This is a genomic window from Streptomyces sp. NPDC002868, assembly GCF_055563295.1.
In genome coordinates, this window is the sequence record NZ_JBVHDR010000003.1 from 1 (window position 1) to 53660 (window position 53660).

The window sequence follows — 53660 nt, forward strand, 5'->3', positions numbered from 1 at the left end:
TCTGGCGTTGACTTTTGGCACGCTGTTGAGTTCTCAAGGAACGGACGCTTCCTTCAGACCCTTTTCATGGGGCCCTCCGGGCGCTTCCCTTCGGTCTTGCGTTTCCAACCTTACCAGACTCTTTTCCCGTTCCGTTTCCGGTGAGGAATTCGAATCCAGTGACCGTTGGAGAGGTCTTTTGCCTTTCGGCGTGTTCACCACTTTAGCCGATTCCCTGGGCGACTCATAATCGAGTCATTAAGGCCTGAATTTCGGCATGCCGAAATCGCACCCGGTTGGGTTCGTCGTAAGTAGTGGATGGCCACTTCGGGTTGCCGAACGGCAGTGCCCGTTTCAAGCGGCTTGGGCTACGTTAGGCGTCTGGGCAACCCGAGTCAAGTTGCCCTACGGCGCGGGACATGGGCCCGGTACCGACTGACTGTGGGGTCGCCGTCGATCCAGAATCGCCAGGGGTGGTGGGCCCCCGCGCCTCCCACTCCCGTACGAGGGCCGTTGCGCACCTGGTCAGGAGCGGGCGGGGTACCGGGGAGTAGGGACAGTGGGGCGTCGCCGCCGGCGCAGAGGTCGGCGCCGTTCAGGGCGCGGCCGACACTGAGGGCCGTGGCCAGGCGGGCGGGGCCTTTGGCCAGTTCCTTGTCATGACGGGCCGAGAACCGACGTTTGCGAGCCAGATCGGCGCCTACCCGGATCTCGCCGGCACGTAGCAGGATTCCGCTCGCCCTGCCCTCCGGGCCGCACACCACGTTCAGGCAGTGCCACATGCCGTAGGTGAAGTAGACGTACGCGTAACCGGGCGGGCCGAACATCACGTCGTTGCGTGCGGTGCGGCCGCGGTAGGCGTGGGAGCCCGGGTCGAGCTCTCCCGCGTACGCCTCCACTTCGGTAAGGCGCAACTCGATGGGTCCGTCGTCGGTCAGGCGTGCCAGGGTGCAGCCAAGGAGTTCGGGGGCGACCTCCAGTACAGGGCGGTCGAAGAACTCCCGGGGCAGCGGCGTACGGTCGGGGCTCTCGATCATGGCGTACGAGGGTACCGGGGAACCGACTACGGTCGTCGCGCGTATGTAGAGGTCAGGATCTAGGAGGAGTGGACATGGGCTTCAAGAGGCTGCTTGCGAGCATGGGTGCCGGCGGTGCTTCCGTGGAGACGGAGCTGACCGAGGCGAACGTCGTGCCGGGTGGTGTCGTCCAGGGCGAGGTGCGCATCCAGGGCGGCTCGGTGGATCAGCAGATCGAGGGGCTCTCCGTCGGCCTGCAGGCGCGGGTCGAGGTCGAGGGCGGTGACCAGGAGGTCAAGCAGGACATCGAGTTCACCAAGCAGCGGCTCGGCGGCGCGTTCACGGTGACGGCCGGGGCGGTGCACGTGGTGCCGTTCGGGCTGGACATTCCGTGGGAGACCCCGGTCACGAGCATTGCCGGGCAGCAGCTGCGCGGGATGAACATCGGGGTGACGACGGAGCTGGAGATCGCGCGGGCCGTGGACTCGGGCGACCTGGACGCGATCAGTGTGCACCCGCTGCCGGCGCAGCAGGCGATCCTGGACGCCTTCATCCAGCTGGGCTTCCGCTTCAAGAGCGCGGACATGGAGCGCGGGCACATCCGTGGGACGCGGCAGCGGCTGCCGTTCTACCAGGAGATCGAGTTCTTCCCGCCGCAGCAGTACCGCGGGCTGAACCAGATCGAGTTGACGTTCGTCGCGGACGACCGCGAGATGGACGTCATCCTCGAGATGGACAAGAAGCCGGGGCTGTTCAGCGAGGGCAGCGACTCGTACAAGGCCTTCAAGGTGGGGCACCACGACTTCCAGTCGACCGACTGGGCGGCGTACCTCAACCAGTGGCTCGCGGACGTCGGTGGGCGTCGTAACTGGCTCTAGGCTCGGATCCGGCAGGCAGACGGACAGACAGACAGAACAGCCGAATCGGAGGTTCAGACGTGACCGAGCTCAAGAGGGCGCCGCTTCCGCACGACTTTCATCCGGCGGTGCCGTCGTTCACGGTGGTGAGTGACGACATCGCGCCGGGGTCGGTGCTGAAGGATGCCCAGGTCTACGCGGCGGGCAACACCTCGCCGCACCTGCGGTGGGAGGGTTTCCCGGCCGAGACCAGGAGCTTCGCCGTGACGTGCTTCGATCCGGACGCGCCCACGGGCAGCGGGTTCTGGCACTGGGTGCTCTTCGACATCCCGGCGTCGGTCACGGAGCTGCCTGCGGGTGCGGGCAGCGGGAAGTTCGAGGGGCTGCCCGAGGGCGCGGTCCAGGTCCGGAACGACTTCGGGTCGAAGGACTTCGGCGGCGCCGCTCCGCCGGCCGGTGAGAACCACCGCTATGTGTTCACGGTGTACGCGGTGGACAGCGAGAAGCTCGGCCCGGACGCGGATGTCTCGCCCGCGGCCGTGGGATTCAATCTGCGGTTCCACACGCTTGCCCGTGCGCAGCTGATCGCCGAGTACGAGGGTCCCTCGTAGAGCTCAGCGTTCGTTTCTTGTTTGCCCTGCCCTGGTCTTGGAGAGATCAGGGCAGGGCATCTTTTATTGCGTTGTCCATCTCGGCGCGCCCGGCCAGAGTTGATCCAAGCCCAAGGCCCGCAACGGGCTGGGCCGGCGAACGGGAGGTGGGCGAGATGCGTGACACGCTGGTGCTGAATGCGAGCTTCGAGCCGCTGTCGACGGTGACACTCAACCGTGCTGTGGTTCTGGTGCTGCAGGACAAGGCCGTGGTCGAGCAGGCCCACCCCGGACTCCGTGTGCGCGCCGCCGCCGTCGATCTTCCGGTGCCCCGGGTGATCAGGCTGTGCCGCTATGTCCGGGTGCCGTTCCGAAGACAGGCGCCATGGTCGAGGCGGGGTGTGCTGGTACGGGACCAGCACCGGTGCGCGTACTGCGGTAGGCGCGCCACGACCGTGGACCACGTGGTGCCGCGATCGCACGGTGGTGCGGACAGCTGGCTGAACACGGTGGCGTCCTGCGCCGAGGACAATCACCGCAAAGCGGACCGTACGCCGGAGCAGGCGGGGATGCCGCTGCTGCACCAGCCCTTCGTACCGTCTCCGGCGGACGCGATGCTGCTCGGGATGCGGGCCGGTGAGCGGTCGGAGCTGCCGGGGTGGCTGGCGGCCCAGCCCGCCGCGTAACGCGAAGACGAGTCGTTGAAGGCCTGCTCTCGGACGAGGGCGGGCCTTCGTGCGTCAGCGGAGAAGTAGCTGGACGATGGCGACGGTGCCGACCGCCACGATCAGCGCGCGCAGAGCGGTGGGCGGGAGGCGGCGGCCGATCTTCGCGCCGAGCTGGCCGCCGATGGCGGAGCCGACCGCGATCAGCAGGACGGCTGTCCAGTCGAAGTCCGCGACGAAGAGGAAGAAGAGCGCGGCGATGCTGTTGACGACGGCGGCGAGGACGTTCTTGGCGGCGTTGAGGCGCTGCATGGTGTCGTCGAGCAGCATGCCCATGAGGGAGATGTAGATGATCCCCTGGGCCGCGGTGAAGTAGCCGCCGTAGACGCTGGCGAGCAGCAGTCCGGTGAACAGGAGCGGGCCGCCGTCGGGGTGGGTGTGGGTGCCGTTGCGGTCGCGGCGGCGCTGGACGGCTTTGGCGATGCGCGGCTGGAGGATCACCAGAATGAGGGCGAGCGCGACCAGTACCGGCACGATCGTCTCGAAGGCCGTGGGGGGAAGCATCAGCAGGAGTACGGCTCCGCTGATGCCGCCGATCGCGGCGGCGATGCTCAGGCGCAGGAGGCGGCTGCGCTGGCCGGTGAGTTCGGCGCGGTAGCCGATGGCTCCGCTGATCGAGCCGGGGATCAGGCCGAGGGCGTTGGAGACGGTGGCGGTGACCGGGGGGAGGCCGGTGGCAAGGAGCACCGGGAAGGTGATCAGCGTTCCCGAGCCGACGATGGTGTTGATCGTGCCGGCGCTGATACCCGCGGCGAAGACGGCGAGCATCTCCCAGATGGTCATGTGCCCCTCGATGATCGGTGCCGGATGCACCGATCATGCCTGAGGGTCTGCCTGGTCAGTCGATGGGGGGCTGTTCGCGGCGCTCCGTGCCGTTGCCGCCGCCGGACTTGCCGGATCCGGATCCGGATCCTGAGCCGCCGCCCATGCCTGCCATCGGGTTGAAGTTGCCCATGGCGCCGCTGAGGCCCTTGAGCGCGTCGCCGATCTCGCTGGGCACGATCCAGAGCTTGTTGGCGTCGCCCTCGGCGATCTTCGGGAGCATCTGGAGGTACTGGTAGGCGAGGAGCTTCTGGTCGGCGTCTCCGGCGTGGATGGACTCGAAGACCGTACGGATGGCCTGGGCCTCGCCCTCGGCGCGCAGCGCGGCCGCCTTGGCCTCACCTTCGGCGCGCAGGATCGCGGACTGCTTCTCACCTTCGGCGGTGAGGATCTGGGACTGGCGGATGCCCTCTGCGGTGAGGATCGCGGCGCGCTTGTCACGGTCGGCGCGCATCTGCTTCTCCATCGAGTCCTGGATGGAGGTGGGCGGTTCGATCGCCTTGAGCTCGACACGGTTGACGCGGATGCCCCACTTGCCGGTGGCCTCGTCGAGGACGCCGCGCAGGGCCGCGTTGATCTCCTCGCGGGAGGTGAGGGTCCGCTCCAGGTCCATGCCGCCGATGATGTTGCGGAGGGTGGTGACGGTGAGCTGCTCGATCGCCTGGATGTAGCTGGCGACCTCGTACGTCGCGGCCCGGGCGTCGGTCACCTGGTAATAGATGACCGTGTCGATGTTGACCACCAGGTTGTCCTGGGTGATCACCGGCTGGGGCGGGAAGGGGACGACCTGTTCACGCAGGTCGATGCGGTTGCGGATCGAGTCGATGAACGGGACGACGATGTTCAGGCCCGCATTGAGGGTGCGGGTGTAGCGCCCGAAACGCTCGACGATGGCGGCACTGGCCTGCGGGATGACCTGGATCGTCTTGATGAGGGCGATGAAGACCAGCACCACCAGAATGATCAGGACGATGATGATCGGTTGCATCGTGTTCCCTGTGCCCTTCGCTGCCGGATGATTCTGATGATCGAGTTTCCCAGAACACGGGCTGATGTGGGGGGCGTTCGGCTTCTCTCGGTCACATGACCACGGCGGTGGCTCCGTCGATCTCCACGACGTCGACCTGCTGGCCCGCCTCGTAGGACATGTCCGCGTCGAGTGCGCGTGCGGACCATACCTCGCCGGCGAGTTTGATCCGGCCGCCGCTGCCGTCGACCCGCTCCAGGACGACGGCTTGACGGCCCTTCAGCGCGTCGATCCCGCTGGCGAACTGGGGGCTCTGGGATCTGTGACGGGTCGCGATGGGGCGTACGACCGCGATGAGTGCGACGGACACCGCGGCGAAGACGAGCACCTGGGCCACCGTGCCGCCGCCGAGCGCCGCGACCACGGCCGCGGCCACTGCTCCGGCGGAGAACATTCCGAATTCGGGCATCGCGGTCAGGACGAGCGGAATGCCCAGTCCGACCGCACCGATCAGCCACCACACCCATGCGTCGATTTCCACATGGTCATGGTAGGTCCGCCGGTCGTGGCAGGGACAGTGGGCGACGGCAGGGTCCGGATCAGGTCAGCCGCTCCGGCCCGGGACCGTTGGTCAGCCGAGCGGGAGGCCCTGGGCGGTCCAGCGCTCGCCGTTGCTCTCGACGAGGAGCGGGAGGCCGAAGCAGAGCGAGAGATTGCGCGAGGTCAGCTCGGTCTCCATGGGGCCGGCGGCCAGCACCTTGCCCTGACGGATCATCAGGACGTGGGTGAACCCCGGAGCGATCTCCTCGACATGGTGCGTGACCATGACCATGGAGGGGGCGTACGGGTCGCGGGCGAGGCGGCCGAGGCGGCGGACCAGGTCCTCGCGGCCGCCGAGGTCGAGACCGGCGGCCGGCTCGTCGAGAAGCAACAGCTCGGGGTCGGTCATCATCGCGCGGGCGATCATGGTGCGCTTGCGCTCACCCTCGGAGAGCGTGCCGAACTTGCGGTCCAGGAAGCCGGTCATGCCGAGCCGGTCGAGGAAGGCGCGGGCGCGCTCCTCGTCGACGGCGTCGTAGTCCTCGTGCCAGGTTGCGGTCATGCCGTACGCGGCGGTGAGGACCGTCTGCAGCACGGTCTGGCGCTTGGGCAGCTTCTCGGCCATGGCGATGCCGGCCATGCCGATGCGGGGGCGGAGCTCGAAGACGTCGACACCGCCGAGGCGCTCGCCCAGGATCTTCGCCGTGCCGGTGGTCGGGAAGAGGTAGCTTGACGCGATGTTGAGGAGGGTGGTCTTGCCGGCGCCGTTGGGGCCCAGGACGACCCAGCGCTCGCCCTCCTTGACCGACCAGGAGACGTCGTCCACCAGAGCGCGTCCGTCGCGGACCACGGATACGTCCACCAGCTCCAGTACATCGCTCATGAGCGCGTTGTCTCCCCATGCAATCGTCTTGAGGTAGTTGGGGGGCGTTTGTGCACCTGTGGGCGCGGCTCCCAGGGGAAAACCTACGCCACCGGTCGGGTGCCCCGGCCCCCCGGTCCGGTCCCTAGGCTGGGTCCATGCTTTCCGAACCACGCTCAGGACGGCTGGCCGCATGGGGAAATGCCCTGTTGGCCGGATTTGTGTCACCGGATGACGCGGCGCTCGCGATCGTCGGCGACGACGCGGTGCACCGGGTGGAGGGTCTGCCGGGCGAGGCGGGCCCGGTCGGGCTCACGCTGGCGCTGGGGCGGCTGCGGGCGCTCGGGGTGACCGGGTACCGGGTCGCGCTGCCTGCGCCGGGGCATCCGCTGGGGCTCAGCGGGCCACCGGAGTTCAACGCGCGGGCGCTCGACGCGGAGGAGGCGGTGGTCGCCTCGGGCGCGGCGTACGGGCTGGTGCCCGAGGTGTACGAGGCCGGGCCCGCGGGTGATCAGCATGTGGAGGTCGTCTGGCACTGCCTGCCGGTACGGGAGGCGCCACCCGCGGACGTGCCCTCGCTCGGGGAGGCGGAGCGGGAGCTCGCTGAGGCGCTGCGGGACGCGACGGAGGTGCTCTCGCGGCTCGATGTGGCGGCGTCGGGCCCGGTGGCGGAGGCGGCGATCGACGCGTACCGGGCGCGGGCCGAGCGGGGCCGCGAGGCGCTGGCGCCCGGGTATCCGCCTCGGGCGGTACGGGTGTTGGAGCTGGCTCAGCGGGTCGGGATGCTGATCTCGGTGGCGTACGAGAACGGCCACGGCGGGGCGGTGAGCGCGTCGGAGATGTCGGCGCGGGTGGAGGCGCTGCGCCCGGTGGAACGGGTGGCGAGACGGGCACAGGTGGCGGCGTACAACGCGTACGTGGAGGAGCGCGAACGCGGCACCCACTGACGCGGGGGCGCGGATCACGCTGACGCGGGGGTCCGGGGCGCGGCTCCCGGGCGCTCGGTGCCATGCGGTGCGGGTTCCGGGGCCCTACCGGGCCCGGAGCGGTGTCTGAGTTGGCCCGCGAAACCACCCACCGGACAGCACCACCAACGTCCCCTGACCCACGGCAACCACGAACGCTGGAAACGCCGGTGGTTGCCGTGGGGTGTGAACCGTCAGCCGTTGTAGCCGTAGTTCCCGAACGCCGGGTTGAGGGCGCCGATCACGTTCACGGTGTTGCCGACGACGTTCACCGGGACGTGGACCGGGACCTGAACCACGTTGCCGGAGGCAACGCCCGGGGAGCCCACGGCCGTGCCGTCCGCGTGCGCACCGGTGGTGGCGGACGCGACACCCGCGCCGGCAGCGACGAGGCTCCCGGCGACCATGGTGAGGGCAGCGGCCTTCTTCAGGTTCTTCACTTCGAAATCCTCCTGAGCGTTCGCTGCGGCCGGCCGCCGCAGCACGCCATGGACAACGGCGCCGAGTCGATCAGGATGCGCCGGACAGGTGACATCCACCCGACGGTATGAATCTCAGACCGGAGCGAGACGGTCCGCTTAGCCCGTCAGGCCATGCCGGACGGCCCACAGCGCCGCTTGGGTGCGATCCGCCAGGTCCAGCTTCATCAGAATGTTCGAGACATGCGTCTTGACGGTTTTCTCGGACAGGACGAGCGCCCGGGCGATCTCACGGTTGGAGCGGCCGTCCGCGATCAGGCCCAGGACCTCCTTCTCGCGTTCGGTGAGGGTGCTGCCGCGCCCCGTGCCGTTGCCCGGGGCGTCCTGCGCCAGGAGCGCGCCCGCAACCTCCGGCTGGAGCAGCACATGGCCCGCGTGTACGGAGCGAATCGCCCCGGCCAGCGCCTCCGGGTCCACGTCCTTGTAGACGTACCCCGACGCGCCCGCGCGCAGGGCGGGCACGACCGTACGCTGTTCGGTGAAGCTGGTGACGATCAACACCTTGGCGGGGTTGGCGAGTTCGCGGAGTTTGCGGAGCGCCTCGATGCCGTCGGTGCCGGGCATCTTGACGTCCATCAGGACCACGTCCGGCTTCAACTCCTCGGCGCGGGCGACCCCTTCGGCCCCGTCCGCGGCCTCGCCGACGACCTCGATGTCGTCCTGGATCTCGAGGAAGGTACGCAGGCCCCGGCGGACCACCTGGTGATCGTCGACCAGCAGCACACGGATCATCCCAGTCTTCGGAATCCCGGTCTTCGAATTGGGCACAGCGTCAGCCACCGGGGACCTCCATCTCGATCGTGGTGCCCTTTCCGGGCGCCGATTCCACGGTGAGCCTTCCACCGACGCCGCCCGCCCGGTCGCGCATCGAGACCAGTCCCAGGTGGCGGCCGGCCCGGCGGACCGTCCTCGGCTCGAAGCCCTTGCCGTTGTCCGTGACGCTGAGGACCGCGCCCTGGCCGCGGCGGACCAGGACCACGTCGACCTCACCGGCGCCCGAGTGCCGCAGTGCGTTGTGCAGGGCCTCCTGGGCGACCCGGAGCAGGGCCTCCTCCTGCGCGGCGGGCAGTGCACGGATGCCGCGGGTGTCGAAGGTGACTCGCGCGGTGTGCGCCCGGTCCAGGACCTGGATCTGCGTACGGAGGGTGTTGACCAGGCCGTCCTCGTCGAGGGCGGCGGGGCGCAACTCGACGACAGCGGCGCGCAGTTCGTCCGCGGCCTCGGCGGCGAGCTCCGCGATCTGCTGCAACTCGCCCTTGGCGCGGGCAGGGTCGCGGTCCACGAGCGCGGCCGCGGCCTGCGCGGTCAGCCTGAGCGAGAACAGCTTCTGGCTGACCGCGTCGTGCAACTCGTGGGCCAGGCGGGATCGTTCCTCCGCGATCGTGAGCTCGCGGCTGCGCTCGTACAGCCTGGCGTTGGTGAGCGCTATCGCGGCGTGCTGGGCGAGGATCGAGAGGAGCTCCTCGTCGTCGGCGGTGAAGCCGCAACCGCCGTCAGGCTTCGGGCACCTCTTGTTGGCGAGGAAGAGCGCGCCGATCGTCTCGTCGCCGTCCTTGACGGGCAGGCCCAGGAAGTCGGACATGTCCGGGTGGGCGGACGGCCAGCCCTCGAAGCGGGGGTCCTTGCGCACATCCGCCAGGCGCTCCGTCTTCGCGTCCCGGAGCATCGCGGCGAGGATGCCGTGCTGCCGCGGTAGCGGGCCGATCGCCTTCCACTGCGCGTCGCTCACGCCGTCGACCACGAACTGGGCGAAGCCGCCGTGGTCGTCGGGGACGCCCAGCGCCGCGTACTCGGCGTCGAGGAGCTCGCGCGCCGAGGCGACGATCGTCTTCAGCACGTCACGCACCTCGAGATGCCTGCTCATCGCGAGGAGCGCGGTGCTCACGGCGGCGAGGCCGGAGCCGGGTCGGTGACTCATGACCTCACCGTACCGGCGGGCTGTGACAGTCCGTATCGGGCCGGGGACGGCAGCCGCATGGGGCTGTGGACGTAGGTCGAAGTTCCTTGGCGGGTGGGGTCCCGGGCACGAGGCGGCGGGCGTGGCCGCGTTCCAAGGTTGGGGCCAAAGACGCGGACAGGCGCGGACAGACGCGGACAAGGGGATGGACATCATGCCGGTAGCAGTGATCACCGGGGCTTCGAAGGGGCTGGGGCGCGCTCTCGCGACGGCTCTCGCCCGGCGCGGCTGGGACCTGGTGCTGGGCGCCAGGACCGCGGACGTACTTCGGGAGAGCGCGCGAGGCATCGGCGTGCACGGGACGCGGGTGGTGGCGGTGGTGGGCGACGTCACCGATGCCGGGCATCGCGGGGAGCTGCTGGCCGCGGCCCGCGGGCTCGGCGGGCTCGACCTGCTGGTGAGCAATGCGAGCGCGCTCGGCGCCGAGCCGCTGGTGCGGCTGGAGGCGCTGCCGCTGGAGGGGCTGCGGGCGGCGCTGGAGACCAATGTGGTCGCGGCGCTCGGTCTCGTACAGGAGGCACTGCCGCTGCTGCGGGCGGCGGACGCGGGCACGGTGATCGCGGTCAGCTCGGACGCGGGGGCCGAGGCGTACGAGACGTGGGGTGGCTACGGAGCCTCGAAGGCGGCGCTCGACCAGCTCGCCGCGGTCCTCGCGGTCGAGGAGCCGGAACTGCGGGTGTGGACGGTCGACCCGGGCGACATGCAGACGGATCTGTACGCGGCCGCCGTCCCGGACGACGAGGACCCGCGCCCGGCGCCGGAGTCGGTGGTGCCGGGCTTCCTGCGGCTGCTCGACGAGCGGCCGGTGAGCGGGCGGTATGCGGCCCCCGCGCTCGCGGAGTCGGCCCGGTGACAACGGTGTCAGGAGGAACAGCCGTGCTGGATGCGCTGCGGGTGCCCGAGGAGCTCTCGGCCCGGGTGCCGGCGGAGGTGCGCGGCTCCGGGCGGGACGACGTACGGCTCATGGTCTCGCGCGGGACCGAGGTCTCCCACCACGCCTTCCGGGACCTTCCCGGGCAGCTGCGCGCCGGTGACGTCCTGGTGGTCAATACGTCCACCACACTGCCCGCCGCCGTGGGCGGCCGGGTCGGCGGCGCGGTCGTCGTCGTGCATTTCTCGACGCGCGGGGACGACGGGCGCTGGGCGGTGGAGCTGCGCCGCCCCGACGGATCGGGCAGCACCCTGCCGCGCGCCGGCGGTCCGGCAGGGGCCGTCGTACGGCTTCCGGGGGGCGAGCACCTCGTGCTGGATGAGCCCCTTGCCCCCGGCGCGGACCGGCTGTGGTGGGCGTCGGTCTCGGTGGACGTACCGGGGCTGCTGCGCCGGTACGGACGGCCGATCCGGTACGGGTACACGGCCCAGGACCAGCCTCTGTCCGCGTATCAGACGGTCTTCGCGCTCCCCTCCCCCGGCGGCGCGGGCTCCGCGGAGATGCCGAGTGCCGCGCGGCCCTTCACGGCGCGGCTGGTGGCACAACTGGTGAGCCGGGGCGTGCAGTTCGCGCCGATCACTCTGCATACGGGGGTGGCTTCGGCCGAGGCGCACGAGCCGCCGTACCCGGAGCGCTTCTCGGTGCCTGAGACGACGGCGTGGCTGGTGAATACCGCTCGGGTGGGCGGAGGCCGCATTGTCGCGGTCGGCACGACGGCCGTACGCGCCCTGGAGTCGGCGGCGGGCCCCGACGGCGTGGTGCATGCGGCATCGGGCTTGACGGGCCTGGTCATCACGCCGAGGCGCGGGGTGCGCGCCGTGGACGGGCTGCTGACCGGGCTGCACGAGCCGGAGGCATCGCATCTGCTGATGCTGGAGGCCATCGCCGGGCGGGAGGCACTGGGCCGCTCGTACGGGGAGGCGCTGCGGCATCTCTACCTATGGCACGAGTTTGGCGACAGCCACCTCATACTTCCGAATGAAAGCCCTCACGCTTTGCATTGCTCAAGCAACGCACGGTGAGATTGGCACTCGCCCAATGTGAGCCCGCACATAGGACGCACGTCACTTACGAACCACTCTAGTGGATACAAAAAGGACGTGTGAGCGGGGACTGAATGGGCAAATGGGCGTCTTCGCGACACCCATATCCACTACCGCGGGTCGTACGTCACACCTTTGCCACAGCTTTTTGCTGCCGCTAAGAATTGCGTCCGTCGCCGCCGAGGAGCGCAGCGCCCTCCCCGGCCTGATGCGACTTCCGCTATTCGAACGAGGTATCTGTATGTCCGCGTCCAGCACCCGTATGACCAAGACCCACAAGGTCTCGATCGCCGGTATCGCCGCCGCCGGCGTCGCAGCCCTCACGTTCTCCCTCGTCCCCGGCAACGCTTCCGCCGAGACCGAGACTGTCAACGCTGCGCAGACGGCCGCTGCGCAGGCGGGCATCGCCGAGCAGAAGGCGGCTGCTGCGAAGCAGAAGGCGGCTGCCGCGAAGCAGCAGGCCGCTGCCGCGAGGAAGCAGGCCGCTGCCGCGGCGAAGGCCCACGCCCAGACCGTGGCCCACGCCAAGGCTGTCGCCCACGCCCAGACCGTGGCCCACGCCAAGGCCAAGGCGAACGCCGAGGCCAAGAAGAAGGCTGCCGCCGCTGCCGCCAAGGCCGCCGCGAAGAAGCGCGCTGCCGAGCAGGCCGCCAGCCGCGCCGCCGCCCGCAAGCCGATCTACGCCAACAACCTTGACGGCTGGATCAAGGAGTCGCTGGCCATCATGAAGAAGCACGGCATCCCCGGCACGTACGACGGGCTGCACCGCAACATCATGCGCGAGTCCAGCGGCAACCCGAACGCCATCAACAACTGGGACATCAACGCCATCAACGGCGTCCCGTCGATCGGCCTGCTGCAGGTCATCAAGCCGACGTTCGACGCGTACCACGTCGCCGGTACGCCCAACAGCCAGTACGACCCGGTCGCCAACATCACGGCCGCGGCCAACTACGCCGCCGACCGCTACGGCTCGATCGACAACGTGAACAGCGCGTACTGAGTCTCAGCAAAGCAGCCGCAGGACATACGCCGAAGAGCGGCACCCCACACGGGGGTGCCGCTCTTCGGCGCGCTGCGGTGGCCTTACTTGCGCATGACCTCAGGCTCGTGGCGGCGCAGCAGTCGCGCGACCGCGACGCCGCAGATGACGCCGATCACAAGCAGGATCGTGATGTTCAGGCCCCATTGGCCCGCCGAGTGCTCCCACAGCGGGTCCAGGTCCCCGGGCTTGTTCGGGTCCCACGGCGGCATCAGATGCGACAGGTCGAGCGTCGCACCCGCGCCGGCGATGGCCCAGCGGGACGGCATCAGCCAGGCGAACTGCTCCAGGCCGGGCGAGCCGTAGACCTGGAAGAGGATGCCGGTGAAGACGACCTGGACGATCGCGAACATGACCAGCAGCGGCATGGTCTTCTCGGCGGTCTTCACCAGCGAGGAGATGACCAGGCCGAACATCATCGAGGTGAAGCCCAGAGCGATGACGACAAGGCAGATCTCGACGGCCGGCGGCATGATCAGGCCCTCTTCGGGCAGGTCGCGGGTGGCGAAACCGATGCCGCAGATGATGACGCCCTGGATAGCCGTGATCACGCCGAGGACGATCACCTTGGACATCAGATACGCCGAGCGGGCCAGGCCGGTGGCCCGTTCCCGTTCGTAGATGACCCGTTCCTTGATCAGTTCTCGTACGGAGTTGGCCGCGCCCGAGAAGCACATGCCGACCGCGAGGATCAGCATGATCGTGCCGGCGTCGCCGTTGAACTTGTTCGGCGGCGTGGGCGGCCCGAGGCCGAACTTCGCCGGGATGACCACGCTGACCAGACCGAGGACCGCGGGCAGGATCACCATCAGGCCCAGGAAGCCCTTGTCGGACGCGATGACCGAGGAGTACCTGCGGATCAGCGTCCACAGCTGGGAGCCCCAGCTCTGCGGCTTCGGCGGGCGCATCTGCTGCGCGGGCGGCATGTGTACCTGCTGCGCGGCAACGGCGTCGATGTCCGCGGCGTACATCTGGTAGTGCTGCGAGCCGCGCCAGCGGCCCGCCCAGTCGTAGTCGCGGTAGTTCTCGAACGCCGAGAAGACGTCGGCCCAGGTGCTGTAGCCGAAGAAGTTGAGCGCTTCCTCCGGCGGGCCGAAGTACGCGACCGAGCCGCCCGGGGCCATGACGAGGAGCTTGTCGCAGAGCGCCAGCTCGGCCACGGAGTGGGTGACCACCAGGACGGTGCGGCCGTCGTCGGCAAGGCCGCGCAGCAGCTGCATGACGTCGCGGTCCATACCCGGGTCGAGGCCGGATGTCGGCTCGTCAAGGAATATCAGCGACGGCTTGGTCAGCAGCTCGAGCGCGACGGAGACGCGCTTGCGCTGACCGCCGGAGAGCGAGGTGACCTTCTTTTCCTTGTGGATGTCGAGCTTGAGCTCGCGCAGCACTTCGTCGATACGGGCCTCGCGCTCGGCCTCGGCGGTGTCGCCGGGGAAGCGGAGCTTGGCGGCGTACTTGAGCGCCTTACGGACGGTCAGCTCCTTGTGCAGGATGTCGTCCTGCGGGACCAGTCCGATGCGCTGGCGCAGCTCGGCGAACTGCTTGTAGAGGCTGCGGTTGTCGTAGAGCACGTCGCCCTGGTTGGCGGGCCGGTAGCCGGTGAGCGCCTTGAGCAGGGTGGACTTGCCGGAGCCCGAGGGGCCGATGACGCCGATGAGCGACTTCTCCGGTACGCCGAAGGAGACGTCCCGCAGGATCTGCTTGCCGCCGTCGACCGTCACCGTGAGGTGGCGCGCGGAGAAGGAGACCTCACCGGTGTCGACGAACTCCTCGAGCCGGTCGCCGACGAGGCGGAAGGTCGAGTGGCCGACGCCCACGATGTCGTTCGGGCCGATGAGCGCCGTGCCGGACTTGGCGATCGGCTGGCCGTTGACGTACGTGCCGTTGTGGGATCCGAGGTCGCGGATCTCGAAGCGGCCGTCGGGCGTGGCCACGAACTCGGCGTGGTTGCGCGAGACCTGGAGGTCGGAGACGACCAGTTCGTTCTCGAGCGCACGACCGATGCGCATCACCCGGCCGAGGGCCAGCTGATGGAAGGTGGTCGGGCTGCGGTCCCCGTACACCGGCGGAGCCCCCGCGACACCGCCGGCGCCACCCGCGCCACCCGGTCCCTGGTGCGGGACCTGTGCCTGCGGCGGCTGTTGCTGCCAGGCCTGCTGTGGCTGTTGAGCCGGCGCCTGCTGAGCCGCCGCCCAGCCGGGAGCGCCCTGCTGCTGCGGCTGCTGGACCGGGGCCTGGTGGGCCGGGGCCTGCTGCTTGACCGCCTGCTGCTGAGGGGCCGCGCCCTGCGCGCTGTACGCGCCGGCTGCCGCGCCCGAGAGGTTCAGCCGCGGACCGTCGGTGGCGTTGCCCAAGTGCACTGCCGAGCCGGGGCCGATCTCCATCTGATGGATCCGCTGGCCCTGCACGTATGTGCCGTTGGTGCTGCCGTGGTCCTCGATCACCCAACTGCGGCCGCCCCAGCTGATGCTGGCATGCCGCCACGAGACCCTGGCGTCGTCGACCACCAGGTCGCCCTGCGGATCACGTCCCAGGGTGTACGACCTGGACGGATCGAGAGTCCAGGTCCTTCCGTTCAATTCCAGTACGAGTTCCGGCACTCCATGCCCCACTACTTGTCCCCCGAGTTACCCCCATCACAGGGAGTCTAGGGATGGCGAACATCGTGAGGAACTATTTCAGGCCCGGTCCCGCATCCGAAAGTCGGGCCTTGTGAATACCGCGTTCGGGATGCCCGTTGACGGAGGAGAAACACGCCCGGAGAGTAGTAAGCGCCCACCAGTGCGTACGGATCATGCGCGAGTGGGGGTAACTGGGTCAAACCCAGCAGGGATCGGGGGGTCCGATGGACGCGAGCGGCAGTGGCGACAAGGTGCCGTGGGGCGATGTGGTGCTGGCGTCCATAGCGGCGGTGAGCTGGGCGCTGGTCGGGATGGCGGGTGCGGCGGCGCTCGGTCTGCATTTGCTGGGCGCGGATTCGGCGGGGTCGCTGGGGCCGATGACAGCGGCGGCTGTGGTGCTCGCGGTGGGCGGATCGGTCACTCCGGCAGGTGATGTGTCCGCGTTCGGGCTGGAAGGTGCACAGGCACGGACGGCCGTCGACATCACGCCACTTGGGGTGGGTCTGGTCGGGGCACTGCTCCTTGCGTACTTCTTTCTACGTTCGCTGCGCCGCGCGGGGCCGTACATCTCGGGGACCGAACTCGCCGCTCGGGCGGGCGGGGTGGCGACTCTGTTCGTCGCGACGGTCGGCGGGTTGGCGTGGGCAGGTCACGACGTCATCACGATCGACGGGGCGAAGCTCGGGCTGGACCTCGACAAGGTGCCGGGGCTCGGCGGGGACGGGGGCGGCATCGAGGTGCCGGGCCTCGGCGACATCGGGGGGCTGCTGCCGGACCGGCTCGGAGACCTGGTGGACGCGCAGGCGTCGGTGGGGTTCAGCGTGAACACCGCGGATTCGCTGGCGGGCGCGCTGTTCTGGGTGCTCGGGGTGCTGGTGATCTCGCTTCTCGCCTCGCGGCGTGCGCCACTGCCTCGCGGGGCGGTGTGGCAGGCGCTGCGGCGGGTCGTACGGCCTGCGGCGTCCGCGGTCGTGACGGTGCTGCTGGTCGCGGTCCTCGCGGGGTACGCGGCGGCGGCGTACGCGGCGATCGGTGACGACCACCCGAAGAGGATCGCGGGTGCGGCGCTGCTCGGGGCGCCGAACGGAGTGTGGCTGGGCGTGCCGTTGGGCCTGTTCGTGCCGTGGGACGGCGAGGCGAAGGGCGAGCTGGCGAAGCTGCTGCCGGATCCGCTGGACGAACTGCTGCGGGTCTCGGCGGACGAGCCGGTGACGGTGGGCAGGCTGGCCGAACTGGACGGTCGCGTATGGCTGCTGGCCGTCGCGACCGCGGTGATGATGCTGTACGCCGGGGTACTGGCGGCCGCGCGTACGCCCGCGGGCGGGCTGACAGCGGCCGGGTTCGCGGGGCGGTGCGCGGTGCGGCTGGGTGTGGTGACGGCACTGGCGCTGCCGCTGCTGGTGTGGCTGACGGACGTCTCGGCGGACGCGTCGCTGTCGGTGCTGGGCTTCGACGCGTTCGGCGCGGGCATCGAGCTGCACGGTCAGGTGGGCATGGCCCTGCTGCTGGGGGCGGCGTGGGGTGCGGCTGCGGGCGGGGTGGGGGCGCTGCTGGTGTACGGGACGCGGGGTGGCGGCCGGGGCGCGGCGGCGGGGCCCACGGCGGAGTGGGCGGCGGAGTCGGCGGCGCCCACGGCGGCGGAGCTGCCGGGTCCGTACCGCCCGGTGCCGCCGTACCGCCCGTCGAACAACGCCACGAACCCGTATCTGCGCCCGCCCCCGGAGATCCACGGTGCCCCCACGGTCGCGGGCCCGATGCCGCCGATGCCCCCGCCGCCGCCATCGCCGTACCGCGCATCGCCTCCGCCGCCTGAGGAGGGCACGCCCCCGCCGCCGGGGACGCCCGGGGGCCGCCGGTGAGGGGTGCGCGGGCACGCGGCCGGGGCGGAGGCCGAGGGCCGGCGCCAGTGCGCGAGGGCCGGGGGCCGGGGCCCGGGGGCCGGAACGTCCGGCAGGCGGGACGCCCCGTCTCATCCCCGCGCGCGCCCGATACGGTGGATACACCATGAGCGCATCGCAGACCTCCGACGTACCCACCCTTCTCGTCAAGATCTTCGGGAAGGACCGTCCCGGGATCACCGCCGGGCTCTTCGACACCCTCGCCGCCTACTCCGTCGACGTCGTCGACATCGAGCAGGTCGTCACGCGGGGCCGCATCGTCCTGTGCGTCCTCGTCACCGCTCCGGTCGCAGGCGGCACCGCCGAGGGCGAGCTCCGGGCCACCGTCCACAACTGGGCCGAGTCGCTGAAGCTGCAGGCCGAGATCATCTCGGGCACCGGCGACAACCGGCCACGCGGAAGTGGCCGTTCGCATGTCACCGTGCTCGGGCACCCGCTCACCGCCGAGTCGACCGCCGCCATAGCGGCCAGGATCACCGCAACCGGCGGGAACATCGACCGTATCTTCCGGCTCGCCAAGTACCCCGTCACCGCCGTGGAATTCGCCGTGTCCGGTGCGGAGACCGAGGCGCTGCGCACCGTACTGGCCACCGAGGCCGCCGAGATCGGCGTCGATGTGGCGGTCGTGTCGGCCGGGCTGCACCGCCGCGCCCAGCGCCTGGTCGTCATGGATGTGGACTCGACGCTCATCCAGGACGAGGTCATCGAGCTGTTCGCGGCACACGCGGGCTGTGAGGACAAGGTCGCCGAGGTCACGGCCGCGGCGATGCGCGGCGAGCTGGACTTCGAACAGTCCCTCCACGCGCGCGTGGCGCTGCTCGAAGGGCTCGACGCCTCGGTCGTGGACAAGGTGCGCACGGAGGTCCGGCTGACCCCCGGCGCCCGCACCCTGATCCGTACGCTCAAGCGGCTCGGCTACCAAGTGGGCGTCGTGTCGGGCGGATTCACCCAGGTCACCGATGACCTCAAGACGCGGCTCGGGCTCGACTTCGCCTCGGCGAACACGCTGGAGATCGTGGACGGGAAGCTCACCGGCCGCGTCGTCGGCGAGATCGTGGACCGCGCGGGCAAGGCCCGGCTGCTGCGCCGGTTCGCGGCCGAGGCGGGCGTGCCGCTGGCGCAGACCGTCGCGATCGGCGACGGCGCGAATGATCTGGACATGCTCAACGCGGCGGGCCTGGGCGTCGCCTTCAACGCCAAGCCCGTCGTCCGCCGGGCCGCCCACACCGCGGTCAATGTCCCCTTCCTGGACACTGTCCTCTATCTGCTGGGCATCACCCGCGAAGAGGTCGAGTCCGCGGACGGCGAGGGCGAGGAGCACTAGTCCCCAGGCAGAGACCCCATGCAAAGGCCCCGGGCGCGGTGACCGCGCGCCGGGGCCGATTCATGTACCGGACAGGGGATTACGTGTGTGGCGCCCAGAATTCGAGCAGCGTGCCCACGCCGTGCTCGACCGACTTCCAGGAGCCGGTGAAGCCGACGACCGCGAGCGCCGCGGTCGGGAAGCCGCTCTGCGTCATCCGGGCCAGCGCTTCGCCCTCGGCCTTGCCCGCGAGGGCGTCGGCGAGCGCGTGCACCCCGGGGTTGTGGCCGATGACGAGCAGGTCGTTCACCTCGTCCGGGGTCTCGTTGAGCAGCGCGATAAGTTCGCCGAGGGAGGCGTCGTACAGCCGCTCCTCGTACACCGTCTTGGGGCGGTGCGGCAGCTCGTGCACCGCCAGCTTCCAGGTCTCGCGGGTTCTGCTGGCGGTGGAGCACAGAGCCAGGTCGAGGGCGATACCGGTATCGGCCAGCCTGCGGCCGGCTGTCGACGCGTCCAAACGGCCGCGCTCGGCGAGCGGCCGCTCATGGTCGGACACCTGCGGCCAGTCGGCCTTCGCATGCCGGAGGAGGACGATCCTGCGGGACTCGGGGGATCCGGGGGCTGTCCCCCCGGAAGACACGGCGTCGCTCATGCACCCCAGCTTCGCATGAAATGAGCCAGCGGGCGCAGGGTGTTGACGGGCTCCCCCGCGAAGGGTGAATCCGACAGCAGGACAGTCACCGGGACAGGCTGTGCTGAATGCGCTCGAGGAACTGGCCGACCGCCGGCTCGCCGCCCGTGGTCTGCGCATGGGCAGGGTCCGCGATCAGCAGGAGCAGGACGAAGGCAAGCATGGGCAGGGCGAGTGCCCACCACGGCAGCCGGATGTCGACGCTGCCCGTGGCCTTGGGGTGGGACCGCGTGTGCGTGTGGGCCGACATGGCCGCCTCCGTAGGTCTGCGGTTTGTTGCTTCAAACCTACGGATCATGGGCGCGGGGGCCCATCCGGTGACCCACCCACTTCCCCCTGAGCCTGACCCCCTAGGGGATGGTGGTGCTAGCCCCCCTTTTTCGGCGGGGCAACGACCGTGTCAGGGCGAGGCGATGGACGCGATCACCGCGATCACGACCGTGATGGCGATCATCGCGCCGAAGACGAGCAGGAGCTTCTTCTGGCCGTTCGAGGGGTTCGGGTCGAGCACAGGCATGGAGTCAGTCTCGCATCTCAGCATTCGTCCTCGATCGTCCGGTCCCGGCCGGCCAGGATGCCGACCGCGATCTGCGGCACGATCAGGCCTGCCATCAGCGCGATCGGCAGCCCCCAGCCGCCGCTGTGCTGGTAGAGCACGCCCACCAGCAGCGGGCCGGGGATGGAGATCAGATATCCGGTGGACTGGGCGAAGGCGGAGAGGCGTACGACTCCCGCCCCGGTCCTCGACCGCATGCCGATCATGGTGAGGGCGAGCGGGAAGGCACAGTTGGAGACGCCCAGCAGCAGCGCCCAGGCCCAGGCTCCGGCGGCCGGCGCGAAGAACAGGCCCGCATAGCCGGTCAGCCCGCACAGCCCGAGGGCGACGACGATCGGGCCCTGGGTCTTCATCCGGGTGGCGAGCCGCGGGATGACGAAGGCGAGCGGCACGCCCATCACCATGGTCACCGCGAGCAGCACCCCGGCCGTGCCCGCGGAGACGCCCGCGTCGCGGAAGATCTGCGGCATCCAGCCCATGGTGATGTACGCGCCGGTGGCCTGGAGGCCGAAGAAGCAGCCGAGCGCCCAGGCGGTGGGGCTGCGGGTGATCCTGGGGGCCGGGGAATCCTGGGGCTGTGCGGCCACGGTGCTCCGCGCGGCCGCGCCGCGGTCGCGGGCCATGCCGATCCAGGGCAGTACGGCGAGGGCGGCGAGGACCGCCCACACCGCGAGGCCGACCCGCCAACTGCCGCCCAGCGCCTCGGTCATGGGCACGGTAGCGGCGGCGGCGACGGAGGTGCCGAGCGCCAGCGCCATGGAGTACAGCCCGGTCATGGAGCCGACGCGGTCGGGGAAGTACCGCTTGACGATCACCGGCATCAGGACGTTGCTGACGGCGATGCCCATGAGGGCAAGCGCGCTGGCGGCGAGGAAGCCCGCCGTGCCACCGGCGAAGGGCCGGATCAGCAGGCCGGTCGCGATGGCCACCATGCCGGCGCAGACGACGGCACCGGGGCCGAAACGGCGGGCGAGCCGCGGCGCCGCGATCCCGAAGATCGCGAAACAGAGCGGCGGTACTGAGGTGAGGACGCCGGCGACGCTGCCGCTCATGTGCAGCCCGACGCGCGCCTCTTCGAGGAGCGCGCCGAGGCTGGTGATGGCGGGGCGGAGATTGAGTGCCGCGAGGACGATCCCGACGATCACGAGCCGGGTGAGCCAGACAGTGAGCCGCGGGGCGGAAGATTCCACGGAGGGCACACAGGCCACGGAGGCGACCGAGGTACGGTCCGTGGCAGCGGGGCTCAGAGTCTGGGTCTCGTCGGACATCTCACGCATGCGGACCATCATAGAATCATGGGATGATTGGTTGTCCAATCCTCAAGGAAGGAGCCCGATGGGGCTGACCTCTCCCCGGCGTTCCGCGCTCTCCGACCAGGTGATCGCCCAGCTGCGGAACCAGATCACCTCGGGCGAGTGGCCGGTGGGCTCACGCATCCCCACCGAACCGGAACTGGTCGAGCAGCTCGGCGTGGCCCGTAACACCGTCCGCGAGGCGGTCCGCGCGCTCGCGCACAACGGACTTCTGGACATCCGGCAGGGCTCGGGGACGTATGTCGTGGCCACCAGCGAGCTGGCCGGCGTCATGCACCGCCGCTTCGCCGCCGCCGACCCCCGGCACATCGCAGAGCTGCGCTCCACACTGGAGTCCTCAGCGGCCCGCCTCGCCGCGGAACGGCGTACCGAACGCGACCTCAAGCAGCTGGACACGCTCCTCGCCCGGCGCGAGGAGGCGTGGGCCACGGGCGACGCGGAGCAGTTCGTCGCCGCAGACACGACATTCCATCTGGCCGTGGTGGCGGCCTCGCACAACGAGGTGCTCAGCGAGCTCTACGCGGACCTCGGCGATCTGCTGCGGGACTGGCTGCGCGACGACGTGGGCCGCGAGCTGCGCCCGGAGAACCACATGGACCACGGGCGGATGGTCGAGGCGATCCGCGCTGGCGACGGTGATGCGGCGGCCGCGGAGGCGGCGAGCTATCCGTTCATGTGCCTGCGGAGTCCCGCACGGGCTGGTGACTGACCCACACCGCGCGTATCTCCTTCCAGCAGCGGTCGGTGAGCTCGGCATAGCCGGCCGGGCCTATCTCGACGGGTGCGCTGTCCACGTCGATGTCCCACCAGCGCTCGCACTCGATGTGCAGCCGGACGCGGTCGGTCTCGGGGTAGGGGTTGTGGCAGAAGCCGGTGGCCCAGGAGCCTTCGACGACTGTGCGGCAGTCAGCCTCGTACGTACGGGACTGGGGCTGGGAGAGGGCCGTCGGCGACGTCCACAGCAGGAGCGCCAGTGAGGCCAGTACGGAGGCGGAGCGGCGGTTCGTACGCACAAGCAGGACCTCCTCGGCCGTACTGCGGCCCGCTCGCCGCGGCTGCACCTCAAGGGGGGATTGCCTTTCCAGCCTCGCTGTCCACACGACGTGCCGCGCGCTCCGGGGGGCCGAATGGGCGACGCCCCGTTCCCCGCACTGAGCGGGGAACGGGGCGTCGCTTTCGTACGAGAGGGGTCAGGCGCCCATCATGTGCACGCCGCCGTCCACGTGGACGATCTCGCCGGTCGTCCGCGGGAAGAAGTCCGAGAGTAGACCGACGACACCGCGGCCGGCCGGGTCGGGGTCGGCCAGGTCCCAGCCGATCGGGGCGCGGTGGTTCCAGACGTCCGCGAGCTCCTCGAAGCCCGGGATGGACTTCGCGGCCATCGACTTGATCGGCCCGGCCGCGATCAGGTTGCAGCGGATGCCCTTGGGGCCCAGGTCACGGGCCAGGTAGCGGTTGGTGGACTCCAGGGCCGCCTTGGCCACGCCCATCCAGTCGTACTTCGGCCAGGCGATCTGCGCATCGAAGGTGAGACCGACGACCGAGCCGCCACGCTCCATCAGCGGAAGGCAGGCCATGGTCAGCGACTTGTAGGAGTACGCCGAGACCTGCACCGCGGTGGAGACGTCCTCCCAGCCGGCCTCGAGGAAGTTGAACGCGGCCTGCGGGCCGAAGGCGATCGAGTGCACGATGCCGTCGAGGCCCGAGTCGTCGCTGGAGTGCTCGCGGATCTTGTCCGCGAGGCCGTCCAGGTGCTCCTGGTTGGTGACGTCCAGCTCGATGACCGGGACGGGCTTGGGCAGCCGCTTGGCGATGCGCTCGACGAGGGTGAGCCGGCCGAAGCCGGTCAGGATGACCTCCGCGCCCTCCTCCTGCGCCACCTTGGCGGCGTGGAAGGCGATGGACCCCTCGGTGAGGACGCCCGTGACGAGAATGCGCTTGCCGGCGAGGATTCCACTCATGTGATCAGTGACCCATGCCCAATCCGCCGTCAACGGGGATGACGGCTCCAGTGATGTACGAGGCGTCGTCGGAGGCGAGGAAGCGCACCGTGGCGGCGATCTCCTCCGGCTGCGCATAGCGGCCGAGCGGCACCTGCGAGACGATGCCCGCGCGCTGCTCGTCCGTGAGCGCCTGAGTCATGTCGGTGTCGACAAAGCCGGGTGCGACGACGTTGAACGTGATGTTCCGCGAGCCCAGTTCGCGGGCGAGGGAGCGGGCGAAGCCCACGAGACCGGCCTTGGAGGCGGCGTAGTTGGCCTGCCCCGCCGAGCCCAGCAGCCCGACCACGGAGGAGATCAGCACGACACGGCCCTTCTTGGCGCGAAGCATGCCGCGGTTGGCGCGCTTGACGACCCGGAAGGTGCCGGTGAGGTTGGTGTCGAGTACGGACGTGAAGTCCTCCTCGGACATCCGCATCAGCAACTGGTCCTTGGTGACACCGGCGTTGGCCACCAGCACCTCCACCGGACCGTGCTTCTCCTCGATCTCCTTGTAGGCCTGCTCCACCTGCTCGGCGTCGGTGATGTCGCACTTGACGGCCAGGAAGCCGGCCGGCGGCTCGCCGGACCGGTAGGTGATCGCGACCTTGTCGCCGGCTTCGGCGAACGCGCGGGCGATGGCGAGGCCGATGCCCCGGTTTCCTCCGGTGACGAGAACCGAGCGGCTCAACGGATCACCCTTTCGATAGCGGTCTGGTACTCACGCAAACTATCGGTCCTGCCCCTCTCACGGAGAATCGGGCCCTGACAGCGCCTTCATCCAGTCACTGTCGGGTCCCTACAGAATGGCGCTGGGCAACGCCCCCTCCGGCGCGACATGATCGGGCGACCGGTCTCAACGACAGGAGACATCCGTGCCTCATTCCATCGACGAAGCCTTCACAGCGCTACCGCTGCGGGCCCTCGCCGACGCGGCACTCGCCCGGGCGCGTGCGCTCGGCGCCGAGCACGCCGACTTCCGCTTCGAGCGCGTACGCAGCGCGGCCTGGCGGCTGCGCGACGCCAAGCTCGCCGGCTCATCGGACACCACGGACCTGGGGTACGCGGTACGGGTGGTGCACGGCGGCGCCTGGGGGTTCGCCTCCGGGGTCGACATGACCATGGACGCGGCCGCCAGGGTCGCAGGCCAGGCGATCGCGATGGCCAAGCTGTCGGCGAAGGTGATCGCGGCGGCGGGCTCCGACGAGAGGGTGGAGCTGGCGGACGAGCCGGTGCACGCGGAGCGGACGTGGGTCTCCTCGTACGAGATCAACCCGTTCGAGGTACCCGACGAGGAGAAGACCGCGCTGCTGGCGCAGTGGAGCGAGCGGCTGCTGGGCGCGGAAGGCGTCGCGCATGTGGACGCCTCGCTGATCACCGTCCACGAGAACAAGTTCTACGCCGACACCGCGGGCACCGTCACCACGCAGCAGCGCGTGCGGTTGCATCCGCAGCTGACCGCGGTCGCAGTCGATGCGAGCAGCGGCGAGTTCGACTCGATGCGCACGGTCGCGCCGCCGGTCGGCCGTGGCTGGGAGTTTCTGACCGGCACGGGCTGGGACTGGGACTCCGAGCTGGAGCAGATCCCCGAGCTGCTCGCGGAGAAGATGCGCGCGCCGAGCGTCGAGGCCGGGCGGTACGACCTGGTGGTCGACCCGTCGAATCTCTGGCTGACCATCCATGAGTCGATCGGCCACGCCACGGAGCTGGACCGGGCGCTGGGGTACGAGGCGGCGTACGCCGGGACGTCCTTCGCCACTTTCGACAAGCTGGGGAAGCTGGCGTACGGCTCCTCGGTGATGAATGTGACGGGCGACCGGACCGCGGAGCACGGGCTGGCCACGATCGGGTACGACGACGAGGGCGTCGAGGCGCAGTCGTGGGACCTGGTGAAGGACGGCACGCTGGCGGGCTACCAGCTGGACCGGCGGATCGCGAAGCTGACGGGGCTCGGCCGGTCCAACGGCTGCGCGTACGCGGACTCGCCCAGCCATGTGCCGGTGCAGCGGATGGCGAACGTCTCGCTTCAGCCGGATCCGGGCGGTCTGTCGACGGAGGATCTGATCGGCGGGGTGGAGCGGGGCATCTATGTGGTCGGCGACCGGTCGTGGTCGATCGACATGCAGCGCTACAACTTCCAGTTCACCGGGCAGCGCTTCTTCCGCATCGAGAACGGCAGGCTGGCGGGTCAGCTGCGGGATGTCGCGTACCAGGCGACGACGACGGACTTCTGGGGCTCGATGGAGAAGGTGGGCGGCCCGCAGACGTATGTGCTGGGCGGCGCGTTCAACTGCGGAAAGGCCCAGCCGGGCCAGGTCGCGGCGGTCTCGCACGGCTGCCCGTCCGCCCTGTTCAGGGGCGTGAACATCCTCAACACCACGCAGGAGGCCGGTCGATGAGCCGTTTCAGCAAGCCGTACGAGATCGTCGAGCGTGCCCTTGAGCTGTCCACTGCCGACGGTTGTGTCGTCATCGCCGACGAGGAATCGTCGGCCAATCTGCGCTGGGCCGGCAACGCCCTGACGACGAACGGCGTCACCCGCGGCCGCACCCTCACCGTCATCGCGACCGTCGACGGCTCCCAGGGCACCGCGTCCGGTGTCGTGTCGCGGACCGCCGTCACCGCCGACGACCTCGAGCCGCTCGTACGGGCCGCGGAGGCCGCCGCGCGTGGGGCCGGGCCCGCCGAGGACGCCCAGCCGCTCGTCGACTCGGTCCCCTCCTCCCCCGACTTCACCGACCCGCCCGCCGAGACCTCCTCCGCCGTCTTCGCGGACTTCGCGCCCGCGCTGGGCGAGGCCTTCGCCCGCGCCCGGGCCGGTGAGCGGGAGCTGTACGGCTTCGCCAACCACGAGCTGACCTCCACCTACCTCGGTACGTCGACGGGGCTGCGGCTCCGCCATGACCAGCCCAACGGGACGCTGGAGCTCAACGCCAAGTCCCCGGACCGCTCGCGGTCCGCCTGGGCCGGCCGCTCCACGCGGGACTTCAAGGACGTGGACCCGGCGCTCCTCGACGCGGAGCTCGCGCAGCGGCTCGGCTGGGCCGAGCGCCGTATCGACCTGCCCGCGGGCCGGTACGAGACGCTGCTGCCGCCCACCGCGGTGGCCGATCTGCTGATCTACCAGATGTGGTCGTCGACGGCCCGGGACGCGGCGGAGGGCCGTACGGTCTTCTCCAAGCCCGGCGGCGGCACCCGCGTCGGCGAGACGCTGTCGCCGCTGCCGCTGACCCTGCGCAGCGACCCGAACGAGCCGGGGCTCGAGTCCGCGCCGTTCGTGATCGCGCACGCGTCCGGCGACGACTCCTCGGTCTTCGACAACGGCCTGCCGCTGTCGGCGACGGACTGGGTACGCGGCGGAAAGCTGGAGCACCTGATCACCACCCGGCACAGCGCCGGTCTGACCGGGCTGCCGGTCGCCCCCGGGATCGACAATCTGATCCTGGACGGCGGCGGTGAGCGCTCGCTGGACGAGATGGTGGCGGCGACAGACCATCGCGGGCCCAGCCTGCTGCTGACCTGCCTCTGGTACATCCGCGAGGTCGATCCGGCGACGCTGCTGCTGACCGGCCTGACCCGGGACGGCGTCTACCTCGTGGAGAACGGCGAGGTGGTCGGCGAGGTCAACAACTTCCGGTTCAACGAGTCGCCCGTCGACCTGCTGTCCAGGGCCACCGAGGCCGGCCGCACCGAGAAGACGCTGCCGCGCGAGTGGGGCGACTGGTTCACCCGGGCCGCGATGCCCGCGCTTCGCATCCCGGATTTCAATATGAGTTCGGTCAGCCAGGGCGTATAACCTCGGAGACGTCTGCAAGCACACCGAAGGAGACGCGAGAGAAGTGACGGACATCGTCGACGAACTGCAGTGGCGCGGGCTGATCGCCCTCTCCACTGACGAGGACGCATTGCGCAAGGCGTTCGCGGACGGTCCCGTCACGTTCTATTGCGGCTTCGACCCGACCGCGCCGAGCCTGCACCTCGGCAATCTGGTCCAGATCCTCACCATGCGCCGGATCCAGCAGGCGGGCAACCGCCCGCTGGGGCTGGTCGGCGGGGCGACCGGTCTGATCGGCGACCCGAAGCCGAACTCCGAGCGCACGCTGAACGCGCCGGAGGTCGTCGCGGGCTGGGTGGAGCGGCTGCGCGGGCAGATCGAGCGGTTCCTCGACTTCGAAGGACCGCACGCCGCGACCATGGTCAACAACCTGGACTGGACGTCGGGTCTGTCGGCGATCGACTTCCTGCGCGACGTCGGCAAGTACTTCCGGGTCAACAAGATGATCGCGAAGGAGGCGGTCGCGCGGCGGCTGAACTCCGACGCGGGCATCAGCTACACCGAGTTCAGTTACCAGATCCTGCAGGGCATGGACTACCTGGAGCTGTACCGGCGGTACGGCTGCGTCCTGCAGACCGGCGGCAGCGACCAGTGGGGCAATCTCACCGCGGGCACCGACCTGATCCACCGGGTCGAGCCGGAGGCCGACGTGCACGCGCTGGCCACCCCGCTGATCACGAAGGCCGACGGCACGAAGTTCGGCAAGACGGAGTCCGGCACGGTCTGGCTGGATCCGGAGCGGACCACGCCGTACGCCTTCTACCAGTTCTGGCTGAACGCGGACGACCGGGACGTCTCGAAGTTCCTGCGGATCTTCAGCTTCAAGTCCCGCGAGGAGATCGAGGAGCTGGAGAAGCTGACCGAGGAGCGCCCGCAGGCGCGTGCGGCCCAGCGGGCGCTGGCGGAGGAGCTGACGACGCTGGTCCACGGCGCCGACCAGTGCGCGGCGGTTGTGACGGCGTCGAAGGCGCTGTTCGGTCAGGGCGAGCTGGCCGAGCTCGACGAGGCGACGCTGCGTGCGGCGCTCTCCGAGCTGCCGCACGCTCAGGTAGCCGAGCTTGCCCCGGTGGTGGACCTGCTCGCGGAGGTCGGCCTGGTCCCCAGCAAGTCGGCCGCCCGCCGCACGGTCAAGGAGGGCGGCGCCTACGTGAACAACGTCAAGGTCGCCGCGGAGGACGCCGTACCGGCGCGGGACGATCTGCTCCACGGTCGCTGGCTCGTACTGCGCCGCGGCAAGAAGAACCTCGCGGCGGTCGAGGTCACGACGGCCTGATCCGGCGCACAACTCCGCACGGCGGCGGCCGGACGGGCATCGCGCCCGGTCGGCCGTCGCCGTTTCCTGGATCAGGCTCTCTGCCTGCTGCCCCGTGCGGCGTTGTACGCCATCTCGCCCAGGAAGACGAGCACAACGGCCGCCGCGATCTGAAGCAGATGGCGGCCCCAGTCGATGCCACTGGTCTCGGCGATCCCGAGTCCCATCGCGATCCAGTTGCCGAGCACAGCGCCGCCGATGCCCAGGATGGTGGTCAGCCAGAGGGGCATGTGCTGTTTGCCCGGCAGGATCGCCTTTGCGATCAAGCCCAGCACGAATCCCACGATGATCGCCCACAACCAGCCCATGGCTGCCTCCTCGTACGGCTCTACGTGAGCAGTGATGCCGCCAGTGTCGGCCGATCGGCCATACAGCGCATGTCGGGCGACGCCATACGCGCTATGGCGCAGCTGGGGACAGGCAGCCGGGCCCATGACCCACTCTCGTAGGTGTCGGTGCCGCGGCGTACGGTGGAACACGTCAGGACCGGGGAGCGTCCGACGCGGAAGCCAGGTGGTGGAACGTGATGCGGAAGCATGGCGATACGGAGGTCTTCCGGATCACGGGAGCCCGGCAGGGGCTCGCCGACGATGTGCGCGGCCGGCAGCGTCGCTATGTGATCTCCATGTCGGTGCGGACGGTGGCGGTGATCCTCGCCGCAGTCCTGTGGAATGTGGAACGCCACGTGGCGATCGTGGCACTGGTGCTCGGTGGGGTGCTTCCGTACATCGCCGTGGTGATCGCCAACGCGGGCCGCGAGAACCCCCCTTCGCTGCCCTCGACGTTCGTCCCCACCCCGTCGCGGCCAATGATCGCGCCCGTCCCCACGCCTGCCGACGCGGAACCCACCGCGGAACCCACCGCGGAATCCGAGGCGGAATCCGAGGCGGAAGGCGACGGCTACGAACGGGACCGTCAGAGACCGGAACAGAGCTGATTCCACGGGGCTGCAAAGCTCAATAAAAGCTCAGATCAATCGTGAAGTTCCAGTGCACTTCCCCCCGTTCCCCGTGACATACTTCGAAGCGCGCTCCGCATCCCCCGTCGGAGCGACGGACCGACGCCGGGCAGCTCCCCCCGTGGCTGCTCGGCGTCGCCTTGTTTGGGATGAATATCAATGAGTGACGAAACACCCATCTGCTCCGCCAAGGGCTGCCGTGCCGAGGCGGTCTGGGTGCTCGCATGGAACAACCCGAAGCTGCACACCCCGGAGCGCCGCAAGACCTGGCTGGCCTGTGAGGAGCACCGTGAGCATCTCTCCCAATTCCTGGATGTGCGTGGCTTCTTGAAGGATGTCGTGACGCTCCCGGAGTGGGAGTCCTCAGCCGCCGATCGCTGACATCGGACGGTCGGGCTGCAGGAACGCCGGGTCGTCGAGGCCCGAGCCCGCCTTCTTGCCCCACATCGCCAGCTTCCATATACGGGCGATCTCCTCGTCGGGAGCCTCCGAGCGCAGCGCCGCGCGCAGATCCGTCTCCTCGCGGGCGAACAGGCAGTTGCGCACCTGGCCGTCGGCGGTGAGCCTGGTCCGGTCGCAGGCCTGGCAGAAGGGGCGGGTTACCGAGGCGATGACCCCGACCCGGTGTGGTCCGCCGTCCACGACCCAGCGCTCGGCGGGCGCGGAGCCGCGCTCCTCCTCGCCCTCGGCGGTGAGCGTGAAGCGCGTACGCAGCGACTCGAGGATGTCACCCGCGGTGATCATGCCGTCACGCTTCCAGCCGTGCTGTGCGTCGAGCGGCATCTGCTCGATGAAACGCAGCTCGTAGTCGTTCTCCACGGCCCAGGCGAGCAGCTCGGGGGCCTCGTCGTCATTGAGGCCCGGCATCAGGACCGTATTGACCTTGACCGGGGTGAGGCCCGCGGCGCGGGCGGCCTCCAGGCCGTCCAGCACGTCGTGGTGGCGGTCGCGGCGGGTGAGGGTCTTGAAGACGTCGGGCCGCAGGGTGTCCAGCGAGACATTGACCCGGTCCAGACCGGCGGCCTTGAGGGCGGTGGCCGTGCGCTTGAGCCCGATGCCGTTGGTGGTCAGCGACATCTTGGGGCGGGGCTGCAGAGCGGCGCAGCGCTCGACGATCCCGACCAGCCCGGGCCGCAGCAGCGGCTCCCCGCCGGTGAAGCGGACCTCGGTGATGCCGAGGTCCGTGACGGCGATGCGAATCAGCCGGACGATCTCGTCGTCACTGAGCAGATCCGGCTTGGCGAGCCACTGCAGACCTTCTTCCGGCATACAGTACGTACACCGCAGATTGCATCGGTCCGTGAGCGAAACACGCAGGTCAGTGGCCACACGGCCATAGGTGTCGATGAGCACTGTGGGCCCCCTCCCTCATTCGCGGATCTGATGGCTTCGAGCCTACGCCAGAGCTCTGACAACGGTGGGGCCCGATTGTCACGAGGTACGGCGCGGCCGCGTCGTAGGACTCTACGACGCGGCCGCGACCCATGCCTCGTACAACGGTCCTGCTCAGTGGGCTCCGGTGCCGGTGAGGGACTTGACCTCGAGCTCCGCGTACTTGCCCTTGTCGGGCTCCTCCTTGGACAGGAGAGAGCCGAGCCAGCCGAGCAGGAAGCCCAGCGGAATCGAGACGATGCCCGGGTTCTCCAGCGGGAACCAGTAGAAGTCCGCCTCCTTGAACATGGAGGTGGGCTTGCCGGAGACGACCGGCGAGAACAGCACCAGCACCACGGCCGAGGTCAGACCGCCGTAGATGGACCACAGCGCGCCCTGCGTGGTGAACCTCTTCCAGAACAGGCTGTAGAGGATCGTCGGCAGGTTCGCGGACGCGGCGACCGCGAAGGCCAGAGCGACGAGGCCGGCGACGTTCAGATCGCGGGCCATTGCGCCGAGCCCGATGGAGACGACGCCGATGGCGACCGTCGCCCAGCGGGCCGCGCGGACCTCTTCCTTCTCGGTGGCGTTGCCCTTGCGGATGACGTTCGCGTAGATGTCGTGCGCGAAGGAGGACGAGGACGCCAGGGTCAGGCCCGCGACCACCGCGAGGATGGTGGCGAAGGCGACCGCGGAGATCACCGCGAGCAGTATGGCGCCACCGGTGGATCCCGAGCCGCCGCCGATCTCCAGGGCCGCCAGCGGCGCCGCCGTGTTGCCCGCCTTGTTGGAGGCGATGATGTCGGCGGGCTTGAGCAGCGCCGCGGCGCCGAAGCCGAGCACGATCGTCATCAGATAGAACGCGCCGATGATGCCGATCGCCCAGTTGACGGACTTACGGGCGGCCTTGGCGGTGGGCACGGTGTAGAAGCGGATCAGGATGTGCGGCAGACCCGCGGTGCCGAGCACCAGGGCGATACCGAGCGAGATGAAGTCCAGCTTCGAGATGCTGGTGGCGCCGTACTTGAGGCCCGGCTCCAGGAAGGCCGACCCCTTGCCACTGTTCGAGGCCGCCGTGCCGAGCAGGTCGGAGAGGTTGAAGTTGAACTTCAGCAGGATCAGGAAGGTGATGAGCAAGGTGCCCGCGATGAGCAGGACGGCCTTGACCATCTGCACCCAGGTGGTGCCCTTCATGCCGCCGATGGTGACGTACACGATCATCAGTACGCCGACCAGGGCGACGATCGCGATCTTGCCGGCGTCGCTGGTGATGCCGAGCAGCAGCGAGACCAGCACGCCCGCGCCCGCCATCTGCGCCAGCAGATAGAAGATCGAGACGACGATGGTGGAGGTTCCGGCGGCAGTTCGGACCGGGCGCTGGCGCATGCGGTAGGCGAGGACGTCGCCCATCGTGTAGCGGCCGGAATTACGCAGCGGTTCGGCCACGAGCAGCAGCGCGACCAGCCAGGCGACCAGGAAGCCGATCGAGTAGAGGAAGCCGTCGTAACCGAACAGGGCGATGGCGCCCGCGATGCCGAGGAAGGACGCGGCGGACATGTAGTCGCCGGAGACCGCGAGGCCGTTCTGGAAGCCGGTGAACTGGCGGCCGCCCGCATAGAAGTCGGCGGCGTTCTTCGTCTGGCGTCCTGCCCACACGGTGATGATCAGGGTCGCGACGACGAAGCACGCGAAGAGCGTGATGATCAGCGGCCGGTGTTCGCTCGCGCCCTCGGCGGCCAGCTGGACGGTGGGATACGCGGCGTACGCGGAGCTCATGCGTCGGCCTCCATGCGGGACTTGATCGCTTCGGCCTTCGGGTCGAGCTTCGCGGCGGCATGACGCGAATAGAGCCAGGCGATGAGGAAGGTGGTGGCGAACTGGGCGAGACCGAAGACGAGGGCGACGTTGATGTTGCCGAAGAGCTTGGTGCCCATAAAGCCGCCGGCGTAGTTGGACAGCAGCACGTAGAGCAGGTACCAGGCGATGAATGCGACGGTCAGGGGGAAGGCGAAGGAGCGGTATGTGCGGCGCAGTTCGCCGAATTCCGCACTCTCCTGCACCTCGACGAACGACTCTGTCGTGGGCTGAGCGGGGCTGGTGTCCGTACCGCCGGGGGGCGGGAGTGCATCGGTAGCCACGGAATCTCCTCGCGACGCGGGTGCGGTGGGGATGGACAAGGGGACCTCACAGTCGGGGGCGGTTTGATGTTGCTCCACCCCCTGACAACGGCACGGAGAGCGCACCGAACCGGTTCAACATCGGCCTTTTTCTTCCGGACACTCGCCGGACTTTCTCCGGCCTTTCTGCCGATTTCTTCCCCAACTCATTGATGGCGGCCCATGATCGGCGATAACTTCGCTCGTCATGTACCCGACCAGTCGCACTGTGCGTCTGGCCGGTTTGTCACGGATGATGTGGAGAACCCATGGCTCATCTGGGATCCAGACGGCGGCGCGTGCTTGCCCTGCCCGCCGGTCTGGCGCTCACGGCCTCGCTCGGCTTCCTCCCCGCGGGAGCCGCCTCGGCAGCTCCGGCGGACGAAGTACCCGCCGCGGTGGTGACCGACGGCCCGAAGCTGTCGTACGTCGTGAACGTCAAGGGCGGGCACGGCACCGCCAAGTCGGTCAAGAAGGCAATAGCCAAGGCCGGCGGCTCGGTGGTGATCGCCTACGACCAGATAGGCGTCATCGTCGTCCACTCGCAGAACCCGGACTTCGCCAAGACGATCCGTACGGTCAAGGGCGTCCAGTCGGCCGGTGTCACTCGCACCGCCCCGCTGACCGCCGCGGCCGACACGGCGATCGATTCGGAGCGTCCGCTCACCGCTGCCGAGGCCAAGACCGCGGCCGCCCAGGCGGACGCGGACCAGGACCCGCTCGAGCCCCTGCAGTGGGACCTGCCCGCCATCAAGGCGGACAAGGCCCACGAGAAGACGCTGGGCAGCAAGAAGGTCACCGTCGCGGTCATCGACACGGGTGTCGACGACACGCACCCGGACCTCGCGCCGAACTTCGACCGCGCCGCGTCGGTCAGCTGCGTGGGCGGCGCGCCCAACACCGCGGACGGCGCCTGGCGTCCCGGCCCGGGCGAGAGCGACCACGGCACACATGTCGCGGGCACGATAGCCGCGGCGAAGAACGGCATCGGCGTCACCGGCGTCGCGCCGGGCGTGAAGGTCTCCGGCATCAAGGTGTCGCAGCCGGACGGCTTCTTCTACACCGAAGCGGTCGTCTGCGGCTTCGTCTGGGCCGCCGAGCACGGCGTCGATGTGACCAACAACAGCTACTACACCGACCCGTGGCTGTTCAACTGCAAGAACGACGCCGACCAGGCGGCTCTGGTCGAGGCACACGCCCGGGCCATCCGGTACGCGGAGCGCAAGGGCGCGGTGAACGTCGCCGCGGCCGGCAACTCCCGGATGGACCTCGCCGCCGACGAGCTCACCGACACGACGAGCCCGAACGACACCACTCCGGTCGAGCGGGTCATCAACCCGCGTGAGTGCCTGGACATCCCGACCCAGATCCCCGGTGTCGTCACCGTCTCCGCTCTGGGCGCGAAGAACCTGAAGTCCTCGTACTCCAACTACGGCCTCGGCGTGATCGACGTCTCCGCCCCGGGCGGCGACTCGACTCTCTACCAGAAGCCGGACGCGCCGGCCGTCGACGGCCGGATCCTGTCCACGCTGCCGGGCGGCGGGTACGGCTACAAGGCCGGTACGTCCATGGCCTCGCCGCATGTCGCGGGCGTCGTCGCGCTGATCAAGTCGACGCATCCGCACGCTTCGGCGCCGGGCGTGAAGGCGCTGCTGTACGCGCAGGCGGACGACACCGAGTGCACCAACCCGTACGACATCAACGGCGACGGCACGGTCGACGCGGTGTGCGAGGGCGGCAGGCGTGAAAACGGCTTCTACGGGACGGGCGTCGCGGACGCGCTGGACGCGGTTCGCCGGTAGAAGTGCTTGACCCGGGGGCCGGGCGCGGGATTCCGCGTCCGGCCCCTCTCTATGTGGCACCGAGTGCCATAGTGGCTGCATGGTCCACGCAGCACTCAGTGGTACGGCCCAGGCCTGGGCGGCGCTCGGCGGCGATCCCGCCTTCCTCGACCGCGTCCGGTACGAAGGCACGGGCGGACTTCCCGCCGAACTGCCCGTCATGGAGCTGGCACGCTCCACCGTGGCGGTTTGCGCACTGGCCGCGGCCGAACTCGCCGCCCGCCGCACCGGCGGCCCCGTCCCGTCCGTCCGCGTCGACGACGGAGCGGTGACCGCGGCGTTCCTCAGCGACCGGCTGGTACGGGTCGACGGCGAGGCGCCGACGACCTTCGCTCCCCTGTCCCGCTTCTGGCAGGCGGCCGACGGGTGGGTCCGTACGCACGCCAACTACCCGCACCACCGCGCCAGGTTGCTGGCCTGTCTCGGGCTGCCGGCCGACGCCGGCGTGGAGGCCGTCGCGGACGTGATCGGCCGGCGCGGAGCCGCGGAGGTCGAGGAGACGGTGTACGCGGCGGGCGGGCTTGCGGTCGCCGCCCGTACGCCCGAGGAGTGGGCGGCACACGAGCAGGGGGCGCTGGCTGCCGCCGCGCCGCTGCTGACACGCACGCCGCTCTACGACTTGGGGGAGCAACCACCGCGTCGGCTCCCCGAGTTGACCGGGGACGTGACTCTGCCGGCCGCCGGGCTGCGGGTCCTCGACCTCACCCGCGTGCTCGCCGGGCCGGTCGCCACCCGCACGCTCGCGCTGCTCGGCGCGGATGTGCTGCGCATCGATGCTCCCCAACTGCCGGAGAGCCAGGACGCGCACAACGACACCGGCATGGGGAAGCGCTCGACGCGGCTCGATCTCGGCGACCGGGGCGACCGGGGCGGCGACCGAGGCGGCGACCGGCGGATCTTCGAGGAGCTGCTGGAGAGCGCCGATGTGGTGGTGCTGGGCTACCGGCCGGGCGCCCTGGACCGCTTCCCGGGGCTGACGCCCGAGGCGCTGGCCGTCCGCCGGCCCGGGCTGGTCGTCGCCCAGCTCTCCGCCTGGGGGCGGTACGGGCCCTGGCGCGAGCGGCGCGGCTTCGACAGCCTGGTGCAGGCGGCCACGGGCATCGCCGCGATCGAGGGCGATCAGGGACAGCCCGGCGCGCTGCCCGCCCAGGCCCTGGACCACGGCACCGGGTATCTGCTGGCGGCCGGCGTCCTGCGCGCGCTCACCGACCAGCACGACGAGGGCGGGGCCAGGCTGGTGCGGCTCGCCCTCTCCCGGACTGCTGCCTGGCTGGTGAACGGCCTTGAGAGAGGTAAGCCCGAGGAAGCGGCGTACGACCCCGAGCCCTGGCTCACCGAGACGGACAGCCCGATGGGGCGGCTACGGCATGCCCTGCCGCCGGTTTCCTTCGCGGGCAGCCCGGCCAACTGGGCGCGTCCGCCCGGCATTTGGGGCACGGACGCGCCCGAGTGGCGCTGAGTACGGTCGCGTGAGGTCTGCGCCGCGTAGGCCTCGTTACGGCGTGATCGCGTTACGGCGTGATGAGGACCTTCAGCGCGGTGCGCTCGTCCATCGCCTTGTAGCCGGCCGGGACGCCGTCGAGGCCGACCGACAGGTCGAAGACGGGCGACGGGTCGATCGTGCCGTCCAGGACGTCGGGGAGCAGCTCGGGGATGTACGCGCGTACGGGCGCGACGCCGCCGCGCAGGGCGATGTTCCGGTCGAACATCACGCTCAGGTCGAGGCCGGTGCCGCTGCCGTGCGGCACGCCGACATAGCCGATCGCGCCGCCGTCGCGGGTGATCCCGACCGCCGTGCGCATCGACTGCTCGGTGCCGACGGCCTCGATCACGGCGTGCGCGCCCTGCCCGCCGGTCAGCTCGCGGACGGCGGCCACGGCCGCGTCGCCGCGCTCGGCGACGACGTCGGTGGCGCCGAAAGTAAGGGCGATGTCGGTACGCACCTCGTGGCGGCCGAGCGCGATGATCCGCTCGGCGCCGAGCCGCTTGGCGGCCAGCACACCGCACAGTCCGACGGCTCCGTCGCCGACGACCGCAACGGTCGAGCCGGCCGTGACCCCCGCGCCGACGGCGGCGTGGTGTCCGGTGCCCATCACATCGGAGAGCGCGAGGAGCGCGGTCAGCAGCCGTTCGTCGGATGCGGCGTCGGCGGGGAGCTTGACGAGGGTGCCGTCGGCGAAGGGCACGCGTACGGCTTCGCCCTGGCCGCCGTCGGAGCCCACCGAGCCCCAGAAGCCGCCCTGCGGGCAGGACGTCTGCAGGCCCTCCGCGCAGTACTCACAGCTGCCGTCGGACCAGACGAACGGCGCGACGACCAGGTCGCCGGGCCGGAAGCCGGTGACAGCGGACCCCGCCTCCTCGACCACGCCGAGGAACTCGTGCCCGATACGCTGCCCCGGCTGCCGGGCCGACTCCCCGCGGTACGCCCACAGGTCGCTGCCGCAGATGCAGGCGCGCAGGACACGCAGCACCGCATCGGTGGGCTGCTGGATCGCCGGATCGGGCACCTCCTCCACGCGGATGTCGTGCGGGGCGTGGATGACGGTGGCGCGCATGGGTGAGGTCCTTGCTGATCAGACGGAGATTCGCCTCTCACGGTACGCCTGCGTACTCCGGGCGAGCACGCCAGTGGCCAGCAGCAGCTGCGCCGCGCAGTAGGTGAGCATGATCCAGAAGTCGGGTACGGGCAGCTGCGGCCATTCGGCGACACCGGTGGCGATGAGCATGTCGGAGAGCAGGAACAGCGCCCCGCCCGCGCCCGCGACGAGGCCGAGCCCGCTCGCCCGGCAGGCCATGGCGGTGAGCAGCACGGAGTACCCGGCGACCGGGATGCGCAGATCGGCGGGGAGGTCGGGCCACAGGAGCGCGACGGCGCCGACGAGAGCGATGCCGTACACGCCCGCGAGAAGCGGTGAGGTGCGCGTATGCCGGAACAGCAGCAGATAGCAGACGTGTCCGGCGGCGAAGGACCCCATCCCGACGAGGAAGGCCCAGTCCGCGCCGGAGAGCAGGAAGACATCGCCGCCCCAGCCGAAGAGGAGCGCGGCGAGGAGCATGCGGGGTGCGCCGCGGGTGGCGGCGTACGCCGTGAGCAGCGGCATGAGCAGGGGCTTGGCGGCGGTGTGCCCGGCGTCGATGCCGAGGGCGAGCGAGGCGAGGTCGCAGCCGACGGCGAGGAAGAACGCGACGAGGAGTATTCGGCCGAGCCGCTCGCGCGAGGCGGAGCTGCCCCAGCTCACGCGACCCGCTCCGGCTGGGCAGCGGCCGGCTGCCAGCCGGGCCCGCGGAAGACCCGCCCGGCCCGCTCGCGCCAGGTGCGGGCGGCCCGTACGTCCCGGGCGATCGCCGCGTACTCGTGCGTGGCCACCCGCAGCGGGTTGTACGTCTCGATGTTCTTGGTGAGCCCGAAGACGGGCCGCTCGGTCTCCGCCGCGAAGGACCCGAAGAGCCGGTCCCACACGATCAGGATCCCGCCGAAGTTCCGGTCCAGATAGCCGCCTTGGGACGCATGGTGCACCCGGTGGTGGGAGGGCGTGTTCAGTACGTACTCGAAGGGCCGCGGCAGCTTGTCGATCCGCTCGGTGTGCACCCAGAACTGGTACACGAGGTTTGCGGACGAACAGAAGGCGAGCGCGGCCGGATGCACGCCGCAGGCGATGAGCGGCAGATAGAACGGCCAGACGGTCAGACTCGTCCAGGGCTGACGCAGCGCGGTGGAGAGATTGAACTTCCGGCTGGAGTGATGGACGACATGGCAGGCCCACAGGATCCGGATGACGTGGTGGCCGCGGTGGGACCAGTAGTAGAAGAAGTCCTGCACGAGCAGCATCAGCAGGATGGTCCACCACAGGACGGGGACGCGGGCGGGGGTGAGTTCGTAGACCGCGGTGTAGATCGCGACGATGGGGATCTTCCACAGGACGTCGAAGACGAGACTGCCGAGCCCCATCCCGATGCTGGTGGCGGCGTCTTTCGTCTCGTAGCCGGCGGCGTCCTCGTCCGGATGGAACCGGTAGCTCACTATCTCCAGGACGGTGAGCAGCACAAAGGCGGGTATCGACCACAGCACGACATCGGGCAGGTTCGGCATGCGAGCACCGTAGAGGCGGAGGCCGGACCACGGCTAGACGTTGTTACCCACAAGTATGCGAGACGACTTGTCAGCTGCTTTTGGTGACTTCTGCCAACTCGGCCGTCGGACTGTCCGGCCCTCAGACCCCCACCGCGCCGAGCAGCGACCCCGCGCCGTACGTCACCGCCATCGCCAGCGCTCCCCCGCCGACGTTGCGAAGCACCGCCGGACCCACCGCCGCCGCGCCCAGGCGGGCGCTCCACCAGCCCGTCAGGCACAGGGCCGCGAGCACCGAGAGGACCGTGACCAGCAGGCGCAGGGACGAGGGCGGCAGAACGATCGCCAGCAGCGGGAGCAGCGCGCCCACCGTGAACGCCAGGAAACTCGCGCCCGACGCGTGCCACGGGTTGGCCAGCTCGTCCGGGTTGATGCCGAGCTCCATGCGCGCGTGGGCGCGCAGGGCGTCGCGTTCGGTGAGCTGGACTGCGGCCTCGCGGGCCACCTCCGGCGAGAGGCCGCGGTCCGCCAACATGCCGGTCAGCTCCTCCAGTTCCTCCTCCGGCTGTTCGCGCAGCTCGCGCCGCTCCACTGCCAGTGCCGCCTTCTCGGAGTCGCGCTGGGTGGATACGGAGACGTACTCACCGGCCGCCATGGACATCGAGCCGGCCAGCAGTCCGGCAAGGCCCGCCGTGAGCAGAGTGGCGCGCGAGCCGGTGGCGCCCGCGACGCCGACGACGAGGCCCGCGGTGGAGACGATGCCGTCGTTGGCGCCGAGGACCGCGGCGCGGAGCCAGTTGAGGCGCACGCCGAGGGCCTCGCCGTGAGCTTCGTCGTGGGGTGCGCCCCGGGATGCGTCAGTCACCCGGGGAGGGTCTCACCCCGGGGTTCACCACACCCGCAACGACCCGCCCCGGGCTCACCACACCCGCACCGACCCGCCCCGGGCGAACGCGGGGCTCGTCGCGTCCGCCGGGATCTCGGCCAGCGGCTCGGCGATCTCCTCGACCGTCGGGCCCACCTCGGCCGCGATCGGGTCGAGGAGGCCGAGGTCGAAGCCGTAGACGCGGGCGGCGTTGCCGCCGGCCATCGCCGCGACCTCGTCCCTCGGCAGACCCGCGTAGGCGATGCGGAGGCCTTCGCGGGAGTACGGGGTGGTGCCTTCGTCGTGCGGATAGTCGCTGCCCCACATGATCTTGTCCAGGCCGATCCGGTGGCGCAGCGGCACCTCGTGCGGGCGCATGAAGCTCGCGCCGACGAAGCAGTTGTCGCGCCAGACCTCGCTCGGTCCCTTGCCCATCGAAGCGGCAAGCCCGGCACCGAACTTGGACTCCGCCGTGGGGGCTCGCGAAGCCGCCGCGACCAGCCGCCCGTGGTAGTAGTCCAGCATGTCGAGCACGCCCGGGATCCAGCCCGAGCCCTGCTCGGTGAGGACCAGCTTCAGGTCCGGGTGGCGGCGGAAGGCACCGCCGAAGATCAGATGCCACAGGGCCCGGTGCGAGAACCAGGTGGTCTCCACCATGAACACCGCGCGGGCGGCCGGTTCTTCGCCGAGCGGCGGCGACGCCGAACCGCCGTGGTGGTTGACCGGTACGTCGAGCTCGTCGCAGACGGCCCAGATCGGGTCGTACGTCTGCGAGTACAGCTCCGGCAGGCCCGAGCCCGGTGGCGTACCTGGCAGCAGGATCCCGCCGGTGAGACCCGCCTCCTTGGAGCGACGGATCTCGCGGACCGCCTCGTCGACGTCGCCCAGCAGGATCTGCGCGACGCCCGCCCGCCGTCCGGGGGCCGCCGCGCAGAAGTCGGCGAGCCAGCGATTGTGGGCACGCAGACCCGCCCAGCGCTGCTCGTGCTCCTCCCGCGACGGCGCCGGGGCCATCAGTGAGGCGCTGGGGAAGAAGGGCGGGATGGTGTTGGGGAAGACGACCTCGGCGACGATGCCGTCGGCCTCCAGCTCGGCCACCCTGCGGTCCGAGTTCCAGTTGCGGTCGGCGGTGTCGGCGAGGAGGTCCTCGTACGGATTGACGTAGGCGTCCGCCCAGGCGTCGAAGTCGTCGTGGTGGCTCTTCTCCAAGTACGGCTTGTAATCGAGGAGATCGGCCCCGGCGTGACAGTCTGCGGAGATGACTGTGTAGCGGTCCATCAGCCGGCTCCCATCACCGGGAAGTCGTGGTCGGTCAGCCAGTGCCGGCCGACCTCCCGCGACCTCGCCCAGGACGCCTCGACCGCCGACTGGTCCTCGGGCTGGCCCAGTTCGGCCGGGGTGGGGCCGATGCGGCGGGCGATCGGGGCGAGCGTCCCGGTGTGGAAGCCGAAGACCTCCGCCGCGGCCAGGCCCAGCATCCGGCGGGTCTCGGCGACCGGGATGTCGTGGAAGGTGTTCCTCAGCCACTCCCTCGTCTTCGGCCAGGTGCCCTCGGGGTGCGGGAAGTCGCTTCCCCAGAGGATGTTGTCGACGCCGATCTCGTACCGCTGCGCGAGCTCGCGCCGCTTGGTGTTGGTGGCGCAGATGAAGATCTGCCGGTCGAGATACTCGCTCGGCGGTCGCTTCAGCTCGGCGAACGGCGACAGCTTCTTGCCGCCGTGCGCGCCGAGGTAGAGCCGGTCCATGAACCAGAGGAGGTTCGGCAGCCACCAGCAGCCCGACTCGGCGACGCCGAACTTCAGGCCCGGATGGCGCTCGAAGACGCCGGACCAGAGCAGGAACCACAGCGGGCGGGCCGGCCACCAGGTGACCTCGGAGACATAGATGCCGAGGTGGTCGCCGTACTCATGGCGCGGGGCGGCGCCGGAGTGGGTGACCACGGGCATGCCGGTCTCGGCCGCGGCCGCCCAGATCGGGTCGTAACGCCGGTCGTGGTACGGCTCCTTGTCCACCCACATCGAGGGGATCATCAGCGCCCCGAGGCCGGACTCCCTGGCCCGGTGGATCTCGGCGACGACCCGCTCCACCTCGCCGGTGACGGGCAGCAGGGCGACCCCGCAGTGCCGTTCGGGACTGGCGGAGACGAATTCGGCGAGCCAGCGATTGTGCGCCTGCGCGCCCGCCATGCCGAGGTCGGGGTCCTGGTCGCCGGAGAGCCCGAGGCCCACCCCGAAGGGCGCGGCTGTCCGGCTGTCGACGGCGTCCGCGTCCGGGAAGACGACCTCGGCCGCCACCCCGTCGCCGTCGAGCTCCTTGAGCCGCTGGGCGTTGTCCCAACCGCCCTTCAGCCCTTCCTCGTTGTCGCTGAACCATTTGCTCGCGAAGGCCTCGTTGCGTACGCCGAGGCGGGTCATCTCCTCGCGGCGGCGGTCGCGCCCCGCGAGGAATGCGTCGAAGTCCCGGTGGAACCGGGAGTCCAGATAGGGCCGGTACCGCTCGGTCGGCAGTCCGGCGTGGCAGTCGGAGGAGATGATCAGGTACGGGTCGTTCGTATCGGTCATCGCACGCCCCTCAGTCCAGGATGAAGCTCTCGAGATACGACGGGTCGGCCCGGTCGAGCATCGACTGCGACCTGGCGCGGATCTGCCGGTCGCTGTGCTCGCTCGCCGGGAGCATCCAGAAGCGGTCCGCGCGGATCCCGTCCACGACGAACGCGGCGACCTCCTCGACCGGTGTGAACGTCACCTCGTGCCCGGCGTCCTTCATCGCCGACTCCCACTGGCCGAGGCTGCGGTACGGAGTTCTGCGCGGCCGCTCCTTGGCGTACCGCTGCGGCCTGTTGCGGTGCGACTCCCACAGACCGGTGCGCAGCATGTGCGGTCCGGGGAAGAGCACGGAGGCGCCCACGCGCGCGTGCTCCGCCCTGAGGTGCGCGTACAGCGACTCGGTCATCGTCACGACGGCCGCCTTGGTGACGGCGTACACGGAGGCGGTGGGCAGCGGCGCGATCCCGCCGTCGCCCGACGAGGTGTTGACGACATGGCCGGGCTCAGCGCTCGCGATCATGCGCGGAAGGAAGGCCTGGATGCCGTGGAAGACGCCCCAGACATTGACGGCGAAGGCCCACTTCCAGTCGTTCGGCTCGTGCTCCCACATCCGGCCCTCGGCGCCGGAGCCGACACCCGCGTTGTTGCACAGCACATGGACGGCGCCGAAGGTCTCGTACGCGGCGTCCGCAAGGGCGTGTACGGATTCCCGCTCGCCGACGTCGACGGTGCGGGCGAGCACCTGCACGCCGTCCTCTGCGAGCTCGTCCGCGGCCTTGTGCAGCGCCGCCTCCTCGACGTCCGCGAGGACGACCTTCAGCCCTTCGGCGGCGAAGCGGCGGGCCATGGCGAGCCCGATGCCGCTCGCGGCGCCGGTGACGACGGCGACCTGCCCTGCTGTCAGCTCCATCAGACACTTCCCGCCGGGGGGCCGTCGAGGATCTGCTGCGGGTCGTCGTAGCGCTGGTGAATGTAGGGCAGCAGCGCCTGCGCGCTCACGCGTTCTGCGACCCGGCCCTTCTGGTCGGTGGTCTTCTCGCCGATGGTGAGCTCGACGACGCGGCGTACGGGGAGGTCCGCGACGGGGTCGTACATCGACTCGCGCAGCACCACATCGCCGGTGAGCTTCTCCAGCATGCGGAACTTCTCGTTGCGGGTGCAGTGGACGAGTACGGGGTCGGCGTCGAAGCCCTGGCCGTCGACCGCGGGCAGGAACTTGAAGTAGAAGTCGAGCTTTTCGGCCGGCTCGGGCAGCGGAAGCGGTCCGTCCACCGCGCCCCGCACCTCGACGAAGGCGATGCCGTGCCGGGCGAGCACGGCCCGTACGACCAGGCCGTCGCGCTCGACCGTGACTTCGCCCAGCTTCTTCGGCTCGCCGAACACCTCACGTCCGCCGATCAGGGCGCGCTCGTGGGTCATCGGCATGACGAGCGGATACCAGCCCTCGCGCCCGTCGTGCAGCGCGGCGACCGCCACCGAGCCGGCGCCGAGCGGATAGCCGGGCAGGTCGACCTTGCTGATGTTGGCCCGTACGAGAGGCCGTTCGGTGGGCTTGAGCGGCGGCGGCAGTACGGCCGCCACCGCGTCCGGGTCGCTCTCCCACACCGCCACCACTCCGGTGGACCAGATGTCGGGGAGCCTGGAACTGGATGCGCGGGCCGCGGCGATCTCCGCCTCCGTGCGCGCGCCGTACCGTACGCGTGCCATGTCTGCCGCCCTTCGTGGGGTGTTCCTTTCCGGGGTCTGTAACACAGTTACACCGCTGCCGATGAAGGGTAAAGAGCCCTGCACGCCCGAGAATTGGGGGCACCATGCCACGCACCGCCCTGACCCGCGACGAGGTCCTCGACGCGGCGGCCGCCCTCGTCAAGCAGCACGGCCCGCAGGCCCTGACGATGCGGGGGCTCGCCGCCGAGCTCGGCACGGCGGTCACCTCGATCTACTGGCATGTCGGCAATCGCGAGTCGCTGCTGGACGCACTGGTCGAGCGCACGGTCCAGGAGATGGGTGCGATCCGGCCCGTGGGCCGCACGCCCGCCCAGCGTGTCGTCTCGGTCGCCCGCAGGCTCCGCCGCGAGCTGCGCGAGCGGCCCCATCTGATCGCGATGGTCCACGAACGGGGGCTCACGGAACGGATGTTCCTGCCCGCGCAACAGGCGCTCGTCCACGAGGTGCACGCCGCGGGGCTGCGCGGGGCGCGCGCCGCGGAGGCGGTGCGCGCGGTGCAGTTCCAGGTCGTCGGCTTCGTACTCGTCGAGCGCAACCGCGAACGCTCACCGGTCCAGTCGCCCGGCGAGGGCGAGCTGTGGGACGCGAGGACGGCGGAACACGACCCGGCCCTGGCACGGGCGCTGGCCCGGCCGGCGGATCCGGAGAGGCTTTTCACCTCGTCCGTACGGGCGTTGGTGAGCGCGTTGCTCGAGCCGTGACACCCGGCTCGGGCGGGCCGCGCGGCGACCGGGCCGATCCGGAGTTGTCAGTGCGGGCCCGTATTCTCTGTGACCATGCTCGACGACCGTACAACCGCAGCAACGGCGTGGCCGGCCGCGTATCCCCAGGGGTACGCGGTCGTCGACGTGGAGACCACCGGACTCGCTCGCGAGGACCGGATAATCTCCGCTGCCGTGTACCGCCTCGACGCCCAGGGCAATGTCGAGGACCACTGGTACACCCTCGTCAACCCGGAGCGGGATCCGGGTCCGGTGTGGATCCACGGTCTGACGAGCGATGTGCTGGAGGGCGCGCCGCTGTTCGGCGAGATCGCCGATGAGTTCTCCGAGCGGCTGGACGGCAGGGTCCTTGTCGCGCACAACGCCATGTTCGACTGGTCGATGATCGCCCGGGAGTACGCGCGGGCGCAGCGCACCGCGCCCACCCGGCAGCGGCTGTGCACCATCGCGCTCTCCAAGGAGCTGCGGCTGCCGCTGCCCAACCACAAGCTGGAGTCGCTCGCCGCGCACTTCGGGGTCGTGCAGCAGCGGGCGCACCACGCGCTGGACGATGCGCGGGTGCTGGCCGAGGCGTTCCGGCCGAGTCTGCACAGCGCGGCCCGCGACGGGGTGCGGCTGCCGCTGCTCGAGTGCCGTCCGCTCACCGAGTGGTCGGACTCCCCCGCGACCCCGCGGATCGGCTACCAGGCTTCGTACGGACAGAGCAGCTGGCGGCCCTCGCGCAAGCGCCCGGCCTGCCCCTATCCCAACCCCGGGCGGTACGAGGTGGGCGGGCTGCTGATGCAGGGGATGCGGGTGGCGTTCTCCGGGGACACATCCGTCGACCGGGAGCTGCTGGAGGACCGGGCGATCGAGGCCGGGCTGCATGTCGCGACCAGCGTGTCCCGGCTGACCAGTCTCCTGGTGACCAACGATCCGGAGGCGTCGACCTCGAAGACGCTCAAGGCGAAGTCTTACGGCACGCCGGTCGTCGACGAGGCTGCCTTCACACAGCTGTTGCGTGACGTGGCCACAGCATCATCCGCACCGGGACCGACACCGACACCGGCGCCCGCACCCGCACCCGCACCCGCACCCGCACCCGCACCCGCATCGGAGTGAACCCGGCGCGACTCGCCCGCCGCCCGCTCGCCGAGCGGCGGCCTCGCGTCCCACCCTGTGGCGCATGGCACGTTGCGAGGTATGCGGAAACGACTACGGGATGTCCTTCGAGGTGCACGCGCAGGGCGCGGTGCACGTCTTCGACTGCTTCTCCTGCGCCATTCACCGCATGGCGCCCATCTGTGAACACTGCCGGGTCCAGATCATCGGCCAGGGCGTCGAGGTCGATGGCCACTGGTACTGCGGCGGACACTGCGCCCGCGCGGAGGGGAGGGCGGGCATCGTCGACAAGGTGTGACCGGGCACCCGGACGTGGACCCCGCGTCCGGGTCGCAGGCCGCGGCAGGTACGGTCGAAGCCGTGTACCGCTTCCTGTTGTCCCGCCAGTGGGTGATCCTCACCCTCATCGGTCTCGTGCTCATCCCCACGATGATCGAGCTGGGCTTCTGGCAGTTCCACCGGCATCAGCACCGGGTCGCGCAGAACACCCTGATCGCCAAGAACCTCGAGGCGAAGCCCGTCCCCGTGACCGGGCTCACCTCCCCCGGGCACACCGTCCCGCGCGCCGACTACTGGCGGCAGGTCACCGCCACCGGCACCTACGACACCTCGCACGAAGTCGTCGTACGCCGCCGCACCTCCGCCGACGACCGGGTCGGCTTCCATGTGCTGACCCCGCTGATCCTGGCTGACGGCCGGGCGGTCCTGATCAACCGCGGCTGGATCCCGGCCGCCGCCGACCAGCGAGCCTTCCCCTCCGTGCCGCCCGCCCCCAAGGGCACCGTGACCGTCACCGGCCGGCTCAAGGCCGACGAGACGACGAAGGCCAGCGGCATCAAGGACCTGGCCGGTCTGCCGCCCCGCCAGGTCATGCTGATCAGCAGCGCGCAACAGGCCAAGGCGCTTGGCCGGACCGTGCTCGGCGGCTATCTGGAGCAGACCGCGCCCGAGCCCGCCGGCAGCAGCCCCGAACTGATCCCGGACCCCGACCACGACTCCATCGGCGCGCACATGGCGTACGCCGTCCAGTGGTGGCTCTTCACGGCTGCCGTACCTGTCGGCTGGGTGATTCTCGTACGGCGTGAGAAGCGCGACCGCGCGGCCGCGGCGGCACAGGACGCCCCGGAGCCCGTCCCCGCGACGGTCTGACAGCCGCCCGTGGCACGGGACACAGCTGCTTAACCCCTCGCCCGGCGGGAACACGCGACAGCGTGACGTTACGCATCGAGGACTACGCCCTCATCGGCGATCTGCAGTCCGCCGCGCTGGTCGGCAAGGACGGCTCCATCGACTGGCTGTGCCTGCCCCGCTTCGACTCGGCGGCCTGCTTCGCCGCGCTGGTCGGCGACGAGGACAACGGCCACTGGCGGATCGCCCCGAAGGACGCGGGCCTTTGCACCAGCCGCCGCTACATCGGCGACTCGCTCGTCCTGGAGTCGGTGTGGGAGACGCGCACCGGCACGGTCAAGGTCATCGACTTCATGCCGCAGCGCGACACGGCCCCCGATGTCATGCGGATCGTGGAGGGCGTCAGCGGCACGGTCGAGATGAGCGCCGTCCTGCGGATTCGCTTCGACTACGGCTCCATCGTCCCGTGGATGCGGCGCGCGGACGGCCACCGGGTGGCGGTCGCCGGCCCCGACTCCGTATGGCTGCGCAGCGAGCCGAACGTCAAGACGTGGGGTCAGCAGTTCAGCACCCGCTCGTCGTTCACGGTCGGCCCGGGCGAGAAGGTCGCGTTCGTCCTGACCTGGTATCCCTCGCACATGCCGCGGCCGGAGCTCATCGACCCCCACGAAGCGCTGGAGAACAGCCTGGCGGACTGGGCCGCGTGGTCCTCGGGCTGCGCGAGCGAGGGCCCGTACCGCGAGGCGATCATCCGCTCGCTGATCACCCTCAAGGCGCTCACCTACGCCCCGACCGGCGGGATCGTCGCCGCGCCCACCACCTCTCTGCCGGAAGAGCTCGGCGGCGTACGCAACTGGGACTACCGCTACTGCTGGCTGCGCGACTCCACTCTCACGCTCGGCGCACTGCTGACGGCCGGCTATCTGGACGAGGCGAAGGCCTGGCGTGACTGGCTGCTGCGCGCGGTGGCCGGCGACCCGGCGGACCTGCAGATCATGTACGGGGTGGCGGGCGAGCGCCGACTGCCCGAGACCGAGCTGCCGTGGCTGAGAGGCTACGCGGGCTCCGCGCCGGTCCGCATCGGCAATCGGGCCGTGGAGCAGCTGCAGCTCGATGTGTACGGCGAGGTCATCGACTCCCTCTTTGTGGCGCGGGAGGCGGGTCTGGCTGCGGAGAAGCACGCCTGGAATCTGCAGCTCAGTCTGCTCGGCTTCCTGGAGTCCAAGTGGCGCGAGCCGGACGAGGGGCTGTGGGAAGTGCGGAGCCCCCGCCGTCACTTCGTGCACTCCAAAGTGATGGCGTGGGTGGCGGCGGACCGTGCCGTGCGCACCCTGGAGGCCAATCCCTCGATACGCGGCGAAGCGGACCGGTGGCGGGCGATGCGGGACGAGGTGCACCAGGAGGTCTGCAAGAAGGGGTACGACCCGCAGCGGAACGCCTTCATGCAGTCCTACGGCTCCGACGAACTCGACGCGGCGGCGCTGCTCATTCCGCGGGTCGGATTTCTGCCGCCGGACGATCCGCGGGTGATCGGGACGGTCGACGCGGTACGGGACGAGCTGGGGGCCAACGGCGCTCTCGTACGCCGCTACAGCACCGAGGGCAAGGCGGTCGACGGGCTGCCCGGAGGTGAAGGAGCCTTTCTGGCCTGCTCGTTCTGGCTGGTGGACGCGCTGCGGATGACGGGGCGGGTGAAGGAGGCGCGAGAGCTCTTCGAGCGGCTGCTCCTCCTGCGCAACGACGTCGGGCTGCTCGCCGAGGAGTACGACCCGGTGGCCCGTTGCCAGCTCGGGAACTTTCCGCAGGCGTTCAGCCATATCGCGCTGGCGAACTCGGCCCTCGCGCTGTCCCAGGAGGAGACGGCAGGATAGGGCCATGGATCTTGGACTGAAGGACCGCGTCTACGTCGTCACGGGTGCGTCGCGGGGGCTGGGAAATGCCAGTGCGCGGGCGCTGGTCGCCGACGGCGCGAAGGTCGTCATCACCGGGCGCGACGCGAAGTCCGTCGCGGACGCCGCCGCCGAACTCGGCCCGAACGCGATGGGCATCGCCTCGGACAACGGCGACCCGGCGGGGGCGGAGCGCCTTGTCGCCGCGGCGCGGGCACACTTCGGCCGCTTCGACGGCATTCTGATCAGCGTGGGCGGCCCGCCGCCGGGGTTTGCCGCGGACAACACGGACGAGCAGTGGCTGGCCGCGTTCGAGACGGTGTTCCTCGGCGCCGTACGGCTGGCCCGCACGGCGGCCGCGGCGCTCGGCGAGGGCGGTGTCATCGGCTTCGTCCTGTCCGGCTCGGTCCATGAGCCGATCCCGGGCCTGACGATCTCCAACGGCCTGCGTCCGGGCCTGGCCGGCTTCGCGAAGTCCCTCTCGGACGAGCTGGGCCCGCAGGGCATCCGGGTCGTGGGCCTGCTCCCGGCCCGCATCGACACGGACCGCGTTCGCGAACTCGACGCGCTATCGGGCGACGCGGACGCGGCCCGCACGGCGAACGAGTCCCGCATCCCGCTGCGGCGCTACGGAACGCCGGAGGAGTTCGGCAACGCGGCGGCGTTCCTGCTGTCGCCGGCGGCGTCGTACTTGACGGGCGTGATGCTCCCGGTGGACGGCGGCGCGCGCCACGGCTTCTGAGGCGGCGCGGGGGGGCGGGTTCCCGCCGGGTGCAGGGTGCGGTTTTACCGCGGTGCGCCGACCTCGCCCCGCCGGGCACGGCCCGCCGACCTCGCCCCGCCGGGCGCGGCCCGCCGGGCACGGCCCGCCGGGCACGGCCCGGTGGGCGCGGCCCCGCGCTCCCCGATTACTCCCGCCCGCGAATGCGGGCAGGGCGGTGGGCCGACCTCTCACCGCCGGGCGCGGCCCGGCGGGCGGAGGCGTGCGTACCGCGCCGGACGGCACCGTGGCACCCCCACCCCTCACCTCCAGGGGTCCGGGGCGGAGCCCCCCGCCCCCTCAACTCACCCGCTGCGCCCGGTGCTTCGCCGCCCGCAGGCGGACCTCCGTCGGCAGCACCGCCAGGCCCGCCGAGTCTCGCGCGTGACCCACCGCCTCCTCCGTGAGACGCGTCAGCGTCTCACCCGGCGACGCGTACGGCTCAAGGAGCAGGCTCACCTGTGCCTCGGGCGCGCTGCGGCGGCCCGTCAGCGTCACATGCACGCGGGACACGCCGTCCAGGGATTCCGCCTCGCCCTCCAGCACGCCCTCCAGTGCGCGGCCCCGCAGCAGCGCGCCCTCGCCGTCGCCGCTGTCGACGAGGATCTCCGCCAGCCGGTGGCGGCGGAGTTGAGCGATCAGCCACCACAGCGCCAGGAGCACCACCACCGCGAGCCCCGCGATGACCGCGGGCCACCACCAGCCCTCGTCGCGCCAGCGGTCGCGGTCTGCCTCGCTCAGCAGCACATCGCTCTGCCCTTCCCACGGCCACCAGGACGGCACCGGCCACCCCGCCCCCGCGGCGAGCACCGCGCCGCCCACGCACAGCAGCACCAGCCCGGCGAGGCCGAGCAGTACGCGATTGATCAACCGAAGCATCCGGCCTCACCCCTTCTTTGCCGGCGGCCGGCTGACGTGCACGGTCAGGGCGGGCGGCCTGGCGAGGCCGAGTTCCCTGATGCCGGCGCCCAGCGCTGCGTCCAGGTCCGCGCGTACGTCGTCGAGTTCGCGGAAGTGGGACAGCGCCCGCGCCGAGACCTTCGTACGCCCCATCCGTACGCGCGCGGACTGCACCCCGGACACCTCCATCGCCCGGTCCCGCAGCACGAGCGCCGCGGCCTCCCGGTCGAGTCCCGCTTGTACGGACGCGATGTCGCGGCGCATCGGCAGCAGCGCACGCAGTCCGGGCGTGACGGCGATGACGATCAGGCAGACGCCGACCACCATCGCGGCCACCGCGGCCCCCAGCACCCCCAGCTCGTCCACCTGCCACGTCGCGAGGTCGCCCGCGAGAGCCTTGCGCCACTGCATGGCGGGGCGGTCGGCCCGTACCGCCGCGATGTCGTACAGCAGCAGCCCCGCGCCGCCGAGTACCACCAGGGCCAGCAGCCCGGCAGGCATCCGGCGCGCGGACCAGAAGCGTCCGGCCTTGCCGCCGTCGCCGTCACCCGACGCCGCAGGCGGCTCGTACGCCGCGGCCGACGCCGACTGGTCCAGATCGAGTACGGGCCGTACGGGCTCGCTCATCGGATCCTCCCCTGTGCCGCCCTGCGCGAGTGCACCGAGTGCAGCCGTTCGACCTGCACGGCCACCTCGGGCACATCCATCCCCGCCAACGCCTTTACCCGCTCGGCGACTCGGTGACGCACGGCACCGCACTGACCGCCGATGTCGGAGGGGTAGTCCAACTCCAGGCTGACCCGCACCCGGGCCGCGTCATGGTGCACCGTGACCGTGGCACGGGGCGGCACGCCGCCCTCCGGCACGCGGTCGAGCGCCTCCCGCGCCGCCTGCGCGGCGATCTTCGCCACCACCCGGTCGGCGATCGCGGTGGCCCCGCGCTCGGCGGCTGCGACGCTCCCCCTGTCTCCGGGGGCGGTACCCCCCGCGGCCACGGCGTGTCACCGCCGCCGGTCGCCGCGATCGCGACTGTGGAAGAAGTCGCCGAGTTCGATGTCGCCGTCGAGGATCCGGCCCGCCACAAAGCCGACCGCCCCCAATGCGGCGACCAGCAGAAAGGCACCGAATCCGCCGAAGTATCCGGCGAAGGCGAGCGCCATGCCGGCCAACATGCCGACCACCGCCATGCTCATCGTGGGCTCCTCTACTGGAGACGCGGCTCCGGCTCTTCTTCTTCCTCATCGGGCAGCTTCACATCGCTGACCGCGATATTGACTTCGACGACTTCGAGTCCTGTCATACGTTCCACCGCGGAGATGACGTTCTCGCGGACGGCGCGGGCGACATCGGCGATGGAGACGCCGTAGTCGATGACGATCTCCAGGTCGAGGGCCGTCTGCACTTCGCCGACCTCGGCCTTCACCCCGCGGGTGGCAGTGGACTTGCTGCTGCCGGGCACCCGGTCGCGGACCGCGCCGAAGGTGCGGGAGAGGCCGCTGCCCATCGCGTGGACGCCGAGCACATCGCGGGCGGCGAGCCCGGCGATCTTCTCGACCACCCCGTCGGCGATGGTGGTACGCCCACGCGACGCGGGATCGCCGCCCCCGCGCTTGGTGACTGAGGTCCTCCGGGGCGCCTCGTCCGAGCCGGACGGCTCGCCGCCAGGGTTCTCGGGACGGTTTCGCTGAGCGGTGTCGGTCATGGCCGTGCGTCCTTTCCGGGCGGTGGGGACTCCCTTTCCGGGCGGTGGGGGCTCCCTTTGTGGGGGTGGGAGACTCCGCTGCCCACATTAAGTGCCCTTGCCCGGTCTTGCGCCGTAGATGCGGCAGGCTGGAGCAATGACCACTGCTGATGCGGTAAGGCGACGGCTGGGGCTCGGCAGGCTGCTTCCGCTGGGCGGAGCGGCGGACGGCGCCTGGCTGGCCGAGCGGGCGGCCGAGGCGGTGCTGCGGCGGGCGGCGGCCGAGGTGCCGGGGGTGACTCCCGGCCGGCTCAGGCTGGCGCTGGTGGATCCCGGCGCGGCGGCTGCTCCCGACGTGCCTGCGCCGCCGAGCGCGCTGTCGCCGGGGCCTCTGCGGATTGAGGCGGATTTCGCGGCCGTGGCGCGGGACCCGCTGCCCGTGACCGCGTCCGCGCTGCGCACCGCGCTGTTCACGGCCGCGGCGCAGCTGCTGGACCTGGAGGTCGCGGAGGTGGATCTACGGGTGACGGAGCTGCTGGACGCCGCCCCGGAAACCCTCGCCCCCGCTCCCCCAACCGAGGTACGGGCCGCCGCCCCCACGGACCCGGCGGGCACGGCGGCGTCCCGGGTCCCGGGAGTCGCGCATCTGACAGCCACCCTGGGCACGGCGGTGCATCTCGCGCCCGACCATGTACGCGTCGAGGTGGCGACGGCAAGCGGCCACCGCCCGCTGGAGGTGGTCCGGGCGGTCCGCGAGGCGGTGACTACGGCGCTCGCGGACGGCCGCCCGGTGGCTGTACTGGTCAGCTCGGTCTCGGTCTCGGTCTGAAGGGCGAAACGGGGGGAGCCGGCCAGACGGCAGGGATCAGTCCCCGATGCCCGCGAGGTCGCGCAGCCGGCGCGCCTGCGCCGCCCGCTCCGCGGTGCGCTGCTCCTCGTACGAACGCCGGCTCACACCCTGCAGCAGCGCCTTCGTCTCGATGACCGCGTCCCGCGGCGCCGCGAGCAGGGCGCCCGCCAAGTCCCGGACCGCACTGTCGAGTTCGTCTGCGGGCACGACGAGGTTGGCGAGGCCGGTGCGCTCGGCCTCCTCGGCGTGCACAAAACGGCCCGTCGCGCAGATCTCCAGCGCGGGGGCGTAGCCGACGAGCGACACCAGCGGGTGCGTGCCGGTGAGGTCGGGGACGAGCCCGAGGCTGGTCTCGCGCATGGCGAACTGCACGTCCTGCGCAACGACCCGGAGGTCGCAGGCGAGGGCGAGCTGGAATCCGGCACCGATCGCATGACCCTGGACGGCCGCGATCGTGACGATGTCACTGCGGCGCCACCAGGTGAACGCTTCCTGGTACTCGGCGATGACCGCGTCGAGCTCCTCGTCGGAGCCGCGTGCGAGATCGAGGAAGGACGGCTCGCCGTCGAAGCCCTCGGGCGTGAACGCCTGCCGGTCGAGACCGGCGGAGAAGGACTTGCCCTCACCGCGCAGCACCACGACCCGCACATTGCCCGGCAGCGACCGACCCGCCTGCGCCAACGCCCGCCACAGAGCGGGAGATTGGGCGTTGCGCTTGTCCGGGTTGGTCAGGGTTACCGTGGCAACCGCGTCCTCGACGGTGAGCCGTACGCCGTCCTTGTCGAGCACAGAGTCGAGCGAAGTCATGGGGC

At 70.5% G+C, this 53660-nt stretch carries 58 protein-coding genes; 24 read left to right on the plus strand and 34 right to left on the minus strand.

Going from position 1 to position 53660, the window contains the following annotated elements; all coding sequences use genetic code 11:
• Positions 1-374: 374 nt before the first annotated feature.
• Entirely contained in the window at positions 375-1016 is a 642-nt protein-coding gene (locus tag ACZ3H8_RS10770; RefSeq protein ID WP_467400017.1) for a DNA-3-methyladenine glycosylase, read from the minus strand.
• 74 nt (positions 1017-1090) lie between these two features.
• On the opposite strand from ACZ3H8_RS10770, the gene ACZ3H8_RS10775 reads away from it, so the two are divergent.
• The 3 genes from ACZ3H8_RS10775 (at position 1091) to ACZ3H8_RS10785 (ending at position 3128) form a co-directional block, all read left to right on the plus strand.
• Positions 1091-1873 (plus strand): sporulation protein, encoded by a 783-nt coding sequence (locus ACZ3H8_RS10775; protein ID WP_398988334.1) that lies wholly within the window; start codon positions 1091-1093, stop codon positions 1871-1873.
• 59 nt (positions 1874-1932) lie between these two features.
• Positions 1933-2463, plus strand: coding sequence for a YbhB/YbcL family Raf kinase inhibitor-like protein (locus ACZ3H8_RS10780; RefSeq protein WP_467400020.1), 531 nt, complete (start codon positions 1933-1935; stop codon positions 2461-2463).
• A 155-nt stretch (positions 2464-2618) separates the two neighbouring features.
• Entirely contained in the window at positions 2619-3128 is a 510-nt protein-coding gene (locus ACZ3H8_RS10785) for an HNH endonuclease (protein ID WP_467400023.1), read from the plus strand.
• Between the two features lie 54 nt (positions 3129-3182).
• Here the strand turns inward: ACZ3H8_RS10785 and ACZ3H8_RS10790 are convergent, their stop codons facing one another.
• The 4 genes from ACZ3H8_RS10790 to ACZ3H8_RS10805 all read right to left on the minus strand — a co-directional run bounded on the left by ACZ3H8_RS10790 (position 3183) and on the right by ACZ3H8_RS10805 (position 6379).
• Positions 3183-3950 carry a sulfite exporter TauE/SafE family protein gene (locus ACZ3H8_RS10790; protein ID WP_467400024.1) on the minus strand — a complete coding sequence of 256 codons (768 nt, stop codon included), beginning with the start codon at positions 3948-3950 and terminating at the stop codon, positions 3183-3185.
• A gap of 55 nt (positions 3951-4005) precedes the next feature.
• Positions 4006-4977 (minus strand): SPFH domain-containing protein, encoded by a 972-nt coding sequence (locus ACZ3H8_RS10795; RefSeq protein ID WP_467400026.1) that lies wholly within the window; start codon positions 4975-4977, stop codon positions 4006-4008.
• 91 nt (positions 4978-5068) lie between these two features.
• The gene (locus ACZ3H8_RS10800) at positions 5069-5497 is read right to left on the minus strand and encodes an NfeD family protein (protein ID WP_398988326.1); all 429 of its coding nucleotides are present in this window, start codon (positions 5495-5497) and stop codon (positions 5069-5071) included.
• Between the two features lie 90 nt (positions 5498-5587).
• Complete coding sequence (locus ACZ3H8_RS10805) at positions 5588-6379, minus strand: ABC transporter ATP-binding protein (RefSeq protein WP_467400029.1); 792 nt, start codon at positions 6377-6379, stop codon at positions 5588-5590.
• 137 nt (positions 6380-6516) lie between these two features.
• On the opposite strand from ACZ3H8_RS10805, the gene ACZ3H8_RS10810 reads away from it, so the two are divergent.
• A complete protein-coding gene (locus tag ACZ3H8_RS10810) occupies positions 6517-7305 on the plus strand; it encodes a hypothetical protein (RefSeq protein ID WP_467400031.1) in 789 nt (262 codons plus the stop codon).
• 212 nt (positions 7306-7517) lie between these two features.
• On the opposite strand, the gene ACZ3H8_RS10815 is transcribed toward ACZ3H8_RS10810, so the two are convergent.
• The 3 genes from ACZ3H8_RS10815 to ACZ3H8_RS10825 form a co-directional block, all read right to left on the minus strand.
• Complete coding sequence (locus ACZ3H8_RS10815; protein ID WP_398988322.1) at positions 7518-7763, minus strand: chaplin family protein; 246 nt, start codon at positions 7761-7763, stop codon at positions 7518-7520.
• A gap of 138 nt (positions 7764-7901) precedes the next feature.
• On the minus strand, positions 7902-8534 hold the full coding sequence (locus ACZ3H8_RS10820) for a response regulator (RefSeq protein ID WP_467401256.1): 633 nt from the start codon (positions 8532-8534) through the stop codon (positions 7902-7904).
• A 40-nt stretch (positions 8535-8574) separates the two neighbouring features.
• Complete coding sequence (locus ACZ3H8_RS10825; RefSeq protein ID WP_467400034.1) at positions 8575-9720, minus strand: GAF domain-containing sensor histidine kinase; 1146 nt, start codon at positions 9718-9720, stop codon at positions 8575-8577.
• 193 nt (positions 9721-9913) lie between these two features.
• Here ACZ3H8_RS10825 and ACZ3H8_RS10830 point away from each other — a divergent pair, with 193 nt between their 5' ends.
• The 3 genes from ACZ3H8_RS10830 to ACZ3H8_RS10840 all read left to right on the plus strand — a co-directional run bounded on the left by ACZ3H8_RS10830 (position 9914) and on the right by ACZ3H8_RS10840 (position 12736).
• Complete coding sequence (locus tag ACZ3H8_RS10830; protein ID WP_467400036.1) at positions 9914-10612, plus strand: SDR family NAD(P)-dependent oxidoreductase; 699 nt, start codon at positions 9914-9916, stop codon at positions 10610-10612.
• A gap of 23 nt (positions 10613-10635) precedes the next feature.
• The gene (locus ACZ3H8_RS10835; RefSeq protein WP_467400039.1) at positions 10636-11712 is read left to right on the plus strand and encodes an S-adenosylmethionine:tRNA ribosyltransferase-isomerase; all 1077 of its coding nucleotides are present in this window, start codon (positions 10636-10638) and stop codon (positions 11710-11712) included.
• 262 nt (positions 11713-11974) lie between these two features.
• Positions 11975-12736 carry a transglycosylase SLT domain-containing protein gene (locus ACZ3H8_RS10840; protein ID WP_467400041.1) on the plus strand — a complete coding sequence of 254 codons (762 nt, stop codon included), beginning with the start codon at positions 11975-11977 and terminating at the stop codon, positions 12734-12736.
• A gap of 83 nt (positions 12737-12819) precedes the next feature.
• Here the strand turns inward: ACZ3H8_RS10840 and ACZ3H8_RS10845 are convergent, their stop codons facing one another.
• Positions 12820-15387, minus strand: coding sequence for an ABC transporter ATP-binding protein/permease (locus tag ACZ3H8_RS10845; RefSeq protein ID WP_467400044.1), 2568 nt, complete (start codon positions 15385-15387; stop codon positions 12820-12822).
• A 233-nt stretch (positions 15388-15620) separates the two neighbouring features.
• On the opposite strand from ACZ3H8_RS10845, the gene ACZ3H8_RS10850 reads away from it, so the two are divergent.
• Together ACZ3H8_RS10850 and serB are read left to right on the plus strand one after the other, a co-directional pair.
• On the plus strand, positions 15621-17255 hold the full coding sequence (locus tag ACZ3H8_RS10850; protein WP_467400046.1) for a streptophobe family protein: 1635 nt from the start codon (positions 15621-15623) through the stop codon (positions 17253-17255).
• A 145-nt stretch (positions 17256-17400) separates the two neighbouring features.
• The gene (gene serB, locus ACZ3H8_RS10855) at positions 17401-18618 is read left to right on the plus strand and encodes a phosphoserine phosphatase SerB (RefSeq protein ID WP_467400048.1); all 1218 of its coding nucleotides are present in this window, start codon (positions 17401-17403) and stop codon (positions 18616-18618) included.
• Between the two features lie 79 nt (positions 18619-18697).
• On the opposite strand, the gene ACZ3H8_RS10860 is transcribed toward serB, so the two are convergent.
• The 4 genes from ACZ3H8_RS10860 to ACZ3H8_RS10875 all read right to left on the minus strand — a co-directional run bounded on the left by ACZ3H8_RS10860 (position 18698) and on the right by ACZ3H8_RS10875 (position 21112).
• Positions 18698-19249, minus strand: coding sequence for a SixA phosphatase family protein (locus ACZ3H8_RS10860; RefSeq protein WP_307664312.1), 552 nt, complete (start codon positions 19247-19249; stop codon positions 18698-18700).
• An 85-nt stretch (positions 19250-19334) separates the two neighbouring features.
• Positions 19335-19538 (minus strand): hypothetical protein, encoded by a 204-nt coding sequence (locus ACZ3H8_RS10865; protein ID WP_467400053.1) that lies wholly within the window; start codon positions 19536-19538, stop codon positions 19335-19337.
• 150 nt (positions 19539-19688) lie between these two features.
• Positions 19689-19805, minus strand: a complete 117-nt coding sequence (locus ACZ3H8_RS10870) for an SGM_5486 family transporter-associated protein (protein WP_307664310.1) — start codon at positions 19803-19805, stop codon at positions 19689-19691.
• Positions 19806-19822: 17 nt separating this feature from the next.
• Positions 19823-21112, minus strand: a complete 1290-nt coding sequence (locus tag ACZ3H8_RS10875) for a CynX/NimT family MFS transporter (protein WP_467401259.1) — start codon at positions 21110-21112, stop codon at positions 19823-19825.
• 67 nt (positions 21113-21179) lie between these two features.
• On the opposite strand from ACZ3H8_RS10875, the gene ACZ3H8_RS10880 reads away from it, so the two are divergent.
• Positions 21180-21866, plus strand: a complete 687-nt coding sequence (locus tag ACZ3H8_RS10880; RefSeq protein ID WP_467400056.1) for a FadR/GntR family transcriptional regulator — start codon at positions 21180-21182, stop codon at positions 21864-21866.
• On the opposite strand, the gene ACZ3H8_RS10885 is transcribed toward ACZ3H8_RS10880, so the two are convergent.
• The 3 genes from ACZ3H8_RS10885 to fabG all read right to left on the minus strand — a co-directional run bounded on the left by ACZ3H8_RS10885 (position 21829) and on the right by fabG (position 23827).
• Positions 21829-22170 carry a hypothetical protein gene (locus ACZ3H8_RS10885; RefSeq protein ID WP_467400058.1) on the minus strand — a complete coding sequence of 114 codons (342 nt, stop codon included), beginning with the start codon at positions 22168-22170 and terminating at the stop codon, positions 21829-21831. The genes ACZ3H8_RS10880 and ACZ3H8_RS10885 overlap by 38 nt on opposite strands.
• Before the next feature lie 177 nt (positions 22171-22347).
• Positions 22348-23118: an enoyl-ACP reductase FabI gene (fabI, locus tag ACZ3H8_RS10890; RefSeq protein WP_307664307.1), complete on the minus strand. Its 771-nt coding sequence runs from the start codon at positions 23116-23118 to the stop codon at positions 22348-22350.
• 4 nt (positions 23119-23122) lie between these two features.
• Positions 23123-23827: a 3-oxoacyl-[acyl-carrier-protein] reductase gene (fabG, locus tag ACZ3H8_RS10895; protein ID WP_307664306.1), complete on the minus strand. Its 705-nt coding sequence runs from the start codon at positions 23825-23827 to the stop codon at positions 23123-23125.
• Between the two features lie 184 nt (positions 23828-24011).
• Here fabG and ACZ3H8_RS10900 point away from each other — a divergent pair, with 184 nt between their 5' ends.
• From ACZ3H8_RS10900 to tyrS, 3 genes are read left to right on the plus strand one after another with little or no spacing between them, the layout of a single operon-like run.
• Positions 24012-25535 (plus strand): TldD/PmbA family protein, encoded by a 1524-nt coding sequence (locus ACZ3H8_RS10900; protein ID WP_467400062.1) that lies wholly within the window; start codon positions 24012-24014, stop codon positions 25533-25535.
• Positions 25532-26932, plus strand: coding sequence for a metallopeptidase TldD-related protein (locus ACZ3H8_RS10905; protein ID WP_467400063.1), 1401 nt, complete (start codon positions 25532-25534; stop codon positions 26930-26932). Before ACZ3H8_RS10900 ends, ACZ3H8_RS10905 begins: the two co-directional genes overlap by 4 nt.
• 43 nt (positions 26933-26975) lie before the next feature.
• Positions 26976-28244, plus strand: coding sequence for a tyrosine--tRNA ligase (gene tyrS, locus ACZ3H8_RS10910; protein ID WP_467400066.1), 1269 nt, complete (start codon positions 26976-26978; stop codon positions 28242-28244).
• Positions 28245-28315: 71 nt separating this feature from the next.
• On the opposite strand, the gene ACZ3H8_RS10915 is transcribed toward tyrS, so the two are convergent.
• Positions 28316-28591 carry a GlsB/YeaQ/YmgE family stress response membrane protein gene (locus ACZ3H8_RS10915; RefSeq protein WP_467400068.1) on the minus strand — a complete coding sequence of 92 codons (276 nt, stop codon included), beginning with the start codon at positions 28589-28591 and terminating at the stop codon, positions 28316-28318.
• Positions 28592-28809: 218 nt separating this feature from the next.
• Here ACZ3H8_RS10915 and ACZ3H8_RS10920 point away from each other — a divergent pair, with 218 nt between their 5' ends.
• The gene (locus ACZ3H8_RS10920) at positions 28810-29220 is read left to right on the plus strand and encodes a DUF3099 domain-containing protein (RefSeq protein ID WP_467401261.1); all 411 of its coding nucleotides are present in this window, start codon (positions 28810-28812) and stop codon (positions 29218-29220) included.
• A 180-nt stretch (positions 29221-29400) separates the two neighbouring features.
• The gene (locus ACZ3H8_RS10925) at positions 29401-29622 is read left to right on the plus strand and encodes a hypothetical protein (RefSeq protein WP_467400069.1); all 222 of its coding nucleotides are present in this window, start codon (positions 29401-29403) and stop codon (positions 29620-29622) included.
• Here the strand turns inward: ACZ3H8_RS10925 and moaA are convergent.
• The 3 genes from moaA to ACZ3H8_RS10940 form a co-directional block, all read right to left on the minus strand.
• Positions 29605-30594 (minus strand): GTP 3',8-cyclase MoaA, encoded by a 990-nt coding sequence (moaA, locus tag ACZ3H8_RS10930; RefSeq protein WP_467400072.1) that lies wholly within the window; start codon positions 30592-30594, stop codon positions 29605-29607. The two genes, ACZ3H8_RS10925 and moaA, sit on opposite strands and share 18 nt — an antisense overlap.
• A gap of 153 nt (positions 30595-30747) precedes the next feature.
• On the minus strand, positions 30748-32388 hold the full coding sequence (locus tag ACZ3H8_RS10935) for a solute symporter family protein (RefSeq protein WP_307664299.1): 1641 nt from the start codon (positions 32386-32388) through the stop codon (positions 30748-30750).
• Positions 32385-32750, minus strand: a complete 366-nt coding sequence (locus tag ACZ3H8_RS10940) for a DUF485 domain-containing protein (protein WP_307664298.1) — start codon at positions 32748-32750, stop codon at positions 32385-32387. Before ACZ3H8_RS10940 ends, ACZ3H8_RS10935 begins: the two co-directional genes overlap by 4 nt.
• 287 nt (positions 32751-33037) lie before the next feature.
• Here ACZ3H8_RS10940 and ACZ3H8_RS10945 point away from each other — a divergent pair, with 287 nt between their 5' ends.
• Both ACZ3H8_RS10945 and ACZ3H8_RS10950 read left to right on the plus strand, forming a co-directional pair.
• Complete coding sequence (locus ACZ3H8_RS10945) at positions 33038-34570, plus strand: S8 family peptidase (protein ID WP_467400075.1); 1533 nt, start codon at positions 33038-33040, stop codon at positions 34568-34570.
• Positions 34571-34649: 79 nt separating this feature from the next.
• Positions 34650-36068, plus strand: coding sequence for a CoA transferase (locus tag ACZ3H8_RS10950; RefSeq protein ID WP_467400078.1), 1419 nt, complete (start codon positions 34650-34652; stop codon positions 36066-36068).
• Between the two features lie 52 nt (positions 36069-36120).
• Here ACZ3H8_RS10950 and ACZ3H8_RS10955 read toward each other — a convergent pair whose 3' ends face one another.
• From ACZ3H8_RS10955 to ACZ3H8_RS10990, 8 genes are all read right to left on the minus strand, one after another.
• Positions 36121-37164, minus strand: a complete 1044-nt coding sequence (locus ACZ3H8_RS10955; protein WP_467400080.1) for a zinc-dependent alcohol dehydrogenase family protein — start codon at positions 37162-37164, stop codon at positions 36121-36123.
• 18 nt (positions 37165-37182) lie between these two features.
• Complete coding sequence (locus tag ACZ3H8_RS10960) at positions 37183-37848, minus strand: lysoplasmalogenase (protein WP_467400083.1); 666 nt, start codon at positions 37846-37848, stop codon at positions 37183-37185.
• Positions 37845-38699, minus strand: coding sequence for a sterol desaturase family protein (locus tag ACZ3H8_RS10965; protein ID WP_467400085.1), 855 nt, complete (start codon positions 38697-38699; stop codon positions 37845-37847). Before ACZ3H8_RS10965 ends, ACZ3H8_RS10960 begins: the two co-directional genes overlap by 4 nt.
• Positions 38700-38820: 121 nt before the next feature.
• Positions 38821-39543, minus strand: a complete 723-nt coding sequence (locus tag ACZ3H8_RS10970) for a VIT1/CCC1 transporter family protein (RefSeq protein WP_467400086.1) — start codon at positions 39541-39543, stop codon at positions 38821-38823.
• A gap of 54 nt (positions 39544-39597) precedes the next feature.
• Complete coding sequence (locus tag ACZ3H8_RS10975; RefSeq protein WP_467400088.1) at positions 39598-40821, minus strand: amidohydrolase family protein; 1224 nt, start codon at positions 40819-40821, stop codon at positions 39598-39600.
• A complete protein-coding gene (locus tag ACZ3H8_RS10980; protein ID WP_467400090.1) occupies positions 40821-42104 on the minus strand; it encodes an amidohydrolase family protein in 1284 nt (427 codons plus the stop codon). Before ACZ3H8_RS10980 ends, ACZ3H8_RS10975 begins: the two co-directional genes overlap by 1 nt.
• Before the next feature lie 10 nt (positions 42105-42114).
• Positions 42115-42999 carry an SDR family NAD(P)-dependent oxidoreductase gene (locus ACZ3H8_RS10985; RefSeq protein WP_467400093.1) on the minus strand — a complete coding sequence of 295 codons (885 nt, stop codon included), beginning with the start codon at positions 42997-42999 and terminating at the stop codon, positions 42115-42117.
• A complete protein-coding gene (locus ACZ3H8_RS10990; RefSeq protein WP_467400095.1) occupies positions 42999-43796 on the minus strand; it encodes an acetoacetate decarboxylase family protein in 798 nt (265 codons plus the stop codon). Before ACZ3H8_RS10990 ends, ACZ3H8_RS10985 begins: the two co-directional genes overlap by 1 nt.
• Positions 43797-43900: 104 nt before the next feature.
• Here ACZ3H8_RS10990 and ACZ3H8_RS10995 point away from each other — a divergent pair, with 104 nt between their 5' ends.
• From ACZ3H8_RS10995 to ACZ3H8_RS11020, 6 genes are all read left to right on the plus strand, one after another.
• Positions 43901-44518: a TetR/AcrR family transcriptional regulator gene (locus ACZ3H8_RS10995; RefSeq protein WP_467400097.1), complete on the plus strand. Its 618-nt coding sequence runs from the start codon at positions 43901-43903 to the stop codon at positions 44516-44518.
• Positions 44519-44593: 75 nt separating this feature from the next.
• Positions 44594-45640, plus strand: coding sequence for a DEDDh family exonuclease (locus ACZ3H8_RS11000; protein ID WP_467400100.1), 1047 nt, complete (start codon positions 44594-44596; stop codon positions 45638-45640).
• 64 nt (positions 45641-45704) lie between these two features.
• The gene (locus ACZ3H8_RS11005; protein WP_307664289.1) at positions 45705-45938 is read left to right on the plus strand and encodes a hypothetical protein; all 234 of its coding nucleotides are present in this window, start codon (positions 45705-45707) and stop codon (positions 45936-45938) included.
• Between the two features lie 62 nt (positions 45939-46000).
• Positions 46001-46789, plus strand: coding sequence for an SURF1 family cytochrome oxidase biogenesis protein (locus ACZ3H8_RS11010; protein ID WP_467401264.1), 789 nt, complete (start codon positions 46001-46003; stop codon positions 46787-46789).
• A gap of 62 nt (positions 46790-46851) precedes the next feature.
• Positions 46852-48639 (plus strand): glycoside hydrolase family 15 protein, encoded by a 1788-nt coding sequence (locus tag ACZ3H8_RS11015; RefSeq protein WP_467400102.1) that lies wholly within the window; start codon positions 46852-46854, stop codon positions 48637-48639.
• A 4-nt stretch (positions 48640-48643) separates the two neighbouring features.
• Positions 48644-49399, plus strand: coding sequence for an SDR family oxidoreductase (locus ACZ3H8_RS11020; protein ID WP_467400105.1), 756 nt, complete (start codon positions 48644-48646; stop codon positions 49397-49399).
• 318 nt (positions 49400-49717) lie between these two features.
• Here ACZ3H8_RS11020 and amaP read toward each other — a convergent pair whose 3' ends face one another.
• From amaP to ACZ3H8_RS11045, 5 genes are read right to left on the minus strand one after another with little or no spacing between them, the layout of a single operon-like run.
• The gene (amaP, locus tag ACZ3H8_RS11025) at positions 49718-50296 is read right to left on the minus strand and encodes an alkaline shock response membrane anchor protein AmaP (RefSeq protein ID WP_467400107.1); all 579 of its coding nucleotides are present in this window, start codon (positions 50294-50296) and stop codon (positions 49718-49720) included.
• A 6-nt stretch (positions 50297-50302) separates the two neighbouring features.
• On the minus strand, positions 50303-50944 hold the full coding sequence (locus ACZ3H8_RS11030) for a DUF6286 domain-containing protein (RefSeq protein WP_467400109.1): 642 nt from the start codon (positions 50942-50944) through the stop codon (positions 50303-50305).
• On the minus strand, positions 50941-51312 hold the full coding sequence (locus ACZ3H8_RS11035; protein WP_467400112.1) for an Asp23/Gls24 family envelope stress response protein: 372 nt from the start codon (positions 51310-51312) through the stop codon (positions 50941-50943). The genes ACZ3H8_RS11030 and ACZ3H8_RS11035 overlap by 4 nt, the downstream gene beginning before the upstream one ends.
• A gap of 6 nt (positions 51313-51318) precedes the next feature.
• Positions 51319-51510: a hypothetical protein gene (locus ACZ3H8_RS11040; protein ID WP_467400114.1), complete on the minus strand. Its 192-nt coding sequence runs from the start codon at positions 51508-51510 to the stop codon at positions 51319-51321.
• Between the two features lie 11 nt (positions 51511-51521).
• Entirely contained in the window at positions 51522-52019 is a 498-nt protein-coding gene (locus ACZ3H8_RS11045) for an Asp23/Gls24 family envelope stress response protein (protein ID WP_467400116.1), read from the minus strand.
• A gap of 136 nt (positions 52020-52155) precedes the next feature.
• Here ACZ3H8_RS11045 and ACZ3H8_RS11050 point away from each other — a divergent pair, with 136 nt between their 5' ends.
• Positions 52156-52827 carry a hypothetical protein gene (locus ACZ3H8_RS11050; protein ID WP_467400119.1) on the plus strand — a complete coding sequence of 224 codons (672 nt, stop codon included), beginning with the start codon at positions 52156-52158 and terminating at the stop codon, positions 52825-52827.
• Positions 52828-52863: 36 nt separating this feature from the next.
• On the opposite strand, the gene ACZ3H8_RS11055 is transcribed toward ACZ3H8_RS11050, so the two are convergent.
• On the minus strand, positions 52864-53655 hold the full coding sequence (locus ACZ3H8_RS11055) for an enoyl-CoA hydratase/isomerase family protein (protein WP_467400121.1): 792 nt from the start codon (positions 53653-53655) through the stop codon (positions 52864-52866).
• Between the last annotated feature and the right edge of the window lie 5 nt (positions 53656-53660).

What these genes read in the sequence shown, in the direction of transcription:
- ACZ3H8_RS10830 (WP_467400036.1), top strand. Translation starts at nt 9,914, where the DNA reads ATGCCGGTAGCAGTGATCACCGGGGCTTCGAAGGGGCTGGGGCGCGCT.
- ACZ3H8_RS10935 (WP_307664299.1), bottom strand. Translation starts at nt 32,388, where the DNA reads ATGAGCTCCGCGTACGCCGCGTATCCCACCGTCCAGCTGGCCGCCGAG.
- ACZ3H8_RS10840 (WP_467400041.1), top strand. Translation starts at nt 11,975, where the DNA reads ATGTCCGCGTCCAGCACCCGTATGACCAAGACCCACAAGGTCTCGATC.
- ACZ3H8_RS11020 (WP_467400105.1), top strand. Translation starts at nt 48,644, where the DNA reads ATGGATCTTGGACTGAAGGACCGCGTCTACGTCGTCACGGGTGCGTCG.
- ACZ3H8_RS11000 (WP_467400100.1), top strand. Translation starts at nt 44,594, where the DNA reads ATGCTCGACGACCGTACAACCGCAGCAACGGCGTGGCCGGCCGCGTAT.
- ACZ3H8_RS10880 (WP_467400056.1), top strand. Translation starts at nt 21,180, where the DNA reads ATGGGGCTGACCTCTCCCCGGCGTTCCGCGCTCTCCGACCAGGTGATC.
- ACZ3H8_RS10775 (WP_398988334.1), top strand. Translation starts at nt 1,091, where the DNA reads ATGGGCTTCAAGAGGCTGCTTGCGAGCATGGGTGCCGGCGGTGCTTCC.
- ACZ3H8_RS10985 (WP_467400093.1), bottom strand. Translation starts at nt 42,999, where the DNA reads ATGGAGCTGACAGCAGGGCAGGTCGCCGTCGTCACCGGCGCCGCGAGC.
- ACZ3H8_RS10915 (WP_467400068.1), bottom strand. Translation starts at nt 28,591, where the DNA reads ATGGGCTGGTTGTGGGCGATCATCGTGGGATTCGTGCTGGGCTTGATC.
- ACZ3H8_RS10825 (WP_467400034.1), bottom strand. Translation starts at nt 9,720, where the DNA reads ATGAGTCACCGACCCGGCTCCGGCCTCGCCGCCGTGAGCACCGCGCTC.
- ACZ3H8_RS11040 (WP_467400114.1), bottom strand. Translation starts at nt 51,510, where the DNA reads ATGAGCATGGCGGTGGTCGGCATGTTGGCCGGCATGGCGCTCGCCTTC.
- fabI (WP_307664307.1), bottom strand. Translation starts at nt 23,118, where the DNA reads ATGAGTGGAATCCTCGCCGGCAAGCGCATTCTCGTCACGGGCGTCCTC.
- ACZ3H8_RS10965 (WP_467400085.1), bottom strand. Translation starts at nt 38,699, where the DNA reads ATGCCGAACCTGCCCGATGTCGTGCTGTGGTCGATACCCGCCTTTGTG.
- ACZ3H8_RS11050 (WP_467400119.1), top strand. Translation starts at nt 52,156, where the DNA reads ATGACCACTGCTGATGCGGTAAGGCGACGGCTGGGGCTCGGCAGGCTG.
- amaP (WP_467400107.1), bottom strand. Translation starts at nt 50,296, where the DNA reads ATGCTTCGGTTGATCAATCGCGTACTGCTCGGCCTCGCCGGGCTGGTG.
- serB (WP_467400048.1), top strand. Translation starts at nt 17,401, where the DNA reads ATGAGCGCATCGCAGACCTCCGACGTACCCACCCTTCTCGTCAAGATC.
- ACZ3H8_RS11045 (WP_467400116.1), bottom strand. Translation starts at nt 52,019, where the DNA reads ATGACCGACACCGCTCAGCGAAACCGTCCCGAGAACCCTGGCGGCGAG.
- ACZ3H8_RS10810 (WP_467400031.1), top strand. Translation starts at nt 6,517, where the DNA reads ATGCTTTCCGAACCACGCTCAGGACGGCTGGCCGCATGGGGAAATGCC.
- ACZ3H8_RS10945 (WP_467400075.1), top strand. Translation starts at nt 33,038, where the DNA reads ATGGCTCATCTGGGATCCAGACGGCGGCGCGTGCTTGCCCTGCCCGCC.
- ACZ3H8_RS10925 (WP_467400069.1), top strand. Translation starts at nt 29,401, where the DNA reads ATGAGTGACGAAACACCCATCTGCTCCGCCAAGGGCTGCCGTGCCGAG.
- ACZ3H8_RS10785 (WP_467400023.1), top strand. Translation starts at nt 2,619, where the DNA reads ATGCGTGACACGCTGGTGCTGAATGCGAGCTTCGAGCCGCTGTCGACG.
- ACZ3H8_RS10920 (WP_467401261.1), top strand. Translation starts at nt 28,810, where the DNA reads ATGCGGAAGCATGGCGATACGGAGGTCTTCCGGATCACGGGAGCCCGG.
- ACZ3H8_RS10975 (WP_467400088.1), bottom strand. Translation starts at nt 40,821, where the DNA reads ATGGACCGCTACACAGTCATCTCCGCAGACTGTCACGCCGGGGCCGAT.
- ACZ3H8_RS10770 (WP_467400017.1), bottom strand. Translation starts at nt 1,016, where the DNA reads ATGATCGAGAGCCCCGACCGTACGCCGCTGCCCCGGGAGTTCTTCGAC.
- ACZ3H8_RS10955 (WP_467400080.1), bottom strand. Translation starts at nt 37,164, where the DNA reads ATGCGCGCCACCGTCATCCACGCCCCGCACGACATCCGCGTGGAGGAG.
- ACZ3H8_RS11055 (WP_467400121.1), bottom strand. Translation starts at nt 53,655, where the DNA reads ATGACTTCGCTCGACTCTGTGCTCGACAAGGACGGCGTACGGCTCACC.
- ACZ3H8_RS10795 (WP_467400026.1), bottom strand. Translation starts at nt 4,977, where the DNA reads ATGCAACCGATCATCATCGTCCTGATCATTCTGGTGGTGCTGGTCTTC.
- ACZ3H8_RS11005 (WP_307664289.1), top strand. Translation starts at nt 45,705, where the DNA reads ATGGCACGTTGCGAGGTATGCGGAAACGACTACGGGATGTCCTTCGAG.
- ACZ3H8_RS10820 (WP_467401256.1), bottom strand. Translation starts at nt 8,534, where the DNA reads ATGATCCGTGTGCTGCTGGTCGACGATCACCAGGTGGTCCGCCGGGGC.
- ACZ3H8_RS10860 (WP_307664312.1), bottom strand. Translation starts at nt 19,249, where the DNA reads ATGAGCGACGCCGTGTCTTCCGGGGGGACAGCCCCCGGATCCCCCGAG.
- ACZ3H8_RS10995 (WP_467400097.1), top strand. Translation starts at nt 43,901, where the DNA reads ATGCCACGCACCGCCCTGACCCGCGACGAGGTCCTCGACGCGGCGGCC.
- ACZ3H8_RS10805 (WP_467400029.1), bottom strand. Translation starts at nt 6,379, where the DNA reads ATGAGCGATGTACTGGAGCTGGTGGACGTATCCGTGGTCCGCGACGGA.
- ACZ3H8_RS10850 (WP_467400046.1), top strand. Translation starts at nt 15,621, where the DNA reads ATGGACGCGAGCGGCAGTGGCGACAAGGTGCCGTGGGGCGATGTGGTG.
- ACZ3H8_RS10990 (WP_467400095.1), bottom strand. Translation starts at nt 43,796, where the DNA reads ATGGCACGCGTACGGTACGGCGCGCGCACGGAGGCGGAGATCGCCGCG.
- ACZ3H8_RS11030 (WP_467400109.1), bottom strand. Translation starts at nt 50,944, where the DNA reads ATGAGCGAGCCCGTACGGCCCGTACTCGATCTGGACCAGTCGGCGTCG.
- ACZ3H8_RS10790 (WP_467400024.1), bottom strand. Translation starts at nt 3,950, where the DNA reads ATGACCATCTGGGAGATGCTCGCCGTCTTCGCCGCGGGTATCAGCGCC.
- ACZ3H8_RS10980 (WP_467400090.1), bottom strand. Translation starts at nt 42,104, where the DNA reads ATGACCGATACGAACGACCCGTACCTGATCATCTCCTCCGACTGCCAC.
- ACZ3H8_RS10875 (WP_467401259.1), bottom strand. Translation starts at nt 21,112, where the DNA reads ATGTCCGACGAGACCCAGACTCTGAGCCCCGCTGCCACGGACCGTACC.
- ACZ3H8_RS10905 (WP_467400063.1), top strand. Translation starts at nt 25,532, where the DNA reads ATGAGCCGTTTCAGCAAGCCGTACGAGATCGTCGAGCGTGCCCTTGAG.
- ACZ3H8_RS10870 (WP_307664310.1), bottom strand. Translation starts at nt 19,805, where the DNA reads ATGCCTGTGCTCGACCCGAACCCCTCGAACGGCCAGAAGAAGCTCCTG.
- ACZ3H8_RS10865 (WP_467400053.1), bottom strand. Translation starts at nt 19,538, where the DNA reads ATGTCGGCCCACACGCACACGCGGTCCCACCCCAAGGCCACGGGCAGC.
- ACZ3H8_RS10950 (WP_467400078.1), top strand. Translation starts at nt 34,650, where the DNA reads ATGGTCCACGCAGCACTCAGTGGTACGGCCCAGGCCTGGGCGGCGCTC.